Annotated in this window: 31 protein-coding genes; 11 read left to right on the forward strand and 20 right to left on the reverse strand. The window is 37.7% G+C overall.

Annotated elements, in window-relative coordinates:
- Window positions 1-34: 34 nt before the first annotated feature.
- Complete coding sequence (locus A0J48_RS13695) at window positions 35-652, reverse strand: TetR/AcrR family transcriptional regulator (RefSeq protein WP_200323878.1); 618 nt, start codon at window positions 650-652, stop codon at window positions 35-37.
- Window positions 653-1,027: 375 nt separating this feature from the next.
- On the opposite strand from A0J48_RS13695, the gene A0J48_RS13700 reads away from it, so the two are divergent.
- The 7 genes from A0J48_RS13700 to A0J48_RS13730 all read left to right on the forward strand — a co-directional run bounded on the left by A0J48_RS13700 (window position 1,028) and on the right by A0J48_RS13730 (window position 8,976).
- Window positions 1,028-2,518 (forward strand): M16 family metallopeptidase, encoded by a 1,491-nt coding sequence (locus A0J48_RS13700; protein ID WP_411841133.1) that lies wholly within the window; start codon window positions 1,028-1,030, stop codon window positions 2,516-2,518.
- 99 nt (window positions 2,519-2,617) lie between these two features.
- Window positions 2,618-4,126: a M16 family metallopeptidase gene (locus A0J48_RS13705; RefSeq protein WP_200323880.1), complete on the forward strand. Its 1,509-nt coding sequence runs from the start codon at window positions 2,618-2,620 to the stop codon at window positions 4,124-4,126.
- A gap of 1,022 nt (window positions 4,127-5,148) precedes the next feature.
- Entirely contained in the window at window positions 5,149-5,382 is a 234-nt protein-coding gene (locus A0J48_RS13710; RefSeq protein WP_200323881.1) for a hypothetical protein, read from the forward strand.
- 273 nt (window positions 5,383-5,655) lie between these two features.
- Window positions 5,656-5,868, forward strand: coding sequence for a hypothetical protein (locus tag A0J48_RS13715; protein ID WP_200323883.1), 213 nt, complete (start codon window positions 5,656-5,658; stop codon window positions 5,866-5,868).
- Window positions 5,869-5,969: 101 nt separating this feature from the next.
- Window positions 5,970-7,169, forward strand: a complete 1,200-nt coding sequence (locus tag A0J48_RS13720) for a phosphotransferase family protein (RefSeq protein ID WP_200323885.1) — start codon at window positions 5,970-5,972, stop codon at window positions 7,167-7,169.
- Between the two features lie 145 nt (window positions 7,170-7,314).
- Entirely contained in the window at window positions 7,315-8,412 is a 1,098-nt protein-coding gene (locus A0J48_RS13725; RefSeq protein ID WP_200323887.1) for a T3SS effector HopA1 family protein, read from the forward strand.
- 261 nt (window positions 8,413-8,673) lie between these two features.
- On the forward strand, window positions 8,674-8,976 hold the full coding sequence (locus A0J48_RS13730) for a HetP family heterocyst commitment protein (protein ID WP_200323889.1): 303 nt from the start codon (window positions 8,674-8,676) through the stop codon (window positions 8,974-8,976).
- A 308-nt stretch (window positions 8,977-9,284) separates the two neighbouring features.
- Here A0J48_RS13730 and A0J48_RS13735 read toward each other — a convergent pair whose 3' ends face one another.
- From A0J48_RS13735 to A0J48_RS13800, 14 genes are all read right to left on the reverse strand, one after another.
- Window positions 9,285-10,070, reverse strand: coding sequence for a peptidylprolyl isomerase (locus tag A0J48_RS13735; RefSeq protein WP_200323891.1), 786 nt, complete (start codon window positions 10,068-10,070; stop codon window positions 9,285-9,287).
- Window positions 10,071-10,218: 148 nt separating this feature from the next.
- Window positions 10,219-11,745, reverse strand: a complete 1,527-nt coding sequence (locus A0J48_RS13740; RefSeq protein WP_200323893.1) for an HlyD family efflux transporter periplasmic adaptor subunit — start codon at window positions 11,743-11,745, stop codon at window positions 10,219-10,221.
- 75 nt (window positions 11,746-11,820) lie between these two features.
- Entirely contained in the window at window positions 11,821-14,862 is a 3,042-nt protein-coding gene (locus A0J48_RS13745; RefSeq protein ID WP_200323895.1) for an ABC transporter transmembrane domain-containing protein, read from the reverse strand.
- A 17-nt stretch (window positions 14,863-14,879) separates the two neighbouring features.
- Window positions 14,880-15,479 (reverse strand): helix-turn-helix domain-containing protein, encoded by a 600-nt coding sequence (locus A0J48_RS13750; RefSeq protein ID WP_200323897.1) that lies wholly within the window; start codon window positions 15,477-15,479, stop codon window positions 14,880-14,882.
- 1,614 nt (window positions 15,480-17,093) lie between these two features.
- Window positions 17,094-17,477, reverse strand: a complete 384-nt coding sequence (locus A0J48_RS13755; protein ID WP_200323899.1) for a HetP family heterocyst commitment protein — start codon at window positions 17,475-17,477, stop codon at window positions 17,094-17,096.
- A 291-nt stretch (window positions 17,478-17,768) separates the two neighbouring features.
- Window positions 17,769-18,356, reverse strand: a complete 588-nt coding sequence (locus A0J48_RS13760; protein ID WP_200323901.1) for a hypothetical protein — start codon at window positions 18,354-18,356, stop codon at window positions 17,769-17,771.
- Window positions 18,357-20,287: 1,931 nt separating this feature from the next.
- On the reverse strand, window positions 20,288-22,699 hold the full coding sequence (locus A0J48_RS13765; RefSeq protein WP_200323903.1) for a GH116 family glycosyl hydrolase: 2,412 nt from the start codon (window positions 22,697-22,699) through the stop codon (window positions 20,288-20,290).
- Between the two features lie 103 nt (window positions 22,700-22,802).
- Window positions 22,803-23,882: a recombinase RecA gene (gene recA / locus A0J48_RS13770; RefSeq protein WP_200323905.1), complete on the reverse strand. Its 1,080-nt coding sequence runs from the start codon at window positions 23,880-23,882 to the stop codon at window positions 22,803-22,805.
- Window positions 23,883-24,140: 258 nt separating this feature from the next.
- The gene (locus A0J48_RS13775; RefSeq protein ID WP_200323907.1) at window positions 24,141-25,328 is read right to left on the reverse strand and encodes an MFS transporter; all 1,188 of its coding nucleotides are present in this window, start codon (window positions 25,326-25,328) and stop codon (window positions 24,141-24,143) included.
- 161 nt (window positions 25,329-25,489) lie between these two features.
- Complete coding sequence (gene moeB / locus A0J48_RS13780; RefSeq protein WP_200323909.1) at window positions 25,490-26,662, reverse strand: molybdopterin-synthase adenylyltransferase MoeB; 1,173 nt, start codon at window positions 26,660-26,662, stop codon at window positions 25,490-25,492.
- Window positions 26,663-26,878: 216 nt separating this feature from the next.
- Window positions 26,879-28,294, reverse strand: coding sequence for a S8 family serine peptidase (locus A0J48_RS13785; protein WP_200323910.1), 1,416 nt, complete (start codon window positions 28,292-28,294; stop codon window positions 26,879-26,881).
- A 258-nt stretch (window positions 28,295-28,552) separates the two neighbouring features.
- The gene (locus A0J48_RS13790) at window positions 28,553-30,025 is read right to left on the reverse strand and encodes a leucyl aminopeptidase (RefSeq protein ID WP_200323911.1); all 1,473 of its coding nucleotides are present in this window, start codon (window positions 30,023-30,025) and stop codon (window positions 28,553-28,555) included.
- A 173-nt stretch (window positions 30,026-30,198) separates the two neighbouring features.
- Window positions 30,199-30,435, reverse strand: coding sequence for a CHAT domain-containing protein (locus A0J48_RS27005; RefSeq protein ID WP_200323925.1), 237 nt, complete (start codon window positions 30,433-30,435; stop codon window positions 30,199-30,201).
- Complete coding sequence (locus A0J48_RS13800; RefSeq protein ID WP_200323912.1) at window positions 30,431-30,637, reverse strand: hypothetical protein; 207 nt, start codon at window positions 30,635-30,637, stop codon at window positions 30,431-30,433. The genes A0J48_RS27005 and A0J48_RS13800 overlap by 5 nt, the downstream gene beginning before the upstream one ends.
- A 541-nt stretch (window positions 30,638-31,178) precedes the next feature.
- Between A0J48_RS13800 and A0J48_RS13805 the strand changes: the two genes are divergently transcribed.
- Together A0J48_RS13805 and A0J48_RS13810 are read left to right on the forward strand one after the other, a co-directional pair.
- The gene (locus tag A0J48_RS13805; protein WP_200323913.1) at window positions 31,179-34,157 is read left to right on the forward strand and encodes a helicase-related protein; all 2,979 of its coding nucleotides are present in this window, start codon (window positions 31,179-31,181) and stop codon (window positions 34,155-34,157) included.
- 41 nt (window positions 34,158-34,198) lie between these two features.
- Window positions 34,199-36,862, forward strand: a complete 2,664-nt coding sequence (locus A0J48_RS13810) for an ATP-binding protein (RefSeq protein ID WP_200323914.1) — start codon at window positions 34,199-34,201, stop codon at window positions 36,860-36,862.
- Window positions 36,863-36,925: 63 nt separating this feature from the next.
- Here the strand turns inward: A0J48_RS13810 and kdpC are convergent, their stop codons facing one another.
- Genes kdpC through kdpA form a run of 4 tightly spaced genes read right to left on the reverse strand, consistent with a single transcriptional unit; the run spans window position 36,926 to window position 41,693 of the window.
- On the reverse strand, window positions 36,926-37,522 hold the full coding sequence (gene kdpC, locus A0J48_RS13815) for a K(+)-transporting ATPase subunit C (protein WP_200323915.1): 597 nt from the start codon (window positions 37,520-37,522) through the stop codon (window positions 36,926-36,928).
- Entirely contained in the window at window positions 37,522-37,716 is a 195-nt protein-coding gene (locus A0J48_RS13820) for a potassium-transporting ATPase subunit F (protein WP_200323917.1), read from the reverse strand. Before A0J48_RS13820 ends, kdpC begins: the two co-directional genes overlap by 1 nt.
- A 58-nt stretch (window positions 37,717-37,774) precedes the next feature.
- Window positions 37,775-39,901, reverse strand: a complete 2,127-nt coding sequence (gene kdpB, locus A0J48_RS13825; protein ID WP_200323919.1) for a potassium-transporting ATPase subunit KdpB — start codon at window positions 39,899-39,901, stop codon at window positions 37,775-37,777.
- 46 nt (window positions 39,902-39,947) lie between these two features.
- Window positions 39,948-41,693 (reverse strand): potassium-transporting ATPase subunit KdpA, encoded by a 1,746-nt coding sequence (gene kdpA, locus A0J48_RS13830; RefSeq protein ID WP_200323921.1) that lies wholly within the window; start codon window positions 41,691-41,693, stop codon window positions 39,948-39,950.
- A 257-nt stretch (window positions 41,694-41,950) separates the two neighbouring features.
- On the opposite strand from kdpA, the gene A0J48_RS13835 reads away from it, so the two are divergent.
- Both A0J48_RS13835 and A0J48_RS13840 read left to right on the forward strand, forming a co-directional pair.
- Window positions 41,951-43,009 (forward strand): sensor histidine kinase, encoded by a 1,059-nt coding sequence (locus A0J48_RS13835; protein ID WP_200323922.1) that lies wholly within the window; start codon window positions 41,951-41,953, stop codon window positions 43,007-43,009.
- A 213-nt stretch (window positions 43,010-43,222) separates the two neighbouring features.
- Window positions 43,223-43,879 (forward strand): response regulator transcription factor, encoded by a 657-nt coding sequence (locus A0J48_RS13840; RefSeq protein WP_200323923.1) that lies wholly within the window; start codon window positions 43,223-43,225, stop codon window positions 43,877-43,879.
- A 162-nt stretch (window positions 43,880-44,041) separates the two neighbouring features.
- On the opposite strand, the gene A0J48_RS13845 is transcribed toward A0J48_RS13840, so the two are convergent.
- The gene (locus A0J48_RS13845) at window positions 44,042-44,854 is read right to left on the reverse strand and encodes an alpha/beta fold hydrolase (RefSeq protein ID WP_200323924.1); all 813 of its coding nucleotides are present in this window, start codon (window positions 44,852-44,854) and stop codon (window positions 44,042-44,044) included.
- Window positions 44,855-45,047: the final 193 nt, after the last annotated feature.

Below are 45,047 nucleotides of genomic sequence, written 5' to 3' on the forward strand. Positions count from 1 at the left end.
CCCTACACCCTACACCCTACACCCTACAACCTGTTTAAGAATCTTTTGCCAATACACCGTTAAGAAAGATATCAGCTAGTCCTTCGGCCATTTGCTGCATTTCTTGGGGTGATGCATTGGGATCTATGAGGGTGCTGTCAGAAAAGCCAGCGATAGCGAACATTCCCAAAAATACCTTAGCGACTAAGTTGGCATTCATTTGGCGATAGATACCTTTATCCATAGCGGTTTGGAAGAATGCTTCAGCCACATCAGTCATTTTGCTAATTACTTCTGTTTGAATGCGATCGCGCAAATCTGGATGAAATTGTACTTCCATGAAGCACACGCGCATCATATCGGCATTTTTTCTTAAATTCCACATCCGACGGCGCATGACTTGGGCTACGGCTTTATAGCTGCCCATTTCACTCAACTCTGTCAGCAAATCTGTGAGAATGTCCACCCAGCCATTTGTGGCCACTTCGACTAAAATAGCTTTTTTATTGGTGAAATGCCGAAACAGAGTTCCCTCAGCTACACCTGCTGCTTGCGCTAAGTCGCGGGTAGTAGTACCTTCAAATCCCTGAGATGCAAATAACCGCTGTGCAGCCTGAAGAATACGGTTCCGTGTCTGTGCTTCTGAGGGTGGGGGAGAATTAAAAACTCGCATAATAGTAGTTATTGCTATATCTCTGGAACACGACTTGTAGCAATATTGTCTAACGTCAAATGCAAAAAGCACAGAAAGCTTAATACAAGATTAACGCTTTGTTTGTTAAGTAACAAAATTTCGAGGATATGGGGTGTGGGGTGTAGGGTGTAGGGTATAGGGTGTGGGGTGTACGGTGTAGAAAGAGAATAATCTATTATCTCTTGCTTTTTGCCTTTTGCCTTGTTAAGAAGTATAAATTTAATTTGATTTTTGCTTATGAATGGTTCGACTCAGGATTTTAAATTTTGGATTTTGGATTTCTGGAGGAGTGATGTACACCAGTCCTCACACCTAAGTTTTGTAAATCGCCTGTTAGCAACTGCTTTGGCAGTAATGATATTTTGTTTGGGTTTAACGCCACAAGTGGCTATAGCCCTACAACCTACCCAAACTTCTATTCAACCCTATTTAGACCAAGTAGTTAAGCAGTTAACAGAATTTCGCCTCGATAATGGGTTGAAGTTTATTGTTTTAGAACGACATCAAGCACCAGTAGTTTCTTTTTTGACTTATGCTGATGTGGGTGGGATAGATGAACCAGATGGTAAAACAGGTGTAGCACACTTTTTAGAGCATTTGGCCTTTAAAGGTACTCAGCGAATTGGGACAACAGACTACAAAGCTGAAAAACCTTTACTAGAACGTTTAGAACAGTTAGATAACCAAATTAGAAAAGCTAAATCTCAAGGGAAAAAAGAAGAATTAGCAAAGTTAGAACCTGAGTTTAAAACCGTAGAGGCTGAAGCACTCCAGCTAGTTAAGCAAAACGAAATCGGGCAAATTGTTGAACAAGCGGGTGGTGTAGGTTTAAATGCGAATACGTCCACCGAAGCTACTCGTTATTTTTACAGTTTTCCTGCTAATAAGTTGGAATTGTGGATGTCTCTGGAGTCAGAACGATTTTTAGATCCAGTATTTCGGGAGTTTTATAAAGAAAGAGATGTAATTTTGGAAGAAAGACGGATGCGGGTAGAAAATTCTCCCGTGGGTTTAATGGTGGAAAAATTCATGGATACAGCTTTCAAAGTTCATCCCTACAGAAGACCAGTGATAGGTTATGACGAAGATATCCGCAATTTGTCACCGACAGACGTAAAACAGTTTTTTGATAGTCATTATGTTCCCAGCAATTTAACCATCGCTATTGTCGGTGATGTTAACCCGGATGAGGTGAAAAGATTAGCACAAGTTTATTTTGGACGTTATCCGGCTAAACCAAAAACCCAAGCAAAAATCACTCCTGAACCCAAGCAAACTGCACCGAGAGAATTTACCTTAAAATTACCTACTCAACCTTGGTATTTTGAAGGTTATCATCGTCCAGGTATCACCCATCCTGATAACGCAGTTTACGAAATTATTGCTAGTTTATTAAGTGATGGTCGCACTTCAAGATTATATAAGTCGTTGGTAGAAAAACAACGTTTAGCTCTTGCGGCTCAGGGCATTAGCGGCTTTCCTGGTGATAAATATCCCAATTTGATGTTATTTTATGCCCTGACTTCTCCAGGTCATACAGTTGATGATTTGGCGACAGGTTTAGGTCAAGAAATTGAGAAATTGAAAACTGAACCTGTATCAACAACTGAGTTACAGCGTGTGAAAACTCAAGCGCGGGCTGGTTTATTACGTAGTCTTGATTCCAATATGGGTATGGCTCAACAGTTATTGGAATATGAAATAAAAACCGGCTCTTGGCGCAATTTATTTAAGCAGTTGGATGATATTGCAGCGGTGACACCTGCTGATATTCAAAGGGTGGCAAAAATGACGTTTACACCAGAAAATCGCACGGTTGGTAAGTTGTTATCTCAAGAAAAATAGGTGACAGGTGACAGGTGACAGGTGACAGGTGACAGCAAGCAGAATTTATTGTTCCCTATTCCCTATTCCCTGAGAAAAAAGAGAGGATAAAAAACAAAGATGGTGAAGGGTAAAAAATTGAAGTTTTCACTTAAGTTTTCTAAAAGTTGGCGATTTATTTCAGCTTTAGTTGTTGCTTGTTTCTTAACGTTTAATTATTCTTGGGCGGCGACAGCAGCAGCGAAGCATTATACAGATTTACAATTTGCGCCTTTACCGGAGGTGAAGTTACCCAAGTATGAACGGTTTGTACTGGATAACGGCTTGGTTGTTTATTTGATGGAAGATCATGAATTACCTTTGGTGAGTGGTTCAACACTTGTAAAAACCGGCAGCCGTTTGGAACCAAGTGATAAAACTGGGTTAGCTGAGATTACTGGTTCGGTGATGCGGACTGGTGGAACTCTCAAACATTCGGCTGATGAGTTAAATGAGATTTTGGAACAACGGGCTGCATCAGTAGAAACAACTATTGGTGAAGCTGTTGGTAGTGCTAGTTTTGACAGTCTCAGTGAAGATATAGAAACCGTGTTTGGGTTATTTGCTGAGGTGTTGCGTGAACCTGCTTTTACTGAGGATAAATTAGATTTCACAAAAACACAGGTTAAAGGTGCTATTTCTCGCCGTAATGATGATCCTGGAGATATTGCGAGTCGGGAGTTCAAAAAATTAATTTATGGTCAAAATAGCCCTTATGCTCGCACGGTAGAATATGCGACCTTAGATAAAATTTCCCGTGAGGATTTGCTGAAATTTTACCAGCAATATTTTTATCCCAATAATATGATTTTAGGGATTGTGGGAGATTTTAACGCCAAAAAAATGCGATCGCTGATTCAAGCTAAGTTTGGTGACTGGAAACCAAATCCCAATCTCTCTAAAAATCCTTTACCGCAAGTTTCCCAAGCTAATTTAGGCGGTGTGTTTTTTGTTAATCAACCCCAACTTACACAAAGTAACATTCTCATTGGTCATTTAGGTGGTAGTTTCAATAATCCTGATTATCCGGCTTTGGATGTGATGAATGGGGTATTAAATGGGTTTGGTGGACGCTTGTTTAATGAAGTGCGATCGCGTCAAGGTTTAGCTTATTCTGTATATGGATCTTGGAGTCCCCGTCATGACTATCCAGGTATGTTTATTGCCGGTGGACAAACCCGTTCTGATGCTACCGTTCAGTTTATCAAATCCTTGGAAGCAGAAATTCAGCGTCTGCAAACTGAAAAGGTGACAACAAAAGAATTAAATTATGCCAAAGATTCTACCCTCAATTCTTTTGTATTCAATTTTCAAGACCCTGGTCAAACTTTATCCCGGTTGATGCGGTACGAATATTATGGTTATCCCGCTGATTTTCTGTTTCGCTATCAAAAAGCTATCACTGCAACCACAGTAGCAGATGTACAACGAGTAGCTAAAAAATACCTGAAACCAGAAAATCTTGTCACTTTGGTAGTAGGTAATCAAACTGCTATTCAACCACCATTAACACAGTTAGCTACGAAGGTAACACCAATAGATATAACTATTCCTGGTTCTCAAACCCAAGCGCAGAATTCTAACAGGTGATAGATGACAGGTGACAGGTGACAGGTGATAGATGACAGGTGACAGGTGACAGGTGACAGGTGACAGGTGACAGGTGACAGTGAAGAGAGAAAATTTTAGATTTTAGATTTTTGATTGAATTTGTTCAAAACAATCCAAAATCCAAAATCCAAAATCCAAAAGTATAGTTTTGGGGTGGTTAGGACATCAATTGATAATGAAACTCCCACTAAAAAAGGGTTTGACTCCTGACTCCTGACTCCTGACTCCTGACTCCTTCTATAAAACAGCTTTTTAGTAGACAAAAATCCTTAAATTCCGTCTTGAAAATTGCTCTAAAAATATTGACTTCCTCAGACATAAGTTCAAAATATAAGAGAAGGATTTTAAAATTGTGACCTGATTCTATGTAAACCACTATTTAAGGAGGTGATTGAATGATGGGCATACAGATTTATGACCTATACTCCAATCGTGAAACACAGTTTCTTCAGGAGCTAACATCTTCAGACATGAAGAGTATCAATGGCGGTGTCACGAACAGAAGAAGTAGAAACAGACGAACGAATATAACAGATAGAAGTGAGCTTTCAGCACTGCTGGCTGACATAAATACGAGTGTGGATAACTGGACATTAGAATTCAATGAGACACTGGATAACTTAAGAGAACAAAGATTAGAGTTTTGACAAATTGGCTTCTTGGTTAACCAAAAAATGTTCACCTTCCCGATTTATTAAATAAGTCGGGGTTTTTTTTATGTAGGAAAGAAGCATAGGCATTGTGAGTGAGATAAGCACAAACATTAATCATCAAAATAAAATACAAAACCACGATAATACTTGCAATACTGTTTTCTAGCTTGGTTTATTTATTTTTATTTTTAAAGACATAAAGTCATGATTAATGTCTGATAAACACAGCCATAAGCCTTGATTTTCTAGATTTTTATCAATAAAAATAGAAGCATCAGTTAAGCAAACAAAAACTTAACTGCCTACACAAGTTCCAACGACTGAAGACAAGTCTTTTAGGAGGAAATTATGGCAAGTATTAAACTCTCTGAACTGCAAGCAACTGGTTCTGAATTATTCCAAGATTCCGAAAGCTTTCTCAATGACATGAGCGATGTTAATTCCATCTATGGTGGTGGTCATGACAGCAATGTCAGCGATATCTCTACATTGGAAAAATTAGCTGAAGCTTTCGTTTATACCTATGGCATTGGTCATATCGGTTATTTAGTTAAATCCTACAGCCACTCTGATCACTACTAATCATCTTGTAGTTTACTACTGAGATAGATGGCTCTTCTGGGATTGAAAGTAAACTCACCTCTGGCACTTTCTCGATAAAAGTAAGGTGGGCATTGCCCACCTACAAAATCATCATTTTTTTAGATCTTGATTTTGGTAATAAGATGATAGTGCCAGATATGAATACAAATAATTTATGTACATAACATAAATTACATAAATTACCAATTATCCAGGAGAGCCAGTTAAAAATAATCTGGTTTTGGGCAAATCACTTCAAACAATTAAATAAAAATGGCACGAATTATTATTGCTGATCTTCATTCCATTGATTCAGAAATGTTTATCAAGAACATCACAAATGAAGATGATGAATTTGTATTTGGTGGACAATATGAGTATCGTCCTCAAATTTTAGAAATTGGAGTTAAAGCTGTTGAATTTATGCTTGTTATTGCCGCTATTGATGCTATTTCATTTCTGACAACATCATTTATTAAAAAATAATTAACACTCAGCCGATTTTGAATTGTAGATTTTGGACTTACGCCCCGGAGCAATCTGGTGGCTTGTAACAGCACGTAATTATTGGTAGTTCTTTTAAAGCCATGCCATTTCTTTTAAGTTCTCAAAATGTTTTTAACTATCTACTTGCCCAAGGACTGTGTAATCAAGAAGAGCAGTCGTTGAGCAAAATTGAGTTAAAACCAGCTAAAAATTTTAATTTATTAGTCAGCTTACCAGATGGTCGTCAACTGTTGGTGAAGCAAGAGCGTCTAAACCGAGATGGTAAAACTCGTGGTGAGTTTTTTGATGAATGGCAAGTACATAATTTCTTCCAGACTTTCCCAGAAATTAGTCATTTACGTTCCTGTTTATCAGAAGCAATTCATTTTGATAACGAAAATTCCATCATTGTTTTCAATTATCTGAATGACTATCGTGATTTAGGTGAATTTTATGGACAAAATAATGCTTTCCCTACTATTATTTCTCAGTCAATTGGAGAAAGTTTAGGTGCAATTCATAGTTTAACTATCAACCGTCAAGATTATCGAGAGTTCTTTCAAACTTCTGAGAATACAATAAATAGTACAACTTCTAAAATGACGGGAGGATTAAATAGAATTACTCCAGAAGTGTTTGGTTCAGTTCCTGCGGATGGTTTGAAATTCTTTGCGCTTTATCAACGTTATGATAATTTAGGCAAAGCGATCGCAGATTTGAGTAATTCTTTTCATACTTGTTGTCTAACTCACAATGACCTAAAACTTAACAATATTCTTCTCTCTTTAGATTGGGAAGCCGCCATTGAGCAAAAATCTCACTTGAGTCACAGTATAATTCGCTTAATTGATTGGGAACGTGGCACTTGGGGAGATCCCGCTAGTGATTTAGGAGCCATCATTGCTAGTTATTTACAAATCTGGTTATTGAGTATGGTAACTAGCAAAACCATACCGATTGAAGAGTCTTTACGTTTAGCTGCAATTCCCTTACAACTGTTGCAACCTACACTTTCATCCTTGGTAACTGCATATTTAGCTAATTTCCCGGAAATTATTGAGCTTCGTCCTGATTTCTTGGAAATAGTCGTGCAATTTACCGGATTTTCTCTAATTCGCTCAATTCAAGCTAGACTGCAACATGAGAGAACCTTTGGTAATTCTGGTATCTGCATTCTGCAAGTGGCCAAGAGTTTATTGTGTCGTCCTCAAGCATCTATGACCACAATTTTTGGTATGGAATCTTCAGACTTGATTTCCACAAGCGGTAATACCAATTCAAAATTCACAGTCAGAGCTTAGAACTACTACACCCCACACTCTAGAGTACCGAGTACCGAGTACCGAGTGCTGAGTAAGAATTTTCTCCCCACACCCTACACCCTACACCCCACACCCCACACCCCACACCCTAAACCCTAAACCCTACACCCTATACACTACAGCCATGCAAATATTAGATTCGCTTCATAACCAACTTTTAGAATTGCCAACACAATTGCAGACATCACTACAAGATATTGTCAATCAAGTAGAAATCGTGTCTCACTACTGTATTAAGCATCCAGGGTACACAACTATAGAATTACCAGAGTCGGTCATCCCTCGCTTTGAGCAGTTACCATTGGAGATGCAAGAAAAACATTTAAAATTACAACTGCGTAACTTTTTATACGGTACTTATTATAACGTTGCCACTAAACCTATCATCTATCCTGATGACAAAGAAAAAAATAGAAGAGTGAACCAAAATTTAGAAAATAACAGCTTGTTTGGGGTGGATTTAGAATTTTATGAACGCTTACATACCAGGAACAAAAGTGAAGGTTACTGGAGTCATAACTGGCAGGTAGTCAGGGAAGAAACGGATGGCACTTTCGCAGTGCATAGGAATGGGTTAACATTGCACGTTGATCCTAACTTGCATCTTTCACCAACAAACTACGAAATAAAGGTTGGTGAGTTTGTATCTATTAAAATGCCCAAAAATTTGGTGCAGAACGGGTTTTATATGGCTGTAGCTAATGCAGGCTCCCAAAATAATCCTGATATTACACGAATTTATTTCAATTTAACACCAGAAGGGGCAGCAGCCGTAATGGAAAGTTTAACAGAGCAACTTAATAATATCTCAATTTCTTTCTCCTTTAAAGCACTATATAACCCATCAGATTATGGACGTTATGACTCAGCCGTGCTTTACTTTAGCAAAGATAAATATGAAGTTGTTCACCCAGTTTTAGAAAAAATATATGCGGAAAATCAATCCTATTTTGATGAACCAGTACCCTTGTTTACTAAGATATTAGCACCAGGGTTAGCTTGCGCTGAAGAACCAAATCAGAAATTTGGTGAACAAGAAAGTTTTGGTACAAATCGCTGTCAAATTGTTGCAAATGGTTTGATTGCAGCTTGGCAGCAAGGAGAAAATACTCCAGAAGCTAAAATGGCATTTATTATCAGGGAATTTGCATCATATAACATTCAATTACAACGTCCTTATCTTAATGCTAAATCTGAGGATATTTACACTCCATTAATGTAGATGAATCCTTGGAATGCTCAAATGACTTAGGATTTACGAAAGTTTCATACTCAAAGTATTTTGTAGGGTGCATCAGCTAATTTGGGATTTAAAATTGACAATTTTCGCTATGGCAAAGCGGGGGCTGAAAATAGTTATTTTCATTTAAAATTCCAAAATTCTCTATCAGACACACCTTACTAATGCCCTAATAAGATGTGTCAGGTTTGTAGTTATCTACGTTGATAAATTAGGTTGATTTCACATACAGGATGTCATAGTATGATTAGAGAAAATTTTGAACAAAATAAACAGCTAGATAAGATATTAAAACATTCTCAATTTCAAGAGATTATCAAAGCTATTATCCTAGGTAATTATTCCTGGGCTTGTGTTTTATTTTTGCATTTTTCTGGCTACGATCCTCTAGAATATATACCCCAGGAAACTTACAGCAAATTAATCCAAGAAAATTATATATTTAATCAATCTCATCATGACGCAATTCATGATAAAAAATTAAAACTGCCGGGAATAAAATTAAGTTGGATTAAGTTGAGTAGGGGTAAACATAGCTCAAATTGAAGGAGACAGGAGTTAATTTTTTAAGTTTCTACGTTTGTTTGGTATTTGGTGATTGCCAATTAGGTATTCACCAATTCCTATGGCATTTGTAAATCATACTTAAACAAAAATATCCCCGATTGTGAGAATAAGTCGGGGATATAAACATGGGAACATAAAAAAGATTACTAATCTATAGCAGGTGACTCTTGACAGGTGACACCAGTTAAAAGGCTTTTAAGGTCTAGGTTGTATCATCTGTTGATGTCCTAACCACCTTGGCTGTTGCTATAAAATCCAAAATCCAAAATCCAAAATCTAAAATTGAATTAGCTGGCTTCACTCAATATCTCTGAAGAAGAGGGAGAATCTTTATTTTCAGGCAGTTTGGCTACTATTTCTAATGTATTAACTTGTTGTTTTAACCAATTGGTAAATAATTCTCCCATGATGTTTACTCGTATTTGTTCAGTTAATTCTGGTTGAATTATTTCTTCAACCATAATAATATGCGCTCCTTGAGGTGTAATAATTGGTTTCAGAATTTGTGGTGGATGAGCAGAAAAAATTGCAGATGCAATTTCTGGTCTTAAATCGCTACGTTTTCGCATACCTTGATATCCTCCAGCGCGACGCAGTTCTGGATTTTCGATATATTGACGAGCGATTTGGTGGAAACTTATTTCTCCTTCTTGCAGTGCATAAAATATTTCTAAAGCTAAATCTTCATCATCTAATATTACTTCATAAGTTACTGCTCCAGTGTAATCGAGTTGATGAGCATAAAAAAATGGTTCAACTTTGTCAGCAAATAAATGATGAGCTAACTTAGCTGATAGTAGGTTAGTCTGAGCAATTTCTTCAAAGTTATCTAGAGAGAGATAATGTTTTTCTAACCATGCCCAAGTATCTTCTGCTTTAATCAATTTATTGGCTAATCTTAGACTATCTGCTGCCTGTTGTAGTTCTTCTAGTTCGATGTGAATGCCTTCTTTATCAGCAGTATCAGCAATAATTTTTCTGATGGCAATTGCTTCTAGTAAATTAGGAATTTGGCAAGATATTTTAACATGGTAAATAATATCCTCTGGAGAAACAAGTATAATTTTAGACATTTTTAATTCCTCGAATATCCCCAATATTGATTTTAAATGTTTTTATTGAGAATGAATTTTAATTACCACAGTAGAAATCGAAATATTCATATTCCCGACTTCTGATATGATAGAAATCGGGAATTTTGTTATTCATGATAGCTAATTACTAAAGCTCCAAACCATTATTTTGCAGTTTTTTGAAAGGATCTAAGATAAAGTCAATTACTCGACGCTGACGAACAATCACTTCTGCGGTTGCTGTCTGGCCTGGTGTTAAGAGTATGCGTTTATTACCTGATTGAATATAAGGTTGTTCCAAAGCGATGTCTAATTGATAAGTTTGCTGACGAATTGCGCCATTTTCTTGAACTTTAGAATCTGGTGAAATCCAGGTAACACGACCTTGCATAACACCATATTCTTGGAAAGGATAAGCATCAAATTTGATTTTTACTGGCATATTCTCTTTCACAAAACCACTTTGTTGGCTAGGCATTTCTGCTTTCAAAATCAAAGCAGCACCTTTGGGAGCAATTTGCACCATCATTTGTCCTGGTTGAACGACAGAACCCGGTTTTTTAATAGGTAATTCAAAAATTGTGCCATCAATAGGTGCTTTAACTACTCGTTGCTGTAATTGCAATTGCAATGATGTAATCTGACTCTTAGTTTGAGAAACTTCAGATTTAAGAGAAGTAATTTGTGTTTGTAAATCTTTTAACTGTTCCTGATTTTTTAGCAATGTCAGTTGACCTGCTTGCACTACACTTTGGTAACTACTTTCTTCTTCTTGTAAACGGAATTTTGCCTGTTCAATATCTGACTGAGCTTGACTCATAATTGACTGATAGCGGCTTAACTCTTCTTGTAGACGCAACTTAGATTGTTGGATATTAGCTTTAGCTTCTTCCTGTAAACGTTGACTATCTTCTGCTGTTTTTTCTATTTCTACAAATTTGGTTTGAGGAATTGCACCCACCTGTAACAGTAGACGATAGCGGGAAACTTCTGATAAATCTCTATTTAAACGACTTGTGGCTAAACGATGAGCAATTTGAGTAGCATTTATGTTCTGTTTTACTTGATCAATTTGGGCGATTTTTTCTAATCTTTGTAAATTATATGCACTCTGTTTAGCATCTGCGTTTTGCCGTGCTTGATTAAGTTGAGCGAGTTTTTCCAATCTTTGGGATTGATTTTGTTGTTCTTGGATATTAATCGCCAGTAATACCTGATTTTTGAGTAATTCTAATTGCCCTTGACGATTGACTAAACCTTCTAATTTGGCTTGGGTTTGTTGTAGTTCTGTCCGCAAAACATCAGATTCAATTTCCATTAAAACCTGTCCGGATTTAACAGTTTGACCTTCTTTAACATTGACAGCAATTACACTACCAGTAACTACACTATCTAATTTTTGAGTTGCACCTTTAGGTTCAATTCTGCCAATGGCATTTCCGGTTTCATCAACTTTAGTAAACATTGCCCAGGGTAAAGCTACTACTGTAAAACTAATCAGTAAATACAGCATTGAGCGTGTCCAGGCTTTCGGTAAGGCATCTAATAATTCTTCCGTGCCGTAAAACCAATCGTTTTCTTTAGTTGGTGTTTTTGTTTTATTTTGACTAGTAGAAGATTTAATCTGTCCTGAGAGGACAAGAGTCGATGATGGATTGTAAATTGACTGGGGCATAACAAAGTTGGAATTAATAAGAATTGACAATTGATAATTGATAATTGACAATTGATAATTGATAGTTGAAACCTGTTAACTGTTAACTGTTAACTGTTGTTGATTGAGATAGTAATAATGTCCTCTTTTGCCAATTAATTGTTCATGAGTGCCACTTTCAACTAGAATGCCCCGATCTAAAACTAAAATTAGGTCAGCATTACGAACGGTAGAAAGGCGATGAGCAATAATTAAACTTGTGCGTCCTTTGAGAATTTTTTTGAGATTGTTCTGAATAATTCGCTCAGATTCAGGATCAAGATGACTGGTAGCTTCATCTAATATTAAAAGGCGAGGATTTCCTAGTAAAGCACGAGCGATTGCTAGACGTTGGCGTTGTCCCCCTGATAACATTCCTCCACCTTCACCAATTTGGGTTTCATAACCCATCGCCATGCGTTTAATAAATTCATCTGCACCTGCTAATTGGGCTGCGGTAATAATTTCTTCTAGGGCAGCTTCTGGATGAGCAATGCTGATGTTTTCTCGAATTGTTCCGCCAAATAAAAATGTATCTTGGTCAACAACTCCTATTTGCGATCGCAAGGATTGTAGAGAAATACTAGTCACATCTTGATTATCAATTAATACTCGGCCATCTGTCGGTGGATATAACCCTAAAATCAATTTAGAAAGTGTAGTTTTTCCTGAACCACTTCTACCAACAACTGCTACAGTTTGTTCAGGCAGAATTTCAAAATTTAGATTTTCTAAGATGTTAGTATCACTTTCTGAATGATAGCGAAAAGTGACATGATCAAAACGGATATGACCACGTAACATAGGTAAATTTTGACGAGGCTTAATTACTAAGTCTTCTTCTGGTTCTGCTTCCAAAACATCATTAATTCTTTCTGTGGAAACTATTACTTCTTGCAATTGATTCCACAACACAATTAATCGTTGAAAAGGTTGAATGATGTTACCTAACAACATATTAAATGCCACTAATTGACCAATGGTCAACTGATTTTGAATCACTAACCAAGCCCCAAACCATAATAGGCCAGTGCTGGCTATTGATTGAATGGCCGAACTAATAATTTGCAGTTGGTTACTAATTACCTGAACGCTAAAGTTTTTCTTGGTCAGATTGTTTAGCAGTTCTTCCCAACGCCAGCGTACTGTTTGTTCAATAGCCATTGAGCGAATCGAAGCAATTCCTGTAAGGCTTTGAATTAAGTAACTATTTTCTTTTGTCACCGCAGTAAATACTTCACGGCTAATTCTTCTTAAAAAAGGTGTGGCGAAGAATGCTAATAATACGAATGGTGGTACAATTGCTAAAACCAACCAAGCCATAGGTGGACTGTACCAAAACATCAAGCCGATATAGATAAACACTGTCAGCAAATCTAAAATAATAGATAATGCTTCACCAGTAAGAAAACGCTGAATTTTCTGATTTTCTTGGACACGAGAAACTATATCGCCGACGTAACGAGACTCAAAAAATGATAGAGGTAAACGAAATGTATGTTTAATAAAACCCACCATCAATGCCACACCAATTCTGTTGGCTGTGTGGTCTAGTAAATATTGTCTGAGTCCATTGATGACAACACGAAATAACCCAAAAATTAGCAGTCCAAAACCGACAGTGTTTAAAGTAATAGTGCTACCTTGGACAATTACTCGGTCTAATAATAGTTGAGTAAATAAAGGTGTCACCAATCCAAATACTTGAATTAACACTGAAGCCACAAATACTTCTAGCAATACTTGAGAGTGAGGTTTTACTAACTCAAATAACTGCCAAAATGGAGTGTTAGTTTCTGGAGTTTCTTGGAGTGAGTTTGTCGGTTGTAGTAACAACGCATAACCAGTCCAACCGACTTTAAATTCTGCGATAGATAGGTTGCGTTGACCAATGGCCGGATCAGCAACAATTACCAGTTTTTTAGTGATTTCATAGACGACGATGTAATGTTTACCTTCCCAATGTGCGATCGCTGGCAAGGGTTGTTGTGCTAATTTATCTAAACTGGCTTTCACTGGACGAGTAGCAAAACCAATACTTTCCGCAGCAGCAGTTAAACTTCGCATAGATGCACCAGCACGGTTAACATTGGCTAGTTCTCGCAATTGATTAATACTGAAATTTTTACCCCAATAACGACTAATCATCACTAAGCAAGCTGCACCACAATCTGAGGCACTTTGTTGTTCAAAAAATGGGTAACGTTTGCTAACTTTTCGCCACCAATTTCCAGCAGTGACTGTGGGACTAGGAAAGTATTTTTGGCGTTGTTTTGGTTGTGGTTGTTCCTGAACTGTAGTTTGGGGAAATTGAATTACATTGCGGCTTTTAGCTTTAACTTCCCGTTGGATGGGTTCGGTAATTGGCTCATTTTGAACATCAATTAACCTACTTAATTGTGGCCAATGTTGTAGTGCTGTTTGCCAATCAGTATCATGCAAAATATATGCTATGGTGGGCTGTATTGCTTGCCAATTGCCCTTTGGGAGATTTGCATAAATGTTACCTGGTGTTAATTTTTTGCCCTGGGAATGTTGTAATTCTCCCTGATACACTAGTAACAATTTAGTATTTTTGGTGAGTTCGGAGTTGAGATAACCAATTTCTAAATTTTGTCTAACAAATAGAGATAATGCTGTTAGCATCTCCTCTGTTGACTCATGACGAGGAATAGCAGAATTTTGAGAAAACAACAGCAGTGTATCCCAAAGTTCTGCCTTTATGAGTAGGCTTTGGCTCACACTCGCAAACTTATTAATTACCTCCTGGGGAAGATAACCTACTTTTAAATCCACAGAAGCTCTGGCTACATAAGCACTAAATTTCTGTTCAGGAAATAAAGTCAACTCCCCAAAGGAAGAACCAGTTGTCAACGTGGCAATTAAATTATTTTCAGTATCTAATAGCCTAACTTTACCAGATAAAACTAGATAAATTCCTGGTGCTGCTGTTGTCGATAACCAAAATTGCTTGGCTGTTGGTGGTTCAATAATTTCTAATGCTTGAATGCAATCTTTAACTTCTTGATTTGATAATGAATTACCCAAAATTTGAGTAATTTGTGCTGCCAAATATGATTGAGAAAATACCGATACCATTTCCTTACCTCCCAATATTAGTTATTGGTCTGAATCAAGTTAAATGACCAATTAAAACTAGGTTCGGAGTTAGATGGTAAATCACAAATTGTGATACCAGAATCCTGATTTTGAGTATTTGTTGATTGTGGGGAACTTTTGCGTTTGGTAGAAAGTCCCATCTGTTTAAGTAGACGATTAATATGGCGATCGCTAATTTCAATCCCCAATTCATTTGCTAAATGCTTACTTAACCATTGAGCCGTCCAATACCCAAATGCATAGCCATATTCACGCGGACTATGATTGACCAATTCTTTCAATCTGTCAATATATTGACTATTCACAGTCTTAGGTCTACCTATCCGTCGCTCATTCCATTTATGTGCCATACCAGCCTCAGCTATACCGATCCAATACCTCGCCATCTCCTGAGAACAACCAATAATTTCACAAATATGAGATTGAGATTTACCCATATCTGCTAACAACATAATTTCAATCCGTCGTCGGTATTCTGGTTGTAAATCAGTTTGCAGGTTTTTGATCAGCGCCTTACGCTGAAAAGGTGTTAAAAACTTACTTTCATGAGCATCGTAAATATCACAAACTTTGTTTTGATGAGAAGAAGATGACATAATTCTTACCAGTTGCTGTCTACTGTAAAATTTGGGCAAAATTCGGTCAAAATTTTCCCTTACATCTGCTACTAAAATCCAGATGCATCATGAATCAATCACTATCCAAAGGTAAAAATTTTAATAGCTTTCAGTTAAGGGTAAAAGCAAAAGATTTGAAGTTACCCGCACCCTTGACCCTTGAAATTCTCAGTATCAGCCCTTGATCAATATTTACACAAATGCAATTTAGAGCTTGTTATCAGCCCTAATTTCTAGGATGTGATTGAACACTGCAATGCAAGTTCATTCAGTCAACTCCAAATATTTACATTAGTTGGCTTGTAATTAACAAACCATGAGGTAAAACCTGTTGCACAAATTGAAGTCTGACACTCACTAAGTTCAGACCAGTAAGTAATCTATTTATTAACACTAGCCTAAACCTAGGATTTTCTCATCAGCAGATTGTCGGAAAATCGGAAATTTTTCACTAGAGAGATTAAATAAAAAAGCTACAACTCCTCACCTTTTGTTTTTGGTTACTATTTTTCATCCTCAAATATTCCTACATCTTTGCTAAGAGTTCACACAAAGCCTCAAAATCTTCATTTAAACTTTACAGAAATTTTACACCATATTTATATTTTCTGACCAACTACTTTAGCTTGATGAAATTAAACAATTTCAACCTATTCATCCTTCATAATTATCAGGCTTTGAAAATTTGATTCAATGGCGCTAGAAAGTATAAAAACAAATATTTCACTCATATAAAATAGACATCTACCTAGGGAAATAAAGACATACTCTATTACCATCTCAAATATAATCAACTTATATCTATCTTTAGTATGAATATTGCTAATTACCTATTTAACCTTTTTAAAGGAAAAAAATTAGATTAATAAATCTATCATTAGATAAATTCTGAAATATGAAATATCATGTAATTAACAATCATTTATACAATACCAACTACATTTCCTGTCTCCTAGTCCCTATTCCCTGCTATAATTCCAATAAAAAAAGGAAGCTGAGAATTTTACAACTTCCTGTATCCGTTATATAAATGGCCAATTTATACAGTCATGATCATCTTGTTTATTAAAAATGGGATTCCCGAAATTTCAACACCAGTGTAATAGCAACAAATTTTACCAACGGAAAAGGCAATTTCACCCTAACTTTTCAATTTCCGAACCTACTTTTGGTGTCAAAACTTGGAGTCAACACCTACAATAGCAGAATAATTTTCCAACAATCTCCAATTTGGGGGAAGCCACTACCCCAATTTTTTAATTGCTTAGATTTTCTGGGAAAAATAACCACCAGGAGTTATGGTTAATTGTCATTTGTGTCCAAATTATCTAAACCATAAACAACTAAATGCTGAACCATTCAGTGTGATGTATTTTATGGTTAGACAAAATGATTCACTTTATTGGTAAAAGTGCATTTGTTTGCCATTCACTTTGTTTAAGTGATTATTTATAATCTATAGGATGTCATGAATGTATATTTGCCATTATGGCAGAAGTTTATGTCAATACAGCGGGTTTGGGAAAAGGTTAAACTTTTTTCTTCCCCTTTTCCCCTGACGCTTTAAGTGATTAGTATGGAGATGGTAGTCAGTTATGCTGATTTCTTCTCTCTGTGACTACTGCGTACTTCTGCTTTTTGCTTACCCCCTACTTCCAGATAAGCTAAGTCTTTAATTTTGCTTAAGCAGCTAGACCCTAAATGACTATCAGACCTTTTCTCTGCTGTTGGTTTAGCCAGTTTCAAATTTTCATTCTGTGGTGAGTTTGACCTACTCATGCGAGAATTTTCTTTGAGTAGTCGGTTATAAGTGCGATAAGGAATGTAATGTAAAGGATTGTAACCAACAAATCGTAACATTAAAACACAAGCCCAAGAATACTTACCAGCCAGAATAGCTTCTACTACTTGGTCGAATTGTTCAGGATTAATTTTTTTATCTAAGTTGCTACTATTGCCAGAAATTTCTTGATTCATAGTGAGTGTTAGTTTTATTTAAATGAGGTAAACTAGTCCGGTCGATTTGAGTTTTATTCTGTCAATTGCGATTTACAAACTGCAACCCTAGTCCACCACACCAACTTTTGTGGGTTTATCATCGGAAGACAATTTATATTCTTCCCATACGTACCTTCACCCACCAGTGGTTTGGTTGATTACTAGCTTGGAAACAGCAGTTGAATTAACTACAGGAATATATTGGTAATGGATTATTAGTGAATATTGAAAAAGTAGATAACCTTTCCAACAGGCACATCCAGAAATTTTTCAAGTTCTCAGAGGTTCCCGTAACTCCCAGTGAAAAAAGCTATTTCTAAAACTGCTCTGTTGTGTTCGCTCTCTAGAGATACTTTTGAGCCAAGTTTTATTTTCAGCAATTTTTGTGGCTATCTGGGTAGTTTTTCGTATGTTTGGGAGCAACTGCAAAAAATTAACTTTCAAAGCTAATACTTTTGGGATTGGTTGTTCTGCTCTAGCTCTAATCTCCCCCAAGGTTTGAGTCTTGGAATAAGTTTGAGCCATCCTAGCTGTAATTTGCTTTCCTTGGGTGTTAACGACTTTTGCCATCTTGCCTATACACACCCAAATTACAACTATTGGCAAAAAATCTAACCTGCGCTCCCAAACTAAATACAACAGGGTTGAAAGTACCTCAGTTTTAAAGGATGTTGGCCTGTTGTCTATATTCTTAATTGTTATGTCACTACTTTTTGGTAGGACTGATAAATTTAACGTTGGTGAAAGTACGAGACTTTCGGCAATAGATGCCTGACGAGGATATTCAGAGAACTTTACCCCTAAAAGACCCCATTGGCTTGGTGTTTCGACTGCATTTGACCTGATGATTTGTTTCATGAGCTGACCTGTGATTGAAAACCTGACTGTTTTTAATCAAGTCTGTTGGCTGCTTTGCTGTATTGACCCTGTTGTTGAGTTTTGTAGCCTAGTGGCTTTAGTTGCTAATAAAGACAACTGCCCTGGGTTACTTCTCGACTGTGGCTTTTGCCCCCTTAGTGAATGGAAGGTAAAAATTTACCATCCTTCTGTAATTCAGCAGTTTTAGTAGATGCTGTTGTGTCCTTATAAAAATTACACAACCTTGAGTAGAATAGATGTTCCCTAGCTATTATTGTATAACTTGTCGCTGAAAATTAGTAAATATTTTCAGTGAAGTCTCATAATCTTCAATTGAACCAAGAAGATGATTCATATTGGAATCTCAATAGCTACATTCGTATTTATACTATTTTTTGTTCCTAATGTCATCTGCCAATTTTGCAGGCTTATAAGTTAAATTTACTGAATATCTCAGAATGTTCATTTATGCGTTGTGCAACTTTGACTTTTGTCCCATATTTGTCAAAAAAATGAGGGGTGTCACCCCTCATTTTATCTACTTAAAAACCTTTTTTATCTTAAATAAAATAGTAAATAATACTAGTGACTTAATAACGAAATCCTTATCAATAAATAATTTGAGAGTTTTTTGTCTAAAGATAATTCTCTATTTTGATGAAAATTGGCTCTGAGAGTTTAGTGATTACATATTGTTATATGTTTTGCTTGGAGGTTTTACCTGAGAACGATTTCAGCGACATCGGTTATCTACAGAGTATACTCATCTTAAAGTCATAATTGCATAAAAAACTGTCAGAGTATCCAGCATTTAAGTATTGGAAAATACTATTTGATGATATGATATATTTAGCTGCTTTATCACACAAAATTTTGCGACAAAAAAACACCCATAGGGGGTGTGTTCAATAAAAAAGTAGCAAGTTAAAGCTGTGTGTAATTATATAATTAAACCTATTAATCTAAGTTAAGCGGGAAAATCATTTGGGGATTTATTAAATAAAAAAATAATTTTTGCTCAAATAACTCATTTCTGTGAGATTACAGTTGCTATTTCCATTTCTTGATTGGATGTTTAACCCGTCAATTGTTATTAGTTTGGAATTAGTACCTGGTTAAAACTTGATACTTCGCTGGAAGAGTCATGAGTGCTGAGTGAAAAGACAAGTCTATTGGAAGTGGGAACTCTTTACTCCATAGGATTCTGCCTCTTTGCACTAGTTGTTTGAATCTTCTGGTAATTAATACTCATTGCTTTTAACTTGCCAATTACAATTAAAGGAGCTAGAATATAATTCCCTAAAGTTTGAACTTGTTTCCACAAGGTAAACAGTTAAAGGCTTGTGAACCTGACAAAATCTATTAAGACTGTTGTTGCTGCTTTTGTTTTCCCTAAATTGACCTGGATTCGTGTTTTTGATGGTTGACTGTGGACAAAAGTTTAGAAAAATCTACTTCCCACCGAAACCGCATTTAGGCTGACAGCTGACTACCTGTAACAGGAAACCTGTAAAACTAAATTTGTTAAATCACCTTCTCTGGTTGAGCGATATTTTGCTGTTTTTGAATTTAGTATTCATTTTTCTCACTTTTGTAGACATAGATTTGGATAGGTAATAGTTGTATTTTATACAAAGAGTCGAAATTTACTGCAACAAAAATTGTATTATCATGGATTATTAGCGATGAAATAAGTCGCAATACTTATCTATACTAAGGAAACAGGGGAAAGAATAAAACTTTATCCTTGACTCACGCTAACTGAGTAGTATTCCATGAGTATGGAAGTTTATATCTTTCAACTCTTAAAGATTACTTATTTTTTCGATGAATTCCGGAAACAACCGGAAAATATAGAAAGTGACAAGTGACAAGTGACAGGTGACGATGCTCAAAGCCTTTAATTGTCTAAGTTTTAGTTGTGGTTCAATTTAACCGAACATCATCAAAATTGCCCAAATAGCCATTGGACGCAGATAGGTACTAGCGCGAAAAGTACCAACGGGGGTAATGGCTTCTGGGGTGCGAAACTGTAAACCATTGTCATAAATTTGCCCAACAACAGCTTCAGTTAACTGCATTGCTTCATTTTTCATCCCCATCTGCACCAGAAAAGCTGCTAACCCGAAATTAATACCAGTCCATACTTCCAGAGGATGGGTAGCTTTAGGGTTTTCTGGACAACCATTGGGAAGCACACCGTTAGCAGCACCAAATTGGCCATCATAAAACTTAACAAAACAAGCATCATAGACAGTTTTCACAGCCGAAAGGGCATTACTGCTGGGAACAATATCCGGTAAACCCAGTAACCGGGCGTAGAATTGCCCACATAACTGATCTGCCATCACCACATCAGAACCACTTTCACTATCCAAGCGATAGTATTGCCCATTCCACAGCTTTTCCTGATAAATTGGTTTCGATTGCTGTAACCAAGATTGATAAATTGATTTTTGCGCTCTTACTTTCTCTGCGTTCTCTGTGCCTCTGTGGTTCGTTAAAACATCCGCAATAGCGATCGCACTTTCTAACGCCGCTAACCACAACCCACCACAATACGCACTGACACCATTTAACCGCCAATCATCAAAAGTTTGATCAGGTGCGCCAGAATTCTCCGGTATCCCATCACCATCTAAATCAAAGGTTTTCAAATAATCAAGAGTCTGCACAATTGCATCCCAACAGTCTGCCAAAAATTGTACATCCTGACTACCTGTCAACAGAAAATCTCGGTATACCTGCAATACAAAATCGCTACCTAAATCTTTCCACAAATTGCAATCTTGATAACAGGTGTAGTTGGTTTTTTCCCACACCCATTCATTCGGTGCGCCTAAGTCGTGGGGTGTAGCGTTAGCTACTTTGCGGGCGGCTTTTGTAGTTTCCGCCCCAATTGTATAATAATAACCAATCACTCGCAGATGGTCATCACTGTGGGGAATTGCCCGTGCAAAAGCGCGAATTACGGATTTTTCCAGTTCTGGGAATAATATTAGCAGGGCAAAAGAACCATACAACCGAACATCTAAACTTTCATACCAACGGTAATCTAAACATTCCAAGACAGCAAACTGCCCCATAGGATCAAGTTCTGACGCTGCACTCCAGAGAGTTCCACCGCTGGTAAGGTCATAAAGTTCGTTAAATAGCGCCATTTTAAACCATTCTGGCAAATCTTCCCGGTTGAGAATAGGTTTTTGCCAGTTTTGAATTTGCGATCGCCAGATTTGATATTCTTGTAGTGCTGTAGATGCGATCGCCCAAGCATTATCACCATTGCGGCTAAAAAAATCTGTATATCTGCGGTAATAGTTAATTCCCGCTGCAAATTCCGTCACCGGAAAATCCCAAGCCAGAGAAAAGGGAATTTCCAGACTTTCCCCTGGTTGCAAAGTAAAACGCACAGCCAAGGCTGCACCTAGGCGGGTATTTGCATCTGCGGGAGTGGCATCTAAATAATTAGGTAGAGAACCATCTTGAGAAAAACTTTCCCACAGATCCGCACCTGAACCCACCGGATTAAATCGAGTATGATAAAATACTTCAACTTTAGAATTTTTTATCGTAGCAACACACCAGCTACCATCACCCTCCTGTATGGGTAAATTATTACCCAGCCGTCCCAAAAAACAACCGAAATGTTCTGTATTTTCAACTATATTATTGTAATTACCTTGACTTTCACCTAAGCGCGGTTGATACTCATACACCGGACTGCCATCATCCCGTATCTGCACTTCAGGAGATTTCAGGGCATTAGTAAACCAACCCACCATATTTTCCCAACTTAGCATAATGCTGAGAGTGATAGGTGCATTTGTGGGGTTATGTGCCTTCCAAAGGAAAACCGCCACAGGATAACTAGTTTCTTGATAATTATTTGCCCAAATGGGGGAAAACTGCTCACAGGTTAGCTGTGCTTGCAAGACATTTTCATAGACAAACCAGCTACGGGGATAAAGCGCGTGATATTTGCCAGTTATTTGCGTAGTAGTTGATGCTGGATACCATTGCCAACTTTGCAGAGTCCCATCTTCCGACGGTTGGGTAGATAATGCATAAGCTTGGGCAGATGTCCCAGCATATTCAAAGACACTAAATTGACAAGCGGGGAAGGTTTGAAATAGATGTTCACCACCGTCAATGTGCCACAGGTTAAAGTCTCCCCGTGAAGAACGGCCAATACAACCCGCACCAAAACCCCCCAGAGGCATTCCTTGCCAGGGTCCATCATCTATATTACTGGGGTAACGAACAGTATAAGGCTTGTCCCAACCTAAACCGATAGGACGCTGCCAACTACAGGAGGGAATTTCTGGGTAGTTATAAGTGGTCATTTTTAAGGAACAGGAAACACAAGAGATGGGGAGATGGGGAGATGGGGAGAAAATTCTTTGTCCACACCCTACACCCTACACCCCACACCCTACACCCTATTTATTATTCCTCATCTAAGTCTATTTCTTCTTCTTCCTCATCATCACTGACTTTAGTAACAGAGTTAGCCGAAACTACAGCCCCTTTATCTAGTTTTTCCCGTACTTGCTCTTTAATTTTGTCAGCAAATTCTGGTTTTTCTTCTAGATATTTGATGGCGTTGTCTCGACCTTGGGAAATGTTATCACCGTTGTAGCTGTACCAAGCACCTTTACGCAGGAGAACTCCTGTTTCTTCTGCTAAGTCAACCAGACAACCAAGGGTAGAAACTCCCTTACCAAAAATAATGTCAAATTCAGCAATTCTAAAAGGTGGTGCGACTTTATTTTTCGCTACCTTCACTTTGACACGATTACCAAATTCATCTGTGCCTTTTTTCAGGGTTTGAATACGGCGAATATCGAGACGCACGGAAGCGTAAAACTTCAAGGCGTTACCGCCAGTTGTTGTTTCTGGGCTACCGTAGGTGACACCGATTTTTTGCCGCAATTGGTTAATAAAAATAACTGTGCAACCGGATTTACCAATGTTACCTGTAATTTTACGTAATGCTTGGCTCATCAATCGGGCTTGTAAACCAACGTGAGCATCACCCATATCACCTTCGATTTCCGCACGGGGTACTAGGGCTGCTACGGAGTCAATCACGACAATATCAACTGCGGCTGAACGCACCAGTTGATCTACAATTTCTAAACCTGCTTCGCCTGTATCTGGTTGGGAAACGAGTAAATTTTCAATATCTACACCTAATGCACCTGCGTAGGTGGGATCTAAGGCGTGTTCTGCATCCACGAAGGCAGCAATACCACCATTTCTTTGTACTTCTGCGATCGCATGAAGAGCTACTGTCGTTTTACCAGAACTTTCTGGCCCATAAATCTCAATTACCCGTCCCTTGGGTAAACCACCACCCAAGGCTAAATCCAAAGTCAGCGCCCCAGTGGAAATCGTCTCTACACGCATCCGGGTAGCGTCACCCAAGCGCATGATTGCTCCTTTACCAAAGCTGCGCTCAATCTGGCTTAGTACCATATTGAGTGCTTTTTGCTTGCCAGAAGTATCTGCTGTGTTGGTTGCCATTAGAGCCTCTAAATATAGGATTTAAGGAATTTTGCGTTGGGAGCTTAATTAGAACAGATATACTATTTTAACCGGAAAATGCGCGTTTGGTATATTTGGGAAAAAAAAGTTTGAAAAGATTGTAACTCAATCCTGACGGGGTGACAATGAGGACAGGGTGTAAGGGTGTAAGGGTGTAAGGGTGTAGGGTGTGGGGTGTGGGGTGTAGCGGAGAAATCAATTCAAAATTCCTGCCTTCTGCTTCTTGCCTTCTTCCTGTCACCTGTCACCTGTCACCTGTTCCCTTTTAGGTAGAAGAATACACACACCAGATAGCAGAAATGCTACCGCACCAGCCATAGCAGCGATCGCAGTCGTGATAGTTGGGGCAAACACAGAGGCAAATACACTCATTGCTAAAGAAAAACCACCAAAATAGCTGCCAATACCTAAACCAGCCCAGCGAGGAGGCATTAATTCTAAAATAAACGGAATTACACCATTGACAATTAAACTAAAACCCGCTACTATAAATAATATAATGGGAATCTGTGCGCGCAGATAGACCATTAACAGCATTGATAAAATAGTTAAGATCACACCTCCGACCATTGCCCGACGGTTGCCGAATTTGGTAGCACAAAACCCAGCCGGTAAAGCAGCGAAAGCGAGAGCTAAACCAATCCAAACCATCATGGCTGTGATATCGTTGGTATTGAATTGGGTTTTCAGGGTTTTGCCTAAAGCATCCATGAGTAAGCGAGTACCCCAAGCGACGCTAAAACCTGTGAGAAAAATGAAAGATAAATTTTGAAAAGGGATTTTTGGTGTGTTGAGGTTTTGTAATTCTGTTGGTGTTTCTGGAGGGTGGAAAAACCGCAGAAAAAATGCTGCTGCCAGAAGTACAAAAGAGGCGATCGCAAAAGCCCAAACTGACCCTAAACTGAGAATAAAGTTATTAGCAACTCCACGAAAAGCCCCAATTAAACCACCTGCTAAAGTTACAAAACTGAATGCTAAAGGTAACTCAGCAGGCATGGAATATTTTACCAACAAGGCAAAAGCTGGAGAACGAAAGACTGTCATTGCTAATGCCCAAGCTATCAAAGTGAGAGGTAAAATACCACGTATTGCCTCAGTTGGTGGGACAAAAGTTGCTACACAGGGAATGGCAATTAACAAAGTTGATGCCAGAATTACACCAAAAGAAATGAAAGGAAAGCGCGTGCCAAATTTCTGTTGAGTTTGATCAGAAAGTCCCCCCATCAGTGGTTCCATCACCACAGCTAAAGCATTTTCCACTACCAGAATCATAGCTGCTAAAGATGCAGGAAAACCAAACTGAGTTAAAAGCTTTGGTAAATAAGCATTATAAACCAACCAAGCTAAGGTAATTGCTCCCTGCAACCCAGCTAAAACCCAAACTTGTACCCATAAAACACTTGGTTGAGATTTTGAGGTAGTCATCCGATTTTGGATTTTGGATTTTGGATTTTGGATTTTGGATTTTGGATTTTGGATTTTAGATTTCCTACGGATAGGAAAGGTAACAGGTAAGTAGAAGTTGGAAATTAATACTTTATTCTCTTTTCCCTGTTCCCTGTTCCCTGTTCCCTGTTCCCTATAATTTAATACTGAGGAACAGAAGGATCTACTTCCTGACTCCAAGCATTAATTCCACCTTTGACATTAGTTCCCACAATACCTGCTTCCTTGAGGATAGCCAGAGCTTTAGCAGAACGTCCGCCCATTTTACAATGAGCAATCAAACGGTGTCCGTTGAGTAATTCCTTCACCTGAGTCACACCATCACCATTTTCAATATCTGGTAAAGGTACTAATACAGAACCAGGAATTTTGGCAATTTCATACTCATGGGGGTTGCGTACATCCAACAGCACAAAGTCTTCTGCACCACTATCGAGTAATGCTTTCAACTCCTTGACGGTCATTTCTTGAATTTCCGTCTGTTGTTTGGCTTCTTCTGCTTTCGCTTGCGGAATACCACAGAATTCTTCGTAGTCTATCAGTTTTTCAATCACTGGACGGATGGGGTTAGGACGCAATTTCAACTCCCGGAATTTCATATCCAAAGCGTTGTAAAGCATTAAGCGTCCACTAAGAGTATTACCTTGACCAATAATAATTTTGACTGTTTCCGTAGCTTGGATAACGCCAATAATACCCGGTAAAATTCCTAGTACACCACCTTCCGCACAAGAGGGAACCATTCCTGGTGGTGGTGGTTCGGGATACAAATCACGATAGTTAGGACCACCTTCGTAGTTAAATACGGTTGCTTGTCCTTCAAAACGGAAAATAGAACCGTAAACGTTAGGTTTGTCTAACAATACGCAAGCGTCATTAACTAAATACCGAGTGGGGAAGTTATCAGTTCCATCCACAACAATATCGTAAGGACGAATGATATCTAAAGCATTTTCGGAACTGAGACGAGTTTCGTATAAATCAACCTGACAATGGGGGTTAATTTCGTGAATACGGTTTTTTGCGGATTCAATCTTGGGTTTACCTACCCAGGATGTGCCGTGAATAACTTGACGTTGCAGGTTGGAAGTATCAACCACATCAAAATCAACAATACCAATGCGACCGATACCTGCTGCTGCCAAATATAACAGCAACGGTGAACCTAGTCCACCTGTACCGATACACAATACACTAGCCGCTTTTAGGCGTTTTTGCCCTTCCAGTCCCACTTCTGGCAAGATTAAGTGGCGGGAGTAGCGTTCGTAATCATCTTTGGTCAACTGGATTTCATCCAGATTGGGATTGAGCATAGTAGTAAGATGCAGAATCTCAGAGTATTAATGCTAACTTAAAGTTGGTAAATTTATAAGTTCAATTTTTTCAGATTAAAACTGGTGGTTGTCTTCACAACTTCAGCAAGAGCAGTTTACCAGCTTTACTAATTTTTACGTATACTATTATATATGAGTATTTTGACCAAGCATATAGCAAGCAGTCTATAGTCAAATTATAGACTGCGTAAAATTTTAGATAACTGTGCTTACGGCAACAGTATAAAGCTCACTAGTGCCTGTTCGCAAGATAGATCCATCAGTCGTAATGCTAGTCAATCCTGCTAACTCTAAAAATTGGAGTCCAGCAAAGTGAGGTGAAGCCATTGAAGTTCCACTAATGGTCTTATAACCACCATCATTCCATGTCGAGAGTATATTGACTCCAGGTTGAGCATAGTCTACCAAATCGCCTGGTAGTCCGTAATTAGAGAAGCTTGCCCAAGCATCACTGCTATTGAAGGCCGCAATGGCATAGATATCATCTTGGTTTTGCGAGGCACTGGCAGGAGAAGTATTACCAGCATAGACGCTTTCATTACCCGCAGCCACTACAAACTTCAGGTTATCTCCTGCGGCACCAATTAAAGCATCGTTGAGGGCTTTGCTGTAAGATCCACCAAGGCTGAGGTTAGCTACACCTTTGATGTCGTTATTAGGATCAGCATCACTATTGAGGGTATTTACCACGTTTTTAACGTGATTTATACCAGCGATGATGCCGCTATAACGACCAGAACCATTTGAATTTAATACCTTGATAGGTACGACTGTGGCCCCAGCGGCTACACCAATGACTCCGAAAGAGTTGTCAACAGCACCAATTGTTCCAGCTACGTGAGTTCCATGACCGTTGAGGTCATCAAGAGTGCGACTATCTTGACCTCTTTTGAAGGCGTTGAAACCATAGGTTGTGTCAATATTCAGATCTGTGTGTTGTAGGTCAATACCTGTATCTAGGACGAAGGCGTAAACATTACTGATATTACTAGCATTAATGCCACCATTCACACGGTCGATACCCCAAGGAGTTTGTTGTGTGCTGGTAGCGGATATACTATTGTTGACTGTTTGGCTACTGCTATCAAAGCCGTCAATTAAGGAAACAGGACGGTCTTCTTCAATGTAAGCAATGTTGGGATTATTCCTGAGAGCGGCGATCGCTGCTTCTGGTATTTCTACAGCGAAACCCTTCAAAACACTTTCATAAATATGGGTGATATTACCACCAATTCCTGAAGCTACTCGCAAAGCTTCAGCGTTGACGTTAACAACATTTTTATTGAAAACGACGATATAAGACTTCAGATCATTGAGCTTTTGTTCTGTGTAGTTTTCTTTGATGGACTCAACATACCCAACAATACTTTTTAAGCTCAAGCTGTTCTCATTAGCAGAAGTTGAGTCGGACTTATGATCACTAAAATTTGCACCTTCCCAATTTATACCAAGGAAAACACTATTGTTTTGATTGTTGTCCAGAGAAGAATTATTAATACTCAGGTTATCAAAATTTCTCGCATTTCTAGCTACAACATCTTCAGGCTGTAAGAGTGATTCAAGGTCGTAGAGTTTGATATTACCCTTTGTGTCAGACTTGGGAGTGTTCATGAGGTTTTGATTTACTTTCTTTTAACAAGATATGTAATTATTACTATCTTGTTATAAGAAATACCATATTTGTAGTTTGATTTAATACTCTTCATTAAAAATTCATGATTTGCTGAGGGTGATCTTTATACTGTGCTGCTACTTTTTTAGAAACTGTCAGAGACTAAAAAATGCGACAAAAAAAGGTTCTGTCTCTGATATCACCCAAAGCAGAACCTTTCATCATTCATTCCCCTGCAAAGTAGGGGAAAAAGAAAATTAACTCAGTACCCAATTAACCAAAGTTCTGACACCAAAACCAGTTGCACCTGCACCGTTGTAGCCGTTTTCTTTATCTGTCCACACTGGCCCTGCCACATCTAAGTGCGCCCAAGGGGTTTCCTTGACAAACTGCTTTAGAAACAAAGCCGCAGTAATAGAACCACCATAGCGGGGTCCGGTATTTTTCATGTCAGCAATACCTGATTTCAGCCCGTCAAAATATTTGTCTTCCATCGGCATCCGCCAAATTTTTTCACCTGCTGTTTCCGAAGCCGTTTGCAGTTGGGAAGCTATGGCATCATCTTGAGTAAACAACCCGGCGATATCCTCGCCCAAAGCCACTACACAAGCACCTGTGAGGGTAGCCAAATCAACGATCGCATCTACGCCCAATTTATCAGCATAAACTAAAGCATCAGCCAAGGTTAAACGCCCTTCAGCATCGGTGTTGTTGACTTCGATTGTTTTGCCATTTGACGCGGTTAAGATGTCTCCTGGGCGCATAGCACGACCGCTAATCATGTTTTCGGTAACGGCTGATATAAAGTGAACCTCTACATCTGGTTTTAGCTGACCAATAGCCTTTGCAGCGCCGAGAGTGGCCGCAGCACCACCCATGTCAATTTTCATGGTTTCAATCCCGCTACCAACCCCTTTAATATTCAAACCACCGGAGTCAAAGGTTAAACCTTTACCAATAATGGCGAGTTTGCGTCTGGGTGTGGTGGCTGGTTTGTAGGTGAGGTGAATAAATTTAGGTGGTAAGTCAGATGCTTGGGCGACTCCTAAAAATGCACCCATGCCTAATTTTTCACAATCTTCTTTTTCCAGGATTTGCAGTTGTAACCCGTGTTCGTTAGCTATAGCTTCGGCGGTTTCTGCCATAGTTATAGGTGTAACGGCATTAGCTGGGGCTGCTACTAACTGTCTAGCCAAAATTACACCGGCAACAATTTGTTCCACACGGCTAATAGCGGCTTCTTGTCCCGCTAACCCTAGTAAATCAATAGTTTCGATTTGCGGATTTTTATCTTCTGGTTCAGATTTAAAGCGAGTATCTTGGTAAAGTGCTAATTGTATGCCTTCTGCGATCGCTTCGGCTGTAGCGGCTGGGTCATTGTTCCAGACTGGTAAACTGATGCCCAGAGTTTTGGTTTTTTGCTTTTTAGCAGTTCGAGCGATAGTGGCCGCAGCACGGCGTAAAGTTTCTAATTTCAGCGCCTCTGGTTTACCTAAACCAACGAAAATCACCTTCCGCACTGGATGAGTAGCACCTACCCGGATGACGACGGTGCTGTTTGGCTTACCTGTAAATTCTTCTTCAGCAATTATTTCTTTTAAGATTCCGGCGCTTTTCTCGTTTAGAGTTGCTAAATCGCCTGTTAACTCTACTGCATCTTCAAATAAACCAACTGCTAAAGTATCACCACTCCAGTCTAATAAAGCCTTGTCACTAGGTTGAATCGTCATTTTTGTAATGTTCTGTAAACCTTCCATCTTGTCCCAGTATTGCTCAAAATTTCCGGTATGTGGGGACTGCTGTTAAGATAATCCCTATTAGGGCTAGTAACTGAATCAAAATATCTACCTAAATCAACTCATATCTGATTAAATAGGAAGCTATCATGAGGATATGAGTAAGTTTAAACAATTTTTTGTGTGCTACTTTGTCTTTCTCGGCTAAACATCTGCGCGAAATCATCTATCTTTAAAGTTCCATCTGCTGTTAGCACAAAGGTATTTTCTCGATCTGCACCAAATTGACCGTGAGTGGCTAGGTGTACTATGTCAAATTTATCAGCATTTAGCTGTTGATTAAATATTTTACGAGTAAATTGTTGTTCAGCAATCCAATTAACAGTTACCCCTGGATTCTTAATTTCTTTGACTTCTGAATTTTATTTGTTCAGAAATTTTGAAACTTATGTTTAAATTTGCTTCTGCCTGTTTGATATCACCAGCAATCAAAAGCGCATCACCAAAACTGCGAAAACTAATTGCTTTGGTGAGAGAGTCTGGTTGTTTTTCTAGAGTAGTTGTCAATTTTTGCAGAGTAGAAATTGCTCGTTGATATAGTCCCAAAGCCTTTAATTACACTCAGTCGTCACAGATAACTTCTGTGCGTAAGTCCTGATTTGTACAGATAAATTGTAAATTATTCATAAGCAATTTGAGTCTGATTTTAGTAAGATTACGTAAATAAACCGATTGGTATATTTCCAGTATTTACCCTATGTTTGGAATAAACACATTTTGCGTAACTCAAGCTTTTTGTAGTAGGAATACCTTGTAATTTCGAGTAAGTAAAGGGTTTGGGTTGGTCTTCTTGTTGGCTGGCATATTTAAAGTTTATTTCTAATATTCCGTGGTTTTACGGAATAAGTCAAGATGTTTTATTTAATGTTTTGTATTAATTGTTTGCATTTATTAAGGAAAGTTATTTTTGATCACATAAGAACTCACATGATTAAGTTCTACACAACTTGTAATTAAGCTTTTATGTGATTATGATGTTAGCAGGGTATATTACTTGATACATCAAATAATGAAACTGATGTTAATAAACATTTATAGTCAAGTATTTTAATATCACATCCCATTCTAATTAATTAGTTTATTCAGTATGTCCCTACCCGACTACATAGACAATCAAACATACACCTTAAAAGCCGTCCTTGACACAATTATTCAGGATGAAAAACAACTTACCCTGGACATCGCTACCGGCTTTTTCCGCATCGAGGCATGGATAAACTTAGAAAATGCCATGAACCAACTTACCAGTTTACGTTTATTGATTGGACGTGATCCTGCTATTAGACCAGCAATAAGCGATCGCATAGACTTGATCGATTATTTTAAGAAAAACATCCAAGATGAGGTAGATGGTAAACCACTAAATTCTAAATATCAGGATCAAATAGAAAGAATCATAGCCTATTTGCAAAAAGATAATGTACAAGTCAGACTATTTGGCGTACATGGAGAAAAAGATCAATTCCTTCATGCTAAAGCCTATATTTTTGATAATTATAGTATTGTCGGATCATCAAATTTCACTCCAGCAGGTTTAGGAGTGAGGGAAAATACAGAGTTAAATATTGTCAATAAAATAGGTGCAGTAGCTCACGATCTCAGACATAATTGGTTTGAAAAATTATGGAATGATCCTAGTGTTGATATTGATTATAAGGCCAAGTTAATTGATGCTCTCAATGCCTCCAAATTTGGTAGTAAAGCCTATACACCCTATCAGATATTCCTCAAAGTCCTATACGAACTATTTAAAGATGAAACCATTATTAATGATATTGGTACAACCTTAGAATTAGCAAGTTTTCAGCAAGAGGGCTTTCAAAGAGCAGTCAAACTAATTGAAAGACATCGAGGTTGTATCATTGCTGATGCGGTGGGATTAGGTAAAACATTTATTGGTTTACGGTTATTGGAATATTACCTCATGAAAGAACGTAAAATAGGTAAAATTCCTCGTGCATTAGTAATTTGTCCAGCACAATTGCGAGATTTAGTGTGGCTTAAAAAACTAGATGAATTTGATATTAAAGCTGATGTTGTTTCCCATGAAGAAATTAGTCGTCAAAACTTTGATATTCACAAATATAGCCGTTATGATATTGTGGTCGTAGATGAAGCTCATAACTTTCGTAATAGTGCCACTAATCGCTATCGCAATTTATTAAAATTAGTTAGTAGTGGTAAACGTCATAAAAGATTAGCTTTATTAACAGCTACGCCTATTAATAATAGTATCTTTGACCTCTATCACCAAATTTTATTATTAACTCGTGGTAGTGAAAATTACTATTATCGGGAATGTGGTATTTACAACCTGAAAACCCATTTTAAATCATTAGCTAAAGGTGAAAAAACCAATAGTGATCTTCTATTTGAAACTGTAGTTAGACGCAGCAGACAAGACGTAATTAAAAGACAAGCAGCAGGAGAAGAAATTCGTATTAATGGTAAATTAATCAAGTTTCCTCAACGTCAATTAGAACAATTTACCTACAATTTTGAAGAGAGTTTTGCTGGACTGTATTCTGGTATTGCTAATCAAATTGATAATTTGACATTACCACCTTATAATCTCCAACGTTTTAAAAAGAAAAAGCAAAAACAAGATGAATACGAAATTAAACGTAATGATGCTTTAGTTGCTCTGCAAAAAACTTTATACTTAAAACGATTTGAAAGTTCAATAATTGCTTTTAAACGCAGTATTATCAATCAACAAGAATTTCAAAATAAGTTTTATCAAATTCTGACTCAAAAAGGTAAATTACTGGATAGTAAAAGCTTCCGTAAATTAGTATTAGCATGGGAAGATGAAGAAGAAGCTAAAACAGTTGATTATATTATTGAATCTTTGGAGGAAGTTAACACTAAAGACTATGACATCAATCAATTAGAACATCAAATTAAAGTTGATTTAGCAATCATCAATAATATTCTTAGCATTTTAAATAAAATTGAAGAATCAGCTATAGTTAACCAAGATTATGACCAGAAACTAATAGCATTTAAACATCTTGTTAAGACTCAATTATCAGGTAAAAAAATCTTGGTATTTAGCTATTTCAAAGACACAGCTAATTATTTATATGAACAACTGAAAAAAGATAACGCTTGGTTATCAGCAATCACAGTAAATGGTAAAACACCAGTGATTGAGATATTGACTGGTGATACTCCTGGTAAACAACGAGAGGAAAAAGTTAAACGTTTTTCACCTAAAGCTAATGCTGAAAATGCTCAGGAATTAACCACACTAAAACACAACCAAATTGATATTCTGATCTGCACAGACGTACTTTCAGAAGGTCAAAACCTGCAAGATGCTGGCGTATTAATTAACTATGATCTTCATTGGAATCCCGTGAGAATGATTCAAAGAGCAGGAAGAATTGACCGTTTAGGGACTGACTATGATGAATTATTTATTTACAATTGCTTCCCAGAACAAGGTTTAGAAGACTTATTAGGATTAGTTAAAAGATTGCAGAAACGTATTGCTGATATTGACAATGAGGTAGGTTTAGACGGTAGTGTATTAGGTGAAGCCATTTCTGAAAAATCCCTTGAAGAATTATACAGAATAAAAATGGCACAAACTGATGCTGATAAACAGGCAATTTTAGAGGAATTAGAACTAGCTAGTGATTTAGTTTCATTAGATGAAATGAGATTACCATTACTGGAATTTTTACAGCAAGCTAGTAAAGATATCATTGAAGATATACCCTTTGGTATTCATAGCACATTAATTAAAAATATTACTTATTCTGATATAAATGAGGGTGGTATATTCCTAGCTTTTCGTGTTGGTGATCAACATTTCTGGCACTTTTACCCACGTATTCAAGGATCGATTTGTTTAGATAAAAGTAGACTAATTAGCGATAGACACACTATTTTTAAATGGCTAAAATGTGAAGCATCTGACTTTTTAAATCCTGACAATTTACCACCAGTTCCCTTGGAACAAGAAATCTTTAGTGTTTTACCCAAAGCAGTTAATAACTTACTGACATTCTTCCAAAAACAGCAGACTGCTCAAATTATTAAACCAAAAATGACATGATTCTCGATATTTCTAAGAGCAGAAATATTGGACTACTGCATATGCAACAAGTACCAGGCGCTCAAGCAAAACAAGCATCTGAAATGCTGGAATCTTGGTTGAAAACTAAGAATGCTCCGCAAGCAAATTCAGAAGAAGATATTCGTAAAATTCTGAGCAGTCTAGGTTTTAATATAGGAAATATCAATATCAAACAAAAAGATAATTACACTTGGATTGATATTACTACTAAACCAATTCAAGAGAAAAATAGTTGTCCTGTTCCCGCTTTTGGTTCAAAGGCAAACGGTAACTATCGTATTCTCTGTGTCTGGCATAGGCCATCAGAAGAAGAAATTCTCAATGCTATTGGGGATACGTCTCATGGTTGCCCAGTTCTTGTGTTCCATTTTGGACGAATGACAGAAAAAAAACGCAGAGACTTAGCTCGTTTGAGTCGGGAGCGTCGCCGCACTTTTATTGTCATAGATGATATTGTTATGTTGTATCTGTGCGGAGAAAGAGGGGTACGTTTACCAATATTATTTGACTGTACCTTACCCTTCACTTTTTTAGAACCTTATACCACTACAGCAAGTGAGTTTGTTCCTGAGATGTTTTATGGGCGGGAACAAGAACGGCAATCCATAATTGACCCAATGGGATCTTGTTTAATTTATGGAGGACGGCAATTAGGTAAAACAGTTTTACTGCGTTACGTTCAGAGAGATTTTAACGCTCTCAATCAGGAATATAGAGCAGGATTTTTAGATATTAAACAAGTTGGAGCAGAAAAGCCACTAGATGAAATTTGGTCTTGTATTATTAGTAAATTGGAGGAAATGAATATCTTCGATGCCAAGCGGCGTAATCTTCCCAACTCCAAAACTTTACAGCAAATTAAAAGCTGGTTAGAACTGAACAACCAAAGACACATTTTACTGTTGTTGGATGAGGCAGATAATTTTTTGGAAGCAGACAGCAAAGAAGGTTTTCCTCGATGCGATGAATTGAGAAGATTAATGTTGGAGACAAACCGACGTTTTAAAGTAGTTTTCGCTGGATTACATAACGTGCTGCGAACCACAAAACAAGTCAACCATCCTTTGGCTCACTTTGGCACTCCCATTTGTATTGGACCATTGTTAAAGAATGGCGAAATGCGAGAAGCAAGAGCTTTAATTGAACGACCATTTGCCAGCGTAGGTTATCGCTTTGAATCTCCTGATTTGGTAACACGAATTCTCTCTCAAACTAACTATTATCCCAGCCTCATACAGCTTTATTGTCAACAACTTCTCAAGCACGTTACCAACCCTGATGTTGCAAATTTCAATACTAAAGATAGTCCACCATATCTAATTACTTCGCAGCAAGTTGATGATGCTTACAATAATCAAGACTTGCGTAAAGCTATCCTAGATCGATTTCTGTTGACTTTACAACTAGATCAGCGATACGCAGTAATTGCTTATGCCATTGCCTTCAGTTCTATCAACAGTGACAAAGGAATGGTAAAGGGATTTAATGTTTCTTGGATTAGAAATGAAGTGCTTACTTGGTGGTACGAAGGTTTCCAAGGTTTATCATTAGATGAAATTCAAGTTTTGCTAGAAGAAATGGAGGGATTAGGGGTTTTACGTAGAACTAATACAGGTGGTTTCACCTTGAGAAGTCGCAATGTATTGTTGTTAATGGGAACTCAGGAGGAAATTGAAGCCACACTTTTACAACATCGGGAATTACCTCTAGAATATGAGCCTTCTAATTTTCGTTCAGTTATTGGTATCAAGGACAATTTTCAGCGCAGTCCCTTAACCGCCCAACAGGAATCAAAACTGTTATCTCCTGAAAATGGAGTCTCTATTATATCTGGAACTTTAGCAGCAGGACTTGAAGATTTAAACCCTTATTTAGAATCGGTTCTGAGTCAAAAAAAGGAATATTCCTATCATTATTGGGAGGATATTTTATCTCAAGAACATTTTTTTCAGCGTCTAAAAGAGCAAATAGATATAGATAAGCGACGCAAATATGATATAACCGTTATTGTTGTATCTGCAATTTGCTCATGGAATCAGCATTGGGTTCAGGACGCAAGAAAGCAAGTTAGAAGGTTAACATCTCAAACTTCTTTTGTGCAGGTAGTTTTTGTGGCTAATCCTCAAAATTTGTGGCAATTATTAAACAATAAAAACACTGAGTCTAATGACCTGAATAGTCTAACTAATTTGACTTTAAAACCTTGGCATGATGTTACACTACGACAATGGCTAGAAGATTGTAATTATCCGAGTGATAAAGAATCCCGTGCAAAAATTAGCGCCGTGACGGGAAATTGGCCAGCACTTATTTACAGCTTTTATCACCATTCTCAATCTCATGTACACAAATGGGAACTTCATCTACAAGGATTAAAAGAATCGTTCAATGATTGGCAAGAAGCAAGAGAATTTATTACTGTACAATTAGGAATTGACCGCTACGAACAAAAGAAGGTATTACGAGCTTTAGCTGATTGGTGTCAAACTCCTGAAGATAGCATTTCTACTGATGACTTAGTAGTTTATTTCGACAAAGATATTCAACCAGATATTGTGAGAAAAGTGTTGCTTTGGGCAGACTTACTAAATTTAGTAATTCCTGTACGTAAGAAACAAGAACATCAAGAATACTGGTGTATTGCACCAGTTGTTGGTCGGCTACTCAAAGCTATGGAAAATTAATATCCATCAGCATTGATTTATTGATAAAGGCATTGAACCCATGTCATTTATTATTTGTCTAATTTAACTTCCAGATTTTAAAGCATCCAAAGCTAAATTTAATTTCAAAACATTCACTCCCGGTTCACCAAAAATCCCAAGAAAGCGTTTATCTGTATTTTGATTAATTAAGGTTTCCAGTTGTTGTTCTTGAACTCCCCTAGCTTTTGCAACTCTATTAATTTGTGCCTTAGCTGCTTCTGGAGTAATGTGAGGATCAAGACTAGAACCAGAAGTATAAACTAAATCTGCTGTTTGTAACCGTTGAAAACCATCTTTACCTTTGATGCGTTCTATTAACGCTACATTACTAGGAGCTAAATTACTCGCACCAGATACACCTGTTTTCAAAACACCAGCCTCATCTTTTTTCGGGTCTGCTGTACTATAATTAGTAGTGCTAGGACGACTATTAAAATAGCGTTCGGAAGTAAAAGGTTGACCAATTAAACTAGAGCCAATAACTTGCCCTTGACTATTGGTAATTAAACTACCATTCGCTTGATAAGGTAATAAAAGTTGTCCAAAAATAATCATCATAAATGGATAAATTAATCCGCCAATTAGCCAAGTGATTAAGGTAGCACGAATAGCGCGTTTAGCATCTGTAGTCAAACTCATTAGAATTTCTCCGGTTGAAACATGACAAAAAACAAATAAATAGACAGACTTAAAGTAGCTATTCCTAAAAGTCCTAAAGCCCAAGCTTGAGAACGAGAAAATTGTTCAGATGTCGCAGCATAAACCATTGGTACAACTATTAAGTTGCTAGATGTTGCTAAGAATAAATAAATGGGGAGTTTTTGTTTGGTCATAGATTTTGAATTTTTCTGTAATTCTCTTTTCTGTCACCTGTCACCTGTCACCTGTCACCTACGATAGCGGAAGAATGACATCAATTATTTTGATGGCGATAAAAGGTGCAATAATACCACCAACACCATAAATAAAGATGTTGCGTTTTAATAATTGATCTGCTGTTAAAGGTAAAAATTTTACGCCTTTGAGTGCAACGGGAATAAGTGCAGGAATAATTAAAGCGTTATAAATTAAAGCTGAAACTATGGCAGATTGGGCGCTTTTTAAGCCCATAATGTTTAAAGCATCAATCCCAGCAGCACCGAAAATAGTGGGAATAATAGCGAAATATTTGGCGATATCATTGGCAATAGAAAATGTTGTTAAAGCCCCACGAGTAATTAGTAATTGTTTACCAATAGTGACTAAATCAATTAATTTTGTGGGGTCAGAATCTAAATCCACCATATTAGCAGCTTCCTTTGCTGCTTGTGTTCCTGAATTCATCGCTACACCCACATTTGCTTGTGCTAAAGCTGGTGCATCATTAGTACCATCTCCTGTCATCGCCACTAATTTACCTTGAGATTGTTCGGCACGAATTACACTAATTTTATCTTCTGGTGTGGCTTCGGCAATAAAATCATCAACTCCCGCTTCTTTGGCAATTACACTAGCTGTAATGCGATTATCTCCAGTGAGCATAATTGTTTTTACGCCCATTCTTCGCAGTTGTTCAAATCGTTCTTTTAGTCCAGGTTTGACAATATCTTTGAGATAAATAACACCATAAATTTGGTCATTTAAACAAACTGCTAACGGTGTACCTCCTAATAAAGAAACCTTTTCATAAGCTGTGTCTAATTCTTGGGGAATTTGTCCACCACGAGAACGCACAAAACCCTTAATTGCCTCTACTGATCCTTTTCTGATTTCATCACCATCAGATAAATTAGTACCACTCATTCGAGTTTTCGCTGAAAATTCTACACCTTCTGCGGAGTTAATATCAAAATCTGTTTTTAGCTGATATTTTTCTGCTAACTTAACAATTGACCTACCTTCTGGTGTTTCATCAAAAATACTACCATTTCTGGCGATTCTAGCTACATCTTCAACAGAGTAATTATTCACAGGAATAAATTCATCAGCCATGCGATTTCCTAAAGTAATAGTTCCTGTTTTATCTAAAACTAAGGTATTAATATCGCCACAAGCTTCTACTGCTCTTCCAGAAGTAGCAATCACATTAAATTGGGCTACTCTATCCATACCTGCAATACCAATCGCACTCAACAAACCACCAATTGTTGTGGGAATTAAAGCTACTAACAGCGAAATTAAAACGGCGATACTTGCACCAGCCCCTAAACTATTACCTGCATTTTCACCAAATACTGTAGTAATAAAATTGGCGATATAACCAGCAAAAGGGGGAATGGTAGAAACTACAATTAAAAATACCTGGGTGAGAACTGCTAACAGTACAGTTAAAGCAATTTCATTCGGTGTTTTACTACGTTTTGCCCCTTCTACTAAGGAAATCATTCTATCAATAAAACCTTGACCGGGATCAGCTGTAATCCGAATAGTTAACTCGTCCGAAAGTAAGCGTGTCCCACCTGTAACTGAACTGGCAATATCTGTCCCTGGTTGTTTAAGAACTGGTGCAGATTCTCCGGTAATTGCTGATTCATCAACTGAACCAACACCTTGAATAACTTCTCCATCAGCAGGAATCATATCACCTGCAATGATTTTCACTAAATCCCCTCTTCGCAAGTTTGTAGAACTGGTTTGTTCAATTTCTCCACTGGGTAAAATTTTTCGGGCTATGGTATCAGAACGAGTTGCTTTTAAGGTATCTGCTTGGGCTTTTCCTCTTCCTTCTGCTACGGCTTCAGCAAAATTGGCAAATACAACTGTGAAAAATAAAATCAAAGTAATTACGCCATTTAACAACCTTTGTTGATTAATATCAGCTTTAACTGTACCGAATAAATTGGGGTCAAGTGTAACTAAAAAAGTGACTATTGTTCCTACCCAAACAATAAACATGACTGGGTTTCTAACAGAAATTCGAGGATCAAGTTTGATAAATGATTCACGAATTGCTCTTTGATAAAGTCCCCGCATATTTGCTTTTGGTGTGTGTTTGCGGGAGTCACGAGTTCCTTGAGGAAGACGAGGATTATTTGTCATTCGATTTTAGATTTTGGATTAACTTGATTGTGTGAAGTTTGAATTTTTACCCTATGCCTTTTGCTATCCAGAATGCTTCACCAATGGGACCAAAAGCTAGAACTGGAAAAAATGTCAGTGCGCCCAAAATGATAATTACTCCAGCAGTCACGCTGGTAAATAATCCCGTATCTGTACGTAGTGTCCCGGTGGTAAAGGGTACGGCTGGTTTACGAGATATGCTGTCTGCAAGTAAAAGTAAGCCGATGATGGGGATATAACGCCCTGCTAGCAGACTGAAACTGGTACTCAAATTCCACCACAAGGCGGTAATTGTGGGTTTTGCTCCCATAGCTATGGCTAAAGGTGCTGGTTGGGAGTCTCCTAAACCTTCAAGTCCAGAACCGTTGTTAGCTGCGGCTGAGGTATATTCATAAAGCACTTGTGCAAAACCATGAAAACCAGGGTTACTTATTCCTGCTAATTGTTCGGGAAAAGCTAAAGTAATAGCGGCTGGTATCATGATGGCGATAGGATGTACTAAAAGAATTAAAAAACTGGCGAGTACAACTTCACGTTTTTCGATTTTTCGCCCTAGAAATTCTGGTGTTCTACCTACCATTAAACCTGTAGCAAATACTGTGAGAATTAAGTAAGCAAATAAATAGGCTGTCCCTGTTCCTTGTCCTCCCCAAATTATTTGTAGAAACATATTGGCAAAGGTAACAAAACCGCCGTTGGGCATAAATGAGTCAATTAAACTATTAATTGCTCCGCACATTGTCGCTGTTGTGCTAACTGTAAATAAGGTAGATTGCGCCCAACCAAATCTAATTTCTTTGCCTTCTAAGTTCGGTTGTGTACTTCCTAAGATGGCGTTAATGGCTGGGTTGCCGTTATATTCTCCTATGGCGGTGATAATAATAAAGATGATGAAAATTATCCCTACCATGCTGTAAACTAACCAGGCTTGTTTGCGGTTATTGGCAAATATGCCATAGGTGTAAATTAGGGATGTGGGAATTGACAGCATGGCGATAATTTCAATTAAGTTAGAAAATCCGTTGGGGTTTTCTAATGGATGGGCTGAGTTAATAGCGAAAAATCCACCACCGTTTTCTCCTAGTTCTTTGATGATTTCAAAATGGGCAACTGGTCCGCGAGCGATCGCTTGACTAATGTTAGGATTTTCTAAGGTGGGAAATACTGCTGGTGCTGCTAATGTTTCTGGAACTCCCGCTATCATTAATAAAATCGCACCAATAATACTAATTGGTAATAATATGCGAGTAATTGAGCGAATTAAATCTACATAAAAATTGCCTAATGGTCTTCCTGTTAATCCCCGAATAAATGCTATTCCTACTGCTAATCCTGTAGCAGCGGAAGTGAACATTAAATAGCCAAGTCCCCAAATTTGACTACCATAACTTAAATAGGTTTCTCCTGAATAATGTTGTTGGTTAGTATTAGTAATAAATGAGATTGTTGTATGTAAGGCTGTGTCCCATGTCATACTTCCTATTTTTGTGGGGTTGAGAGGTAGCCATGCTTGGTTGATGAGGATGAAAAATATTAAACATCCCATGACGATGTTGCTATACAATATAGCTTTAGCATATTGCCAACCAGTCATATCTTGTTGATTGGAAATACCAATGAGATTGTAAATTAATCTCTCAATTTTGTTAAAAATAGGGTCGAGAATTGTACTCTGTTGTTGGTAGACTTGCGCCATGTATCTGCCAAAAATGGATGTGCTTCCCAAGACTATGACTAGAGTTAAGGCTATTTGTATCGATCCTTCAATCATGGTTTTAATCTACGAATATAATTTGTTTAACTGAGTAATTTATATAATTCATTGCTTGGTTGTGAAAAACAAGGATTAGACAGGTATATTTTGATGTTTATTTTTTCTATATCTGGCGTTTATGGTGTTTATTTTTTTCTAAACGATATAACCGCAGATGCACGCAGATAAACACAGATAAAGATGGAATGAATAGATTTTGGGTTGCTGTTTAGTCTTATATATTGTTATTATCTTGATATTTATCCAGTAAAATCATGAAAGTTTTGGCTGTTTTGACTATATTAACCATAATTATTATCCTGGAATTTTCTACTCCCCAAGAATATGTATTTGGATATCTTTATACGGGAGCAATTTTATTGGTAAGTTATTGGTTCGGGCGAATTTTTACTCTACAAATAACTATCATTTCTGTATTTTTAACTTTATTAAATATAGTTTTTCCTGGAAGTGAGTTAATCAACTTTTCCAGTATTGCTAATCGAGTAATTGCTGTTATATCTTTAATAATTTCCGGTTTTTTAAGTGATAGATTACATCGTTATCACGATGCTATTGTACAGCAGCAATTAATGTTAGACTCACAAGCACAATTAGCCAGAATTAGAGAAGATTTTGTTTCTACTCTTACCCATGACTTAAAAACTCCACTGTTAGGAGCAATAGAAACTATCAAGGCTTTTCAGCAAGAAAAATTTGGTGCTGTTTCACCACGTCAGCAAGATGTTTTAGCAACAATGGTACGCAGTCATTCCAATTCTTTACAACTTTTAGAAACTTTGTTAGATGTCTATCGCAATGATACAGAAGGTATTCAATTAAATTTAGCTCCTGTAGATTTAACAATTTTAGCTGAAGATGTAACTTCTACTTTGACTGAATTAGCCGCAAATCGTCGTATTCATCTCTCATGTAGTTATGCTGATTCAGATTGGAAACAATCACTATGGGTAAATGGTGATGCTTTACAATTACAACGAGTGATTAGTAATCTTTTAATTAATGCTATTAATCACTCCCGTCGTGGTGAGCGTGTAGAAATTATCTTAGAATCAACTACTTCTTACCAAATTGTCAAAATTTTAGATACCGGTGCTGGTATTCAACCAGAGGAGTTTTTTCACCTATTCTCAAGATTTTATCAAGGTAATACCCAACGTCAAGGAAAAGGATTTGGGTTAGGTCTTTATTTATCTCGGCAAATTATTGAAGCTCATGGTGGTATAATTTGGGCAGAGAATAGATTGCCTAAAGGTGCTATTTTTGCTTTTAAGCTTCCTATTCTATTATATCAGGTGACAGGTGACAGGTGACAGGTGACAGGTGAAAGGGAATTTTAGATTTTAGATTTTAGATTTTAGATTAAAAAATTTGGTATGAATCCGGAGTCCTTCAGGATGGAAAAATACTCGCTGCGCTGCGTAGGCTTCGCTAACATCAATCCAAAATCGAGTGACAGGTGACAGGTGGCAGGTAAAAAAAATTGAAAATCCTTGTTTATCTAAGTTTTGTAAAATCATCATTGTATGAAAATACTTTTAGTTGAAGATGATGAATTGTTTCGTTTAGGGTTGCACGTGCGACTACAACAAGAAACAGGATTAGAAATTATTGCTGAGGCTGAAGATGGGGAAACTGCTATTGAGTTGATGAAACAACATTCTGTAGATGTGGTAATTTTAGATGTGGGATTACCAGGTATAGGAGGTATTGAAACTTGCCGGCAAATTAAGTTACAATTTCCCAAATTACCAGTTTTGATTCTCACTTCCCACTCTCAAAAATCTCTCATTTCTCAGTTGATTTCTGTTGGCGCTCAAGGTTATTGTCTGAAAGGTATTGCAGCAGAAAAATTGGTTTTGGCTTTGCGTTCTGTTGCTGCTGGTGCTTCGTGGTGGGATGAAACCGCAACTCAAGAAATTCGTTCTGTTTATAGTGGAGAAAGGTGTCAATATCAGTCAGAAAATATCGTCAGTCTTCCTCATCCTCTCACTCATCGAGAGTTAGAAATTCTCTCTTTAGTTGCAGTCGGGAAAACTAATCAAGAAATTGCAAATTCACTATATATTACACCTGGAACTGTGCGTGTTCATGTTCATGCCATTTTACAAAAGTTAGATGTGAGCGATCGCACTCAAGCTGTAACTGTGGCTTTACAGAAAGGTTTAATTAACTGTGTATAAAAAATAATTTACACTTTTTCACAATGACCGAAATCACTGAACAAAGATTAGTTACTTATAATCAACCACGTTCGCAAAGCGTCCCGTAGGGATAGACACGAAGGAAGCGAAGAAAGAAATACAAGATCAAAAAATTCGGCGCAAGCTCATAAAGAAATGGTATTAAATTCTATGAGCATAATTGTATTTTACAGTTTCTACAAATTGATGATCTTTCAAAATCTTATATAAATTCACATCTTCCTCTAATAAGCAAGCATGACCACTATCAGGTAAAATTAACTTCTGAGAATTAAGTAAAATATTCTCTAAACGTTCCACCTCACTCAAAGACGGTAATAAGAGATCGCTTCCCCCAGCAATCAGTAAAACCTCTTGCTTTAGTTGTTGCAATTTTTCCTCTTCAATATAAAACTCTCGCAATAACGACAAACGCCAATTTACTGTTTCTGCGGGTATAGAACGCATAGTTTTCAGCAATTCATGGCGATCGCTACTAGACATCCGTGATAACGATGCCAAAAATGGTAACAATGCCAATGCACCGATATCATAAAACCATGATGGCACTAAATCTGTTAGTTGAGATAAGGAGTTAAGCCAAGGCCGCAGTTGGAAAGATGAAGCGGGATTAATTAAAATTATACGTTTAAATAAATGTGGTGATTTGGTAGCGACGCTCATTGCCAAACAACCACCAAAGGATTCACCACACAAATAAACTGGACGATGACAACTTCTTTCCAATTCTGCGTGAATCAAGTCTAAAACATTCCTGGTTAGCACCTCCCAAGTGGTGAGGTCTTTTCTGGGGATGGCTAAACAACGGACATCAAAACCCAGTTCTAAGCCAGCAGTTTGCGATCGCAACAATTGACCAGTTCCATCCATTCCCGGTAAATAGACGAATAGGGGATACTCTGGTTGTACTCTTTTGGGAGTCAGGAAACAAGGTTTAAGTTCAATGTCTGCCATTTTACCGTATTTTCATCTATTTGACCTTGTTTAACTCTACCGCTTCAGAGCCAATCATGGGGAAGATAGGTGACAGATTACAGGTGACAGGTGACAGGTGACAGGTGACAGGTGACAGAAATAAAATCCTTTTCCCCTACACCCCACACCCCACACCCTACACCCCACACCCTACACCCAGCCCGGATGATAA

Source organism: Sphaerospermopsis aphanizomenoides BCCUSP55, assembly GCF_001586785.1.
GTDB lineage: Bacteria > Cyanobacteriota > Cyanobacteriia > Cyanobacteriales > Nostocaceae > Sphaerospermopsis_A > Sphaerospermopsis_A aphanizomenoides_A.

Bases quoted from the DNA above. Each gene is read 5' to 3' on its own strand.
- A0J48_RS13835 (WP_200323922.1), top strand. From the start codon at position 41,951: ATGAAAGTTTTGGCTGTTTTGACTATATTAACCATAATTATTATCCTG.
- kdpA (WP_200323921.1), bottom strand. From the start codon at position 41,693: ATGATTGAAGGATCGATACAAATAGCCTTAACTCTAGTCATAGTCTTG.
- A0J48_RS13810 (WP_200323914.1), top strand. From the start codon at position 34,199: ATGCAACAAGTACCAGGCGCTCAAGCAAAACAAGCATCTGAAATGCTG.
- A0J48_RS13735 (WP_200323891.1), bottom strand. From the start codon at position 10,070: ATGTCTAAAATTATACTTGTTTCTCCAGAGGATATTATTTACCATGTT.
- A0J48_RS13725 (WP_200323887.1), top strand. From the start codon at position 7,315: ATGCAAATATTAGATTCGCTTCATAACCAACTTTTAGAATTGCCAACA.
- A0J48_RS13700 (WP_411841133.1), top strand. From the start codon at position 1,028: ATGATATTTTGTTTGGGTTTAACGCCACAAGTGGCTATAGCCCTACAA.
- A0J48_RS13705 (WP_200323880.1), top strand. From the start codon at position 2,618: ATGGTGAAGGGTAAAAAATTGAAGTTTTCACTTAAGTTTTCTAAAAGT.
- A0J48_RS13755 (WP_200323899.1), bottom strand. From the start codon at position 17,477: ATGAATCAAGAAATTTCTGGCAATAGTAGCAACTTAGATAAAAAAATT.
- recA (WP_200323905.1), bottom strand. From the start codon at position 23,882: ATGGCAACCAACACAGCAGATACTTCTGGCAAGCAAAAAGCACTCAAT.
- A0J48_RS13695 (WP_200323878.1), bottom strand. From the start codon at position 652: ATGCGAGTTTTTAATTCTCCCCCACCCTCAGAAGCACAGACACGGAAC.
- A0J48_RS13750 (WP_200323897.1), bottom strand. From the start codon at position 15,479: ATGTCATCTTCTTCTCATCAAAACAAAGTTTGTGATATTTACGATGCT.
- A0J48_RS13745 (WP_200323895.1), bottom strand. From the start codon at position 14,862: ATGGTATCGGTATTTTCTCAATCATATTTGGCAGCACAAATTACTCAA.
- A0J48_RS13840 (WP_200323923.1), top strand. From the start codon at position 43,223: ATGAAAATACTTTTAGTTGAAGATGATGAATTGTTTCGTTTAGGGTTG.
- A0J48_RS13715 (WP_200323883.1), top strand. From the start codon at position 5,656: ATGGCACGAATTATTATTGCTGATCTTCATTCCATTGATTCAGAAATG.
- kdpB (WP_200323919.1), bottom strand. From the start codon at position 39,901: ATGACAAATAATCCTCGTCTTCCTCAAGGAACTCGTGACTCCCGCAAA.
- moeB (WP_200323909.1), bottom strand. From the start codon at position 26,662: ATGCTCAATCCCAATCTGGATGAAATCCAGTTGACCAAAGATGATTAC.
- A0J48_RS13710 (WP_200323881.1), top strand. From the start codon at position 5,149: ATGGCAAGTATTAAACTCTCTGAACTGCAAGCAACTGGTTCTGAATTA.
- kdpC (WP_200323915.1), bottom strand. From the start codon at position 37,522: ATGAGTTTGACTACAGATGCTAAACGCGCTATTCGTGCTACCTTAATC.
- A0J48_RS13790 (WP_200323911.1), bottom strand. From the start codon at position 30,025: ATGACGATTCAACCTAGTGACAAGGCTTTATTAGACTGGAGTGGTGAT.
- A0J48_RS13720 (WP_200323885.1), top strand. From the start codon at position 5,970: ATGCCATTTCTTTTAAGTTCTCAAAATGTTTTTAACTATCTACTTGCC.
- A0J48_RS13765 (WP_200323903.1), bottom strand. From the start codon at position 22,699: ATGACCACTTATAACTACCCAGAAATTCCCTCCTGTAGTTGGCAGCGT.
- A0J48_RS13740 (WP_200323893.1), bottom strand. From the start codon at position 11,745: ATGCCCCAGTCAATTTACAATCCATCATCGACTCTTGTCCTCTCAGGA.
- A0J48_RS13775 (WP_200323907.1), bottom strand. From the start codon at position 25,328: ATGACTACCTCAAAATCTCAACCAAGTGTTTTATGGGTACAAGTTTGG.
- A0J48_RS13730 (WP_200323889.1), top strand. From the start codon at position 8,674: ATGATTAGAGAAAATTTTGAACAAAATAAACAGCTAGATAAGATATTA.
- A0J48_RS13760 (WP_200323901.1), bottom strand. From the start codon at position 18,356: ATGAAACAAATCATCAGGTCAAATGCAGTCGAAACACCAAGCCAATGG.
- A0J48_RS13805 (WP_200323913.1), top strand. From the start codon at position 31,179: ATGTCCCTACCCGACTACATAGACAATCAAACATACACCTTAAAAGCC.
- A0J48_RS13845 (WP_200323924.1), bottom strand. From the start codon at position 44,854: ATGGCAGACATTGAACTTAAACCTTGTTTCCTGACTCCCAAAAGAGTA.
- A0J48_RS13785 (WP_200323910.1), bottom strand. From the start codon at position 28,294: ATGAACACTCCCAAGTCTGACACAAAGGGTAATATCAAACTCTACGAC.
- A0J48_RS13820 (WP_200323917.1), bottom strand. From the start codon at position 37,716: ATGACCAAACAAAAACTCCCCATTTATTTATTCTTAGCAACATCTAGC.